The sequence below is a fragment of the Paenibacillus glucanolyticus genome (assembly GCF_037333485.1).
Classification (GTDB): domain Bacteria; phylum Bacillota; class Bacilli; order Paenibacillales; family Paenibacillaceae; genus Paenibacillus_AQ; species Paenibacillus_AQ glucanolyticus.
On record NZ_CP147845.1, the window covers coordinates 5353528 to 5411198 of the forward strand.

Annotated in this window: 48 protein-coding genes and 1 pseudogene; 13 read left to right on the forward strand and 36 right to left on the reverse strand. The window is 51.4% G+C overall.

Going from position 1 to position 57671, the window contains the following annotated elements; all coding sequences use genetic code 11:
* Positions 1-139: 139 nt before the first annotated feature.
* Genes WDY75_RS25050 through WDY75_RS25085 form a run of 8 tightly spaced genes read right to left on the reverse strand, consistent with a single transcriptional unit; the run spans position 140 to position 8350 of the window.
* The gene (locus WDY75_RS25050) at positions 140-1303 is read right to left on the reverse strand and encodes an N-acetylglucosamine-6-phosphate deacetylase (protein WP_063478744.1); all 1164 of its coding nucleotides are present in this window, start codon (positions 1301-1303) and stop codon (positions 140-142) included.
* Positions 1296-2084: a glucosamine-6-phosphate deaminase gene (locus WDY75_RS25055; RefSeq protein ID WP_082834304.1), complete on the reverse strand. Its 789-nt coding sequence runs from the start codon at positions 2082-2084 to the stop codon at positions 1296-1298. The genes WDY75_RS25050 and WDY75_RS25055 overlap by 8 nt, the downstream gene beginning before the upstream one ends.
* A 17-nt stretch (positions 2085-2101) precedes the next feature.
* The gene (locus WDY75_RS25060; protein WP_063478743.1) at positions 2102-3130 is read right to left on the reverse strand and encodes a Gfo/Idh/MocA family protein; all 1029 of its coding nucleotides are present in this window, start codon (positions 3128-3130) and stop codon (positions 2102-2104) included.
* Positions 3131-3180: 50 nt separating this feature from the next.
* Positions 3181-4191 (reverse strand): Gfo/Idh/MocA family protein, encoded by a 1011-nt coding sequence (locus tag WDY75_RS25065; protein ID WP_063478742.1) that lies wholly within the window; start codon positions 4189-4191, stop codon positions 3181-3183.
* Positions 4188-5054 (reverse strand): sugar phosphate isomerase/epimerase, encoded by an 867-nt coding sequence (locus tag WDY75_RS25070; RefSeq protein ID WP_063478741.1) that lies wholly within the window; start codon positions 5052-5054, stop codon positions 4188-4190. Before WDY75_RS25070 ends, WDY75_RS25065 begins: the two co-directional genes overlap by 4 nt.
* Before the next feature lie 57 nt (positions 5055-5111).
* Positions 5112-5936, reverse strand: coding sequence for a carbohydrate ABC transporter permease (locus WDY75_RS25075; protein WP_006208494.1), 825 nt, complete (start codon positions 5934-5936; stop codon positions 5112-5114).
* 57 nt (positions 5937-5993) lie between these two features.
* Positions 5994-6959 carry a carbohydrate ABC transporter permease gene (locus WDY75_RS25080; protein WP_006208493.1) on the reverse strand — a complete coding sequence of 322 codons (966 nt, stop codon included), beginning with the start codon at positions 6957-6959 and terminating at the stop codon, positions 5994-5996.
* A gap of 29 nt (positions 6960-6988) precedes the next feature.
* Complete coding sequence (locus tag WDY75_RS25085) at positions 6989-8350, reverse strand: ABC transporter substrate-binding protein (protein ID WP_063478740.1); 1362 nt, start codon at positions 8348-8350, stop codon at positions 6989-6991.
* 194 nt (positions 8351-8544) lie between these two features.
* Between WDY75_RS25085 and WDY75_RS25090 the strand changes: the two genes are divergently transcribed.
* Together WDY75_RS25090 and WDY75_RS25095 are read left to right on the forward strand one after the other, a co-directional pair.
* Positions 8545-10413, forward strand: coding sequence for a sensor histidine kinase (locus WDY75_RS25090; protein WP_063478739.1), 1869 nt, complete (start codon positions 8545-8547; stop codon positions 10411-10413).
* Positions 10391-11455 (forward strand): response regulator, encoded by a 1065-nt coding sequence (locus WDY75_RS25095; RefSeq protein ID WP_006208490.1) that lies wholly within the window; start codon positions 10391-10393, stop codon positions 11453-11455. The genes WDY75_RS25090 and WDY75_RS25095 overlap by 23 nt, the downstream gene beginning before the upstream one ends.
* Before the next feature lie 33 nt (positions 11456-11488).
* Here the strand turns inward: WDY75_RS25095 and WDY75_RS25100 are convergent, their stop codons facing one another.
* Both WDY75_RS25100 and WDY75_RS25105 read right to left on the reverse strand, forming a co-directional pair.
* Positions 11489-11683 carry a hypothetical protein gene (locus tag WDY75_RS25100; RefSeq protein ID WP_063478738.1) on the reverse strand — a complete coding sequence of 65 codons (195 nt, stop codon included), beginning with the start codon at positions 11681-11683 and terminating at the stop codon, positions 11489-11491.
* 176 nt (positions 11684-11859) lie between these two features.
* The gene (locus WDY75_RS25105; RefSeq protein ID WP_063478737.1) at positions 11860-12408 is read right to left on the reverse strand and encodes an NAD(P)H-dependent oxidoreductase; all 549 of its coding nucleotides are present in this window, start codon (positions 12406-12408) and stop codon (positions 11860-11862) included.
* A gap of 249 nt (positions 12409-12657) precedes the next feature.
* Here WDY75_RS25105 and WDY75_RS25110 point away from each other — a divergent pair, with 249 nt between their 5' ends.
* The 4 genes from WDY75_RS25110 to WDY75_RS25125 all read left to right on the forward strand — a co-directional run bounded on the left by WDY75_RS25110 (position 12658) and on the right by WDY75_RS25125 (position 15700).
* Positions 12658-13044, forward strand: coding sequence for a winged helix-turn-helix transcriptional regulator (locus tag WDY75_RS25110; protein WP_063478736.1), 387 nt, complete (start codon positions 12658-12660; stop codon positions 13042-13044).
* 203 nt (positions 13045-13247) lie between these two features.
* Complete coding sequence (locus WDY75_RS25115) at positions 13248-13793, forward strand: PadR family transcriptional regulator (RefSeq protein WP_036641037.1); 546 nt, start codon at positions 13248-13250, stop codon at positions 13791-13793.
* Between the two features lie 75 nt (positions 13794-13868).
* On the forward strand, positions 13869-14975 hold the full coding sequence (locus WDY75_RS25120) for an MFS transporter (protein WP_231888013.1): 1107 nt from the start codon (positions 13869-13871) through the stop codon (positions 14973-14975).
* 98 nt (positions 14976-15073) lie between these two features.
* Positions 15074-15700, forward strand: coding sequence for a DUF3298 and DUF4163 domain-containing protein (locus tag WDY75_RS25125; RefSeq protein WP_063478734.1), 627 nt, complete (start codon positions 15074-15076; stop codon positions 15698-15700).
* 121 nt (positions 15701-15821) lie between these two features.
* On the opposite strand, the gene htpG is transcribed toward WDY75_RS25125, so the two are convergent.
* The 16 genes from htpG to WDY75_RS25205 all read right to left on the reverse strand — a co-directional run bounded on the left by htpG (position 15822) and on the right by WDY75_RS25205 (position 36547).
* Positions 15822-17699: a molecular chaperone HtpG gene (gene htpG, locus WDY75_RS25130; protein ID WP_036641029.1), complete on the reverse strand. Its 1878-nt coding sequence runs from the start codon at positions 17697-17699 to the stop codon at positions 15822-15824.
* Between the two features lie 254 nt (positions 17700-17953).
* Complete coding sequence (locus WDY75_RS25135; protein ID WP_063478733.1) at positions 17954-19195, reverse strand: MFS transporter; 1242 nt, start codon at positions 19193-19195, stop codon at positions 17954-17956.
* A gap of 54 nt (positions 19196-19249) precedes the next feature.
* Complete coding sequence (locus WDY75_RS25140; protein ID WP_063478732.1) at positions 19250-22345, reverse strand: glycoside hydrolase family 2 TIM barrel-domain containing protein; 3096 nt, start codon at positions 22343-22345, stop codon at positions 19250-19252.
* Between the two features lie 147 nt (positions 22346-22492).
* Positions 22493-23305: a carbohydrate ABC transporter permease gene (locus WDY75_RS25145; protein WP_063478731.1), complete on the reverse strand. Its 813-nt coding sequence runs from the start codon at positions 23303-23305 to the stop codon at positions 22493-22495.
* A complete protein-coding gene (locus WDY75_RS25150; RefSeq protein WP_063478730.1) occupies positions 23302-24303 on the reverse strand; it encodes a carbohydrate ABC transporter permease in 1002 nt (333 codons plus the stop codon). Before WDY75_RS25150 ends, WDY75_RS25145 begins: the two co-directional genes overlap by 4 nt.
* A 23-nt stretch (positions 24304-24326) precedes the next feature.
* A complete protein-coding gene (locus WDY75_RS25155) occupies positions 24327-25604 on the reverse strand; it encodes an ABC transporter substrate-binding protein (RefSeq protein WP_063478729.1) in 1278 nt (425 codons plus the stop codon).
* Positions 25605-25745: 141 nt separating this feature from the next.
* Entirely contained in the window at positions 25746-26918 is a 1173-nt protein-coding gene (locus tag WDY75_RS25160; protein WP_063478728.1) for a response regulator, read from the reverse strand.
* Positions 26899-28644 (reverse strand): sensor histidine kinase, encoded by a 1746-nt coding sequence (locus WDY75_RS25165; protein ID WP_063478727.1) that lies wholly within the window; start codon positions 28642-28644, stop codon positions 26899-26901. Before WDY75_RS25165 ends, WDY75_RS25160 begins: the two co-directional genes overlap by 20 nt.
* A 220-nt stretch (positions 28645-28864) precedes the next feature.
* A complete protein-coding gene (locus tag WDY75_RS25170; RefSeq protein WP_063478726.1) occupies positions 28865-30571 on the reverse strand; it encodes an amylo-alpha-1,6-glucosidase in 1707 nt (568 codons plus the stop codon).
* A gap of 341 nt (positions 30572-30912) precedes the next feature.
* Positions 30913-31605 carry a hypothetical protein gene (locus WDY75_RS25175; protein ID WP_063478725.1) on the reverse strand — a complete coding sequence of 231 codons (693 nt, stop codon included), beginning with the start codon at positions 31603-31605 and terminating at the stop codon, positions 30913-30915.
* Positions 31598-32197, reverse strand: coding sequence for a TetR/AcrR family transcriptional regulator (locus WDY75_RS25180; protein ID WP_063478724.1), 600 nt, complete (start codon positions 32195-32197; stop codon positions 31598-31600). The genes WDY75_RS25175 and WDY75_RS25180 overlap by 8 nt, the downstream gene beginning before the upstream one ends.
* 248 nt (positions 32198-32445) lie before the next feature.
* On the reverse strand, positions 32446-32643 hold the full coding sequence (locus WDY75_RS25185; RefSeq protein ID WP_006208479.1) for a hypothetical protein: 198 nt from the start codon (positions 32641-32643) through the stop codon (positions 32446-32448).
* Between the two features lie 19 nt (positions 32644-32662).
* Positions 32663-33871, reverse strand: coding sequence for a hypothetical protein (locus WDY75_RS25190; protein ID WP_006208478.1), 1209 nt, complete (start codon positions 33869-33871; stop codon positions 32663-32665).
* Complete coding sequence (locus WDY75_RS25195; RefSeq protein ID WP_006208477.1) at positions 33868-34335, reverse strand: RNA polymerase sigma factor; 468 nt, start codon at positions 34333-34335, stop codon at positions 33868-33870. The genes WDY75_RS25190 and WDY75_RS25195 overlap by 4 nt, the downstream gene beginning before the upstream one ends.
* A gap of 598 nt (positions 34336-34933) precedes the next feature.
* Positions 34934-35890 carry an NAD-dependent epimerase/dehydratase family protein gene (locus WDY75_RS25200; RefSeq protein ID WP_036641021.1) on the reverse strand — a complete coding sequence of 319 codons (957 nt, stop codon included), beginning with the start codon at positions 35888-35890 and terminating at the stop codon, positions 34934-34936.
* Positions 35891-36025: 135 nt separating this feature from the next.
* On the reverse strand, positions 36026-36547 hold the full coding sequence (locus tag WDY75_RS25205; protein WP_063478723.1) for a TetR/AcrR family transcriptional regulator: 522 nt from the start codon (positions 36545-36547) through the stop codon (positions 36026-36028).
* A gap of 338 nt (positions 36548-36885) precedes the next feature.
* On the opposite strand from WDY75_RS25205, the pseudogene WDY75_RS25210 reads away from it, so the two are divergent.
* Positions 36886-37173: pseudogene (locus tag WDY75_RS25210) on the forward strand (TipAS antibiotic-recognition domain-containing protein); the annotation flags it as partial.
* A gap of 157 nt (positions 37174-37330) precedes the next feature.
* Positions 37331-37801: a DinB family protein gene (locus WDY75_RS25215; protein ID WP_006208472.1), complete on the forward strand. Its 471-nt coding sequence runs from the start codon at positions 37331-37333 to the stop codon at positions 37799-37801.
* 110 nt (positions 37802-37911) lie between these two features.
* On the opposite strand, the gene WDY75_RS25220 is transcribed toward WDY75_RS25215, so the two are convergent.
* The 7 genes from WDY75_RS25220 to WDY75_RS25250 all read right to left on the reverse strand — a co-directional run bounded on the left by WDY75_RS25220 (position 37912) and on the right by WDY75_RS25250 (position 48243).
* A complete protein-coding gene (locus tag WDY75_RS25220) occupies positions 37912-38643 on the reverse strand; it encodes a nucleoside phosphorylase (protein ID WP_063478722.1) in 732 nt (243 codons plus the stop codon).
* 1 nt (position 38644) lies between these two features.
* On the reverse strand, positions 38645-39319 hold the full coding sequence (locus WDY75_RS25225) for a sulfite oxidase-like oxidoreductase (RefSeq protein WP_036641015.1): 675 nt from the start codon (positions 39317-39319) through the stop codon (positions 38645-38647).
* A gap of 90 nt (positions 39320-39409) precedes the next feature.
* The gene (locus WDY75_RS25230; protein WP_036641013.1) at positions 39410-40333 is read right to left on the reverse strand and encodes an ABC transporter permease; all 924 of its coding nucleotides are present in this window, start codon (positions 40331-40333) and stop codon (positions 39410-39412) included.
* A complete protein-coding gene (locus WDY75_RS25235) occupies positions 40317-41384 on the reverse strand; it encodes an ABC transporter permease (protein ID WP_036641012.1) in 1068 nt (355 codons plus the stop codon). The genes WDY75_RS25230 and WDY75_RS25235 overlap by 17 nt, the downstream gene beginning before the upstream one ends.
* The gene (locus tag WDY75_RS25240; protein WP_063478721.1) at positions 41384-42877 is read right to left on the reverse strand and encodes an ABC transporter ATP-binding protein; all 1494 of its coding nucleotides are present in this window, start codon (positions 42875-42877) and stop codon (positions 41384-41386) included. The genes WDY75_RS25235 and WDY75_RS25240 overlap by 1 nt, the downstream gene beginning before the upstream one ends.
* A gap of 71 nt (positions 42878-42948) precedes the next feature.
* A complete protein-coding gene (locus WDY75_RS25245) occupies positions 42949-43992 on the reverse strand; it encodes a BMP family protein (protein ID WP_036641008.1) in 1044 nt (347 codons plus the stop codon).
* Between the two features lie 339 nt (positions 43993-44331).
* A complete protein-coding gene (locus WDY75_RS25250; protein ID WP_063478720.1) occupies positions 44332-48243 on the reverse strand; it encodes an S-layer homology domain-containing protein in 3912 nt (1303 codons plus the stop codon).
* A 190-nt stretch (positions 48244-48433) separates the two neighbouring features.
* On the opposite strand from WDY75_RS25250, the gene WDY75_RS25255 reads away from it, so the two are divergent.
* Positions 48434-51055, forward strand: a complete 2622-nt coding sequence (locus tag WDY75_RS25255) for a LuxR C-terminal-related transcriptional regulator (RefSeq protein ID WP_063478719.1) — start codon at positions 48434-48436, stop codon at positions 51053-51055.
* Positions 51056-51142: 87 nt separating this feature from the next.
* Here WDY75_RS25255 and WDY75_RS25260 read toward each other — a convergent pair whose 3' ends face one another.
* Positions 51143-52495, reverse strand: coding sequence for an MATE family efflux transporter (locus tag WDY75_RS25260; RefSeq protein ID WP_063478718.1), 1353 nt, complete (start codon positions 52493-52495; stop codon positions 51143-51145).
* A 397-nt stretch (positions 52496-52892) separates the two neighbouring features.
* Between WDY75_RS25260 and WDY75_RS25265 the strand changes: the two genes are divergently transcribed.
* Complete coding sequence (locus tag WDY75_RS25265) at positions 52893-54176, forward strand: chitinase (RefSeq protein ID WP_063478717.1); 1284 nt, start codon at positions 52893-52895, stop codon at positions 54174-54176.
* 133 nt (positions 54177-54309) lie between these two features.
* Here WDY75_RS25265 and WDY75_RS25270 read toward each other — a convergent pair whose 3' ends face one another.
* Positions 54310-54672: an MmcQ/YjbR family DNA-binding protein gene (locus tag WDY75_RS25270; protein ID WP_063478716.1), complete on the reverse strand. Its 363-nt coding sequence runs from the start codon at positions 54670-54672 to the stop codon at positions 54310-54312.
* A gap of 148 nt (positions 54673-54820) precedes the next feature.
* On the opposite strand from WDY75_RS25270, the gene WDY75_RS25275 reads away from it, so the two are divergent.
* From WDY75_RS25275 to WDY75_RS25285, 3 genes are all read left to right on the forward strand, one after another.
* Complete coding sequence (locus WDY75_RS25275) at positions 54821-55210, forward strand: hypothetical protein (protein WP_231888012.1); 390 nt, start codon at positions 54821-54823, stop codon at positions 55208-55210.
* Positions 55211-55291: 81 nt separating this feature from the next.
* Complete coding sequence (locus WDY75_RS25280; RefSeq protein WP_006208459.1) at positions 55292-56047, forward strand: YheC/YheD family protein; 756 nt, start codon at positions 55292-55294, stop codon at positions 56045-56047.
* 154 nt (positions 56048-56201) lie between these two features.
* The gene (locus WDY75_RS25285; protein ID WP_063478715.1) at positions 56202-57131 is read left to right on the forward strand and encodes a CAP domain-containing protein; all 930 of its coding nucleotides are present in this window, start codon (positions 56202-56204) and stop codon (positions 57129-57131) included.
* 2 nt (positions 57132-57133) lie between these two features.
* Here WDY75_RS25285 and WDY75_RS25290 read toward each other — a convergent pair whose 3' ends face one another.
* Positions 57134-57637: a CYTH domain-containing protein gene (locus WDY75_RS25290; protein ID WP_006208456.1), complete on the reverse strand. Its 504-nt coding sequence runs from the start codon at positions 57635-57637 to the stop codon at positions 57134-57136.
* Between the last annotated feature and the right edge of the window lie 34 nt (positions 57638-57671).

A 57671-nucleotide genomic window follows, 5' to 3' on the forward strand; every position in this document is an offset into this window, starting at 1 on the left:
CCGCATGGAGATCATACATAAACTTTCAAGCGAATATTCGTGCAGAACAACAACAATCCCCGCCAAAGCAAACACCCAAGGGTTCATGTCTGCTTGGCAGGGAATGGTTTAATTCCTTGTCTCTACTTAATTAAATCCGTTAGCCCTCCGCACGATATACCGAATGGCCGTCTTTGACGGTCTCCAGTACGCGAAGACTCCCCTCGCGCTTCTCGAGCAGCACGAAATCGGCCCTTGCTCCTCTCTTCAGCCCATCATAATCCGTCAGCCCCATCGCCTGGGCCGGCAGCATTGAAGCCATATCCCAAGCTTCGGGGAATGAACACAGTCCCGACTCCGCCAGCCTCTGCACCGCTTCGAGAAGCATCATGGCTGAACCGGCCAGCAGTTCAGGCTTGCGGGCAAGATGCAATCGGCCTTCCGGCGTTAAGATGACGTCGCCACCGATATGGGTCTCGTATTCTCCTGGCGGCATCCCGCTTAAATAGACGGCATCACTTACGAGCAGAGTTTTGGTCAACTTGGCGCGGAGAATCACCTTGATGACCGAATCCGGCAGATGATAACCGTCCGCGATCATACCTGCCCATAACTGATCTTGCGCAAGCTGCTCCCATATGTAATTCGGATGGCGCGGCAGCGTCAGATGCGCACCATTGCCGAGATGAGTAGACATGGTCGCTCCAGCAGCCACCGCTTCCCGGATTTGCGCAGGCGTAGCGGCGGTATGACCGATGGATACAACGATTCCCGATGAAACGCACTTTCGGATAAAATCCGCAGCATTCGGCCACTCCGGCGATAACGTGAGGATACGAATCCGGTTCCCCGAAGCTGCCTGCCATCTTGTAAACAGTCCCCAATCGGGAGCCTTGATAAACCGGGAATCATGCGCTCCCCGGGGCCCTTCCTCCGATGAAATGAACGGTCCTTCCACATGAACCCCGCCAATGGTTGAACCGACCCTTTCATCCTCCAGGCAAGCCGCGTCGATAACACGAAGGATTTGTTCGATTTCATCATCGCCGTTGGTAATGACGGTTGGGTAATACAGCGTTACGCCCTTCTCCCATAAACGCCGGGTTACCTGAATGACCGTATCCGTTGTGAGCGGCAGCGAATTCAAATCATATCCATAACCGCCGTTAATCTGAAGATCGATTAATCCGGGCGCGATCCATATCGTCTCTTCGCCTTCCCCAGGCAGCAGGCTGTCTATTCGGCCATCAGGGCTCCATGTGACCTGAATCCGCTCTTCCGATGCATAATGAAGGCCTGTGCGAACACAACGCTGGCTATCCATTCCGGATATCCCCGTACGAATCCCGATCCACGTACAGCGTGCAATCCGGATGCTGCCGAAGTATACTCGCCGGGCAGGCTTCGCTTATTTCGCCGTACAGCGCCCGTTGTACCGCCGCTCGCTTGCTCGCACCGGGAACAACGCAGAACAACTGGGCACCCGACATTAAAGCCGGGATGGTAAGTGTCAGTGCATATTTCGGGACCTCCTCCAGATTGGCAAAGCAGCCATCGTTCACCTGCTGCTGTCGGCAATCCAGATCCAGCTTGACCTGCTTCACCCATAACGGATCGGCAAAATCAGCCACCGGCGGGTCGTTGAAGGCGATATGCCCATTCTCGCCAATACCCAGAACCACCATATCGATCGGTGACTCGCGAATCAACCGACCATATCTCTCGCATTCTGCTTCAGGATCATTCATCGCGTCTAGTAGATGCACTTCCCCTGGAGATACCCGATCAAACAAGCTCCGGGAGAGGAAGCTTCCGAATCGCTGAGGCGCAGACCGGGGCAGACCGATGTATTCATCCATATGAAAAGCCGTTACCCGGCTCCAGTCCAATCCCTGCGATTGAACCAGCGCTGCCAGGCATTCATTCTGGGAGGGGGCAGCCGCAAATACGATTCGGATACGCTCCTTCTCAGCCAGAAGGCGCTTCATAGCCGCATGGATATCCGCGGCTGCCGCCTTGCCCATCGCTCCGCGGTGATCATGAACACAGACCCTCAGCCGATCTCTAATCTCTTCCTGAACAGGCTTCATGCCGTGCTGGGACATGTAGATTACCTCCATTCTTACAATGCCGGCGTTCCGGTCTGCAGTTCGATTTCCTTGCGCTGCCGGGACGCTTCATAGGTGCCCAGAATAATCTCCAGTGAGTGTCTGCCTTCCTCCCCGGTAACTACAGGCTCGCGCCCTTCGCGTACGGCATGCGCCATATCCTGAATTTGCAGACGGTGACCGTCAGGTATTACTTTGAACGGCTCGAATTCGGGCAGCTGTACCTGCTCCCCTTCGATCTCCAGGGACACAATCGTATCTTCTTCAATGACGAGCACTCCCTTATCCCCATGGATTACTAGCCGCTGCCCTTTACCGTCGCGGGCCGTTGTTGTTATCTCCAGAACGCCGAGCGCGCCATTCGCAAATTCAAGTGTCGCGATGACCGTATCCTCGACTTCGATATGGCGCAGGACCGCCTTCGCCTTTGCCGATAAGGAGGCAACCGGTCCAACGAGCCATTGCAGCATATCCACGGTGTGAATCCCCTGATTCATCATCGCTCCTCCGCCGTCCATCGCCCAGGTCCCTCTCCAGCCTGCACTGTCATAATAGGCCTGATCACGGTAAAGCATGACATACGCCGAGCATAAACTGAGCTTTCCCAGCCGTCCTTCCGAGATGACCTGCCGGGCATATGCTGCCTGCGGAGACATCCGGCGTGGAAAGACGGTGGCAAGCAGCACGTCGTTCGCTGCGCATACCTCAATCATGCGCTCCACATCGTCTAGCCGGATCGCCATCGGCTTCTCCACCAGCACATGTTTGCCCGCCTGCGCAGCCATCGCTGTCTGCTCTGCATGCATGCCGCTTGGCGTGCAGATGCAGACCACCTCCACATCACCGCGCGCAAGCAGCTCTTCCATACTGCCGCATATATCTCCACCATACTTCTCAGTCAGCTTGACGGCTGAATCCCGTTTCGTATCGTATACGGCGGCAAGCACCGCTTCCTCCGTATTTAGGATGCCCTGGGCATGAATATCCGCAATAATGCCGCAGCCAATCAAACCGAATCCTACCGGTGACTTTTTCTCTGTCATGTTGTCCGTTCCTCCTCCATTACGTTCTGGTCTGCAAGACTGCGCCTTCCCTATTCCCGGCAAATGATCTGTGCTCCCTCGTCTGCCGCTACAGTAGCCTCCGAAGCAGTGTAAATATCATGATGAGAGATCAAGCCGCGTTCTCCCTCCACCCGATTCAGGAAATCCTGCGCAAGCGAGAACGGCGGCGCCTCCAGCGGCACAGAACGCAGCTCCTGATTGGTGATAACCAGCACAACCTCGTCTCGCGACAATAACGGGTCTCCTTCAAGCCGAATTTCCGCGATGCCTGACGTACCCGTAATGAATATTCGGCCATCTCCCCAGGTCCAGCTGCCTGCCGGCGTGTGCCAGTCTGCGTAGAGCTGTGCCGTTATGCCGCCATCCATAAACACCTGAACGCCTGCCGCATCATAGAAGGTCGGGTATTCCGGCAGGATATGCTTCGCCAGATAACCGGATACCGTCTTCACTTCCCGGCCTGTCAGCCACCGCAGCAGATCAAAATCATGAACGAGGAGATCATTCAGAATGCCGCCGGATTGCGTTCTGTCAAAATGCCATGCCGGGCGGGTAACCGGATTCAGCCGATGCGGCTTGCGCATCGAAATATGAACGATATCCCCCAATTCGCCGGACTGGATCAGCCGATGGACAGTATACATGGAGGAACGAAAGCGCTCGGTCAGCATCATGCCCACCTCGATCCTGCCGCGTTCCAGGACGCCGTGCAGACGGCTCAGCCCTGCCCGATCCGTCACTGCAGGCTTGTCGATCATAATATGTTTACCGCGCTGCTCGCACAGCTCGATGACGTCAATCTTCTCACGGTTGATCGCCGCGCAGCCGATGACCATCACTTGTTCATCGGCGAGCAGAGACTCCCGATCCCCGATCAGTTCCAAACCATAACGCTCGGCAAGCGAAGAGGCTAATACCGTATGGTCCGGTTCATATAACCCGGCGCATTCCCATCCAAGCGCCTGCATCTCCTCAATAAATATGCCGATATGGGCATGCTGGCAGCCGATAATACCAAATTTCCGTCCGTTCCCCATCATCCCGCCGACACCTCCACAGCTTGCAGCCACTCCCTGATGATCCTCAGATCATAAGCGAGCCGTTCCTTCGGCGGATAAGGCGCTGCGCATTCCAGCGTCAGCCAGCCCTTGTAGCCCTGTTCCCGAAGCCCTCGGAGCAGCCCGCTGTGGTCCACTTCTCCTTCACCCAGCCGGCACTGCAGGAAGAATTCTTCCCCGTGACGGGTTACATTCTTGAATGTCCCCGGGGCCTCTCCTTGCCCGATCCGCTTCTCATCCTTGATATGCACATGGAACAGGCGGCTTCCAAGCTGCCGAATCGACTCTTCCCCAAATTCCGTGTCTGTGATGTACATATTCCCCGCGTCATGAATGAGGCCGACATGCTCCTCGCCGATCATATCCAACAATCGCAGGCCGCTATCCGCGGTTTCCACCAGGCTCTGATTGTGAATCTCCAATACGATGCGCTTTCCTGCCGCACGGGCTTCCGCTGCACATCGCCGAATCCAGTAAGCAGCCTTGGCATAATGATAGTCCTCCGCCAGGAATGCATTCGGCCCTCCCTGAAAGATGCGGATCATGTCCGCTTCCAGTTCCACCGCGCGTTCAAGCAGTCCCAGAAACTGATCATAGGCCACGGCACATTCCGCATCTCCGCTTGTCGAGAAATGCCCCATATAACCTGCCAATGCCGGAATCTCCAGACCGTGTCCCTCGGCAATGCTTCTCATCTCGCGGACTCGCGGAAGGGAGCTCTCCGGGCTTAAATGCGGCTCGCGGCTCGCGATTTCGATACCGTCAAAACCAAGCCCAGCCGCAACCTTCATCGCTTCATGAATGCTGTAATCAATGAGTGATCCGCTGAATGCCGCTATTTTCATCTTCTCTTTCACCCTTTCCTCTGTGCCAGACCTTCTCGAATCGTTGAACGAACACTATTATTTAATCCCGGCCATGTTGTGGTTCTGTACAAAATATTTCTCGGCAAACAGGAAGACCAGCAGGATCGGAACCAGGCTGACCAGTGCTGCCGCAATCATAAGCTGCTCATTCCCGGTCCACTGTCCGGATAAGGAGAGAATTCCGATGGGAAGCGTATACTTCTCATTAGAGGTCAAATAAATGACAGGTGTCAGAATCTCGTTCCACTTGCCCATGAACGTAAAGATCGCTAGCGTCGCAAGCGTGGGCCTGGCCATCGGAATAAAAATCCGCATATAAATCTGGAACGGATTGCAGCCCTCCATCTTGGCCGCTTCCTCATACTCTTTAGGTATATTCATGAAAGCCTGCCTCATGAGGAAAATACCAAACGGCTGAGCCAGCCATTCGATGATCCACAGCGGCGTGAGGGTATCCAGCATGTTCAGCTTATTAAAAATAATAAAGTGCGGGATGATGATTACGACCGCCGGAATCATCATCGTGCCGAGCACCAGCACGAACAGCGCGCTTTTCAGTGGAAAGCGCAGTCTCGCAAATGCAAAACCGACCATAGAGCAGGAGATCAGGGCGCCGATAACAGACAATAACGCGACAAAGATGCTGTTTAGCGTATATCCGCCAATGTTCCCCAGCTTGAACACGTCCGCGTAATTGGACCACTGGAACACCTCGGGGATCCAGCGAGGCGGAACCGTTGTATATTCCTTATAGGTTTTAAGTGAATTCATGAGCGCCGACAGAAACGGCACGATCATGATCAGGGAGCTGATCCCGATCAGTACATATCCGAAACTCTTTCCCAGCAGCTTTTTTCTCATTCATGTCCCTCCTTCGCTCTGGCGCTGTTCCCCTGATGCGTTCTCTTGTCAACTCGATCAATCATAATGCACCCACTTCTTCTGGGCTCTAAGCTGTACCAGCGTCAACAGGAACAGAATCATGAACAGCACCCAGGCGATGGCGGAAGCATAACCCATACGCATAAATGTGAAGCCTTCCCGGTATAAATACAGCATCATCACCAGACTGGAGTTGTTCGGACCTCCCGCCGAGCTGATGTCCCCTCTGCCAGTCAACACGTAAATCTGCTCAAACGCTTGGAACGTGGAGATCGTACTCATGATGACAACCAGGAAGGTCGTTGGCGAGATCAACGGCACCGTAATATAGCGGAATTTGCGCAAAGCCCCTGCACCATCTATCTCTGCGGCTTCGTACAAATCCCCGGGAACGCTCTGCAGACCTGCCAGATAAATGACCATGATATAACCGATCCCTTTCCAGACCGCGATGAAAACGAGCAGCGGAATGGCGAGTTTCGGGTCCTGCAGCCAGCCTTGCCCCGCCAGCCCCAGCTTGGCAAGCAGTGTGTTCGCCAGACCGAAGCGAGGATTAAATACGGCATCAGCAACGTACAGGATGACGGTCCATGAGGATATGACCGGAATAAAGTGGGCCATTCGAAACCATTTAAGCCCTTTCAAGCGCTGGTTCAGCGCTACGGCCAGCACAAGCGCCAGGAAGGTCTGAAGCGGCACGAACAGGACCGCAAAATACAGTGTGTTCCATAACGAACGCCAGAACATCGAGTCGCCGGCCATGCGCCGGAAATTGTCCAGTCCGCTCCACTCGGGCGGATTCAGCATATCGTAATCGGAAAAGCTGAAGTACAGGGATGCAGCGAGAGGACCCGCCACAAAAATAATAAAGTGGAGAAGATAGGGGGAAGCCATAAGCAGCCCCCATCTCCCCTCATGATCCCATTTCCGTTTTCGGGCGGGCTTTCCTTTCGGCATCGGATCGGCTTTGAGTGCTGCATTGTCGTTTAGCATATTGCCCATTTCACTCCCGCCTTTCTTCCAGCCTTGTTCTATTTTTTATAGAAATCATCGAGGACCGCTTGAACAGCTGCGTCCGCATCACTTAAAGCTTGATCGATTCCGGTATCGCCCAGGAAAGCACGCTCCGCATTCTCATTGAATTTGCCGACCCATTCTTCCCACACCGCATTGTTGTCGAGCGTCTGCGCGAACTCCAGACTATCCAGGAATGCCTGGCGGTTAGCCGGCTGTTCTCCGGCCTTCAGGAACACTTCGGATTCCGCTACGGATTTCTTCACCGGCACGGCTTCGCCAAGCTCGGTCCATTGCTTCTGCACCTCGTCCTCCGTAGCCCAGTATTTAATCCATTCCCAGGCAGCCGCCGCTTTTTCCTCACCGGACTTCTGATTAATGACCCATGAATTCGCAATCACCGGAGATACCCGCTTCCCGTCCGGACCCTTAGGCAGGAGCGCTACATCATAATTCAGGCCCGCTTCATTCGCTGCCTGCACCCGGGCGTAAATGCCGATCCGCATGGCAGCCGATCCACTTGGAAATACGGCGGTATTGCTCTGGAAGCTCTTCAGATCTACCGGATCCGTAATGATTCCGCGCTGCATGCCGTCAACCATCCATTCAAACGCCTGCTTGTTCTCGGGTGAATGGATGATGGAGTTCTCCGCCTTCTCATCAAGAGCACCGCCGCCGTAGGATTTCATCACGGAGAACCAGCCTTCGGTAATGCTGAAGAAGGTAAGTCCGAACTGGTTGACACTTGCGGCGTCAAAACCGCTGTCCTCGGCCGTTTTTCCGCCCGCATCCACCGTCAGCTTGGCAGCCGATGATTTCAGGTCCTCCCAGGTCCACTCATCCGAAGGATACGCGACCCCTGCTTTATCAAACAGATCCTTGTTGTAGAACAGAACGCCAACCTGAATGCCCTGCGGTACGCCCCAATAGCGCCCGTCTGCGTCCTTGTTGAAATCGAGACCGTAATATTCATCCGCCTTCAGATCCTTGGCTATCCAATCGGTCAGATCCTTGGCCGCGCCGCGCTGGGCATATTTCATCACGTATACGCCGTCGGAGAGCCACACATCCGGTGCTTGACCGGCGGCAATCTGCGTATCCAGCTTCTGATAGAACTGGCCGTAAGGCGCGCTTTGCGTTTTCACCTTAATGTTCGGATGCTGCTTCTCGAACTGTTCGATCAGCTCCTTCATCTTGGCATCGGAGCTGTCGCTGGAATAATATCCGAGCAGGATTTCGACTTTCTTCCCATCGTCGCCTCCGGTACCGGGAGCCGATGTCCCGCCTTTTCCTTCACTGCCACTGCTGCAACCGCTAGCAATCATGGATATCAGCAATAAGGCCGTTAACCAGCTGTAGAACCCTTTTCTCTTTTTCACAAATCCTCGCCCCCTGATTCAATTGAAATGGATTAATGAGATTGTAGTTGATAAGTATCGGCAGCGCCCATGTGCTTTCTTAGCCCACTTGTGATTTCTTGCTGCGGCATCATGTATTTTTATTTACAACTTGTGTTTTTTTGCTACAATGTTCCTTACATTCCCTACTTCAATGCCAGGAAGGCGGAAGAACGATGAACATCCAAGGAATATCCATCGGTAATCTGACCATTAATCAACGCTTGTTCGTTCTGATCATCCTCTTCATCGGCCTTCCTTTCTTTCTGCTGGGCAGCTTCTGGTACCAGTCTTCTACTGAGGCGATTGAACAGTTTGCCGCTGGCGCGAACAAACGCATTATCGAGCAAACGAATGTGTCTCTGGATTCCTACATATCCAATCTGGAGAATTCCACCTATCCCTTTATCCATAACCCGCAGATCCAGCAATTTCTCTCGACCAGCCAGCTCACACCGTATGCCTACTTTCAGCTTGCCACTAAAGTGGAGAGCGACTTGTTCGCCCAGATGATTTACGGCCGGTCCGACATCATTGGCATCTCGCTTGTCGCCGATAACAAGCGGCAAATCACCGATTACGAAAGTGCGCCCGGACTGCTTGATATGAGTGAAATCCGCAAACGCAATCTATCCTTCCAGGCACAACTGGACCAATTCAGCGATTTCCAGATCATCGGCCTCAGCCGGGTAGGAAAAACTCCTGCCCTTACCGTAGCACGAAAGCTGTACGACAACTCCTCATTTCTCTATAAAGGCCTGTTGATTGTTGATCTTAACCTGAAGCAAATCGGGGCAATCTGCTCCAACGATTCACTGGGCGGCTTTGACGTCTGGATTATGGGCAGAGGCGGACAGGTCATCTACCATCCAGACTCGAATCTGGTTGGGTCCACCGTCGAACAGGGGCTGTTTGCACGTATTCAGAACCAGAACTCTTCCTTCTTCCGTCATCAAGACGCAGCCTCCAGCACTGAAAAAATGGTTCTGCATGAACGCTCTCAGATCACCGGCTGGACGGTCGTCGCCGATCTGCCGCTGAACAACCTTATCGGCGGATTGATCACCCAGCGCAATTACTCGCTTGCCGCCGCAGCTATGCTTATGATTATTGCATTGGCGCTTGTAGGCGGTTTCTCCTTATCCTTGACAAGGCCGCTCTCCATGCTGCAAAAATTAATGGCGCGTGTTGAGCGGGGCGATTTTGTTCTTCCTACCAAAATGAACCGGTTCCGCAACCATGAAATGACTGCCGTATTCCAGAGTTTCTACAGCATGACGGGAGAATTGAAGCGGCTCATCCGGGAGGTTCACGATTCCCGGCTGAAGGAACGGGAGCTTATGATCAGGCAGAAGGAATCCGAGCTCCGCTCCATGCAATCCCACATCAATCCGCATTTCTTGTACAATTCACTGGAGATTATTAATTCATATGCCATCGCGGATGATCATATGGATATCAGCCGCATGACCCGGGCGCTTGCCCACATGTTCCGTTACAATATCGGCCATGCCGGATCGGTTGTGCCGCTCCGGGAGGAGATGAGGCATGTCCAGTTTTATCTGGATCTTCAAAGTGCCCGGTTCCGCAAACTGCAGATCGATATAGATGTGGATGAACACGACCTGGATCGCGTGAAGGCCGTCAGGCTCACGCTGCAGCCGATCATAGAGAATGTGTTCATCCACGGATACCGTGGTAAGAAACCCCGCTACCTCGGGATTAGCACCCGTGCGGAGGGACACTATTTTGCCGTCGTGATTCAAGATAAGGGGATTGGGATGAATGCGGAGAAGAGACGGCATATAAGAGGCATCCTGCAAACTCCCGAGAATCCGGAAGACGAATTACGGAGCAACGAGGGGGAGGAACCCACCAGCGGAATCGGTCTCCTGAACGTCCATCAACGACTGCAGCTTACCTTCGGTGCGGAATATGGCTTGCACCTTGTGCAGTCCGTGCCTGATGAAGGCACCCAGTTTGAAGTCAGGCTGCCATATATGACTAGCGAGGAGGCACATCATGTACCGGTTAATGATGATTGACGACGAATATGCCATTCATTTGAGTATGCGAAAGCTTGTCGAAAGGTCCGGTCTCCAGGTTGAGATCACGGGAGAGGCGGAAGACGGGGCTGAGGCGCTTCAGATGCTGGAGGACAGCCGGCCGGATCTGATCGTAACCGACATTTGCATGCCTGAAATGGACGGACTGGAATTTATCCGCCGGGTCAGAGAAACTCATGCACACATGCAATTCATTATTTTGTCCGGTCACGACAATTTCGAATTTGCACGTCAGGCCATGCGCTACGGCGTGTCGGATTTCCTGCTGAAGCCCATCGATCCGGAACAGTTCCATACGACACTTAAACGTGCCTGCAAGGAACTCGATAACCGAAAGGCGAGTTTCTCCCGGCAAACGGAATGGACGCTTGCACAGCAGCGATACAAAACCAGGCTTGCTGAGCTGCTGTGGTCTGTTGAGGAACAGGATGCCTTAGAACTAACCGATGAAATGGTCACCCATTTTGAAACGATGGGACCTATTGGAGTCAGCTTATCACAGTATGCCCCTATGCTGATGCAGGAGTTGCTGTCTGCGCTTGAAGAACGCGGCCTGGTGCTGGGTATGACAATCGGCGAGCACCCGTGGTCGCAGGATGACCGTGCTGCCTGCCGCCGTCAAATGACAGAGAAGATTCAGGAGATGCTTGAGTTAATTAAGGGCTCCAGAAATCTTGGCGCTCACCACAATATTGTGAAAGCCAAGCGGTACATTGAGGAGAACTACGCGATGGAGGATTTGTCCTTGCAGGAGGTGGCAGACTCACTGGGGATGTCGGTGACGTATTTAAGCCGTACCTTCAAGAATGAAACAAATATGAACTTTGTGAAATACCTGGTCCAGATCCGTATGGAAAAAGCGAGGGAACTGCTTGCGGAGCCTGAGCTATCCGCTCAGGAAACGGCCTATCGTGTCGGTTTCTCGGACTATGTCCATTTCAGCAAAACATTTAAAAAATATCATGGCCTTACACCATCCGAATACCGAAAACAATGTAAGGCCATGAATGGAGGAAAATGAGACGGCGGGTGCTTCTTCAGCTTGTTCTCCCGTTCATCCATCTTTCAGCCCTGACAAGAAGCTGCTCAACAAACGCATTCTTCTCGTCGGAATATTGGAGCAGGCTCCGGGCCCCTTGTGAAACGATCCTTCGTTTGATCCCCTGACTAACGCCTGCTGTTCATCGATAAACCAATCCGCCCACTGCTCATCATAGGACTCCAAATGAATGGCTTCATCAATCGTCATTGTGGACCCTCCTGAAAGCGCTGTAAGTGTGTGCCAGGAATTTCGATCCCAAACCGTATGGACTGCTCCAAAAACGCATAGGCATTGCTTCAGATCATATCCTGTGACTCTATCATGCCCTTCATCGTTTGAGTTGGCAAGAGCCCATGTTCTATCCGTTATTGTTCACGCGTGTCTTAATATCGACTCTCCACAATGGCCGGTGCAAGTACCTGGTCCGCATACCTGTGAGCCTCTGCCTGAAGTACTTCGTCACTTATCCGATCGACGTTATACGCCACGAATGCAGGCAGATAATTCACTTTGCACCGGTTCAACGTGGCTTGAATCGGACGCAGCAGTTCACTGGCGGTATACCAATTGTCGCCACCTGCACGATACCCTTGTTCCAAGCCTGCCGCCGTGGTCGCCAGCATAAATTCCTTCCCCCTCAGACTGTTGCCTTCCGGTCCGAACGCCCACCCGAAGGTGAGCACGTCATCGAACCATTTCTTCAGCAGGGGCGGGCAGCTGTACCAGTAAAACGGAAATTGGAACACCACCCGATCATACTGGAGAATAAGCTGCTGCTCCCGCTCGATATCAATATTCCAGTCCGGATACTCCTTATAAAGATCCCGAATATCTACATTTCCATTTGTATTCTGCTTGGCTTGCTGCATCAAGGCGCGATTGGCACGCGAGTTCTCTAGATTCGGATGAGCCACAATCACCATAATTTTCATAATCAGTTCTCCTGTCCGGTTTGGTTTGTTTGACACCCCCATTATGTTTCGGATTGGCAGCTTTGAAAAGTACGCTCTTTTTATGTACTTAGTCCGGTTCATCGTACATATTCATGCCATGCATAGTACGAAAAAACGTACTAAGTATGATAAAGAATAGTACTGGGTTTAAACCGGATACTATGCTAAAGTATCAACCATCAAGCCTATCCAATGATCAAATACGGACTTCCGCTGGGAGATGAGAATATGAGAACAACGAGTCATGAGGAGTTTAAAACCAAAGGCATACTGACCACGCTGCAATTAATAGGCGGCAAGTGGAAGCCGCTGATTCTGTTTATACTGCTGCAGGACGGAACCAAGCGGTTCGGAGAGCTCAGACGTATGCTTCCAGGCGTTACCCAAGGCATGCTTACGAATCAGCTTCGTGAACTGGAACAGGATGGGCTCATTGTACGCAAGGTATATCAGGAGATTCCGCCCAAGGTGGAGTACTCCATCTCCGACCATGGGAAAACCTTGGACAGCGTTCTGGCAGACATGTGCACCTGGGGATTTCAGCATTTGGATTATATCGACCATGTAAACCGGCAAAGGGATGACAGCCATGAGAAAAATGCGGGCGGACTGTAAACGCAGCCCCCTTACATGCGAGATGGACTCCATTCTGGCATAGGGAGGGAATGGAGAATGGATAAAGCCGGTCCCGAGGGGAGCGGCTTTATCTGCTGTTTCAAGAGCAGATATTCAAAAAAATTTTTTTCTTCCAAGTATTGCTTTATATATCGTCACGATATATATTTGTGTCGTAACGATATATAATTGGAGGAACTCAGATGTATGAGCTTTTTGTATTAGGTGAATTGGTGACAGGTGATAAGCACGGATACATGCTTCAGGAAATTCTTAAAAATGCGGGCGGACCCTACCGCCAGATCAGTTCCGGCACGCTGTACCCTCTGCTCTCCCGCATGGTGGATAACGGATGGATCCATCTTAAGCTCGACGAAACTGGCGGAGGGAAGCGCCCCCGAAAAATCTATCAGATCACCGATGCCGGGCAGCAAAAATTCCTGGAGCTCATGGAGAAGCCGCTGGAATTCAACATGGATACGGAGCACCATTTCCATTTCAAAATGGTGTATTTCCGGTATGTTCCGAAGGAAATCCGATTGGCCTGTCTGGAGCAGTATTTGACTTATCTCGAAACCAATCTGAAACATGTGACGGAATTTGAAGCCGAGATCACGTTTTACAAGCCTGAGCCTGAGAAGCAGCGGCTTCAATTGATGAGAGTACTGGATCATCGGAGGCAGATGGGGCTAACGAATATCGAGTGGATCAGACAAGAAATCGAGGCTGTTAAATCCACCGAAGAATAGGGGTCAGCCTTAGCAGAGATTCAATATAAGGAGGAATAAGGATGGACGAAGTCGTTCATTCAGATGACAATCGGGATGTTATTTCTGTTTACGGGCTTCTATCTGCTGCTGCCCACGCTCCCCCTCTATATCAAGCACTTGGGCGGCTCGGAATCCCAGGTTGGATTGGCGGCCGGTGCGTTCACGCTGACGGCGGTTGTCTTTCGCCCGATTGTCGGGGGACTAGTGGACCGGTACGGCAGAAGGATATTTTATATTTGGGGCCTTCTATTGTTTGTCCTCTCGATGTATCTCTACGATTGGGTTGGCAGCATCCTGCTGCTGCTTGCGCTGCGAATCCTGCACGGTGCGAGTTGGGCTTTCTCGACAACCGCCATCGGAACGGTCATTACGGATTTAATCCCGGCCTCCCGACGCGGGGAAGGCATGGGGTGGTATGGAATGGCAATGACGGTTGCGATGGCGATCGGCCCCTTGCTGGGCACGTATATCGTGGGTGGATATTCCTTTCGGACCTTGTTCCTGATTGCGGCCGGGCTATCCCTCATCGCGCTCATATTGGCCTATATGACCAGGGTTCCTTATGAAGCTAAACCCAGTGCTGGGCGGATTCAACTGGTCGAGAAATCCGTTCTTCCTGTCACGGCTGCAATCTTTTTCCTGGCTGTCGCATATGGCGGAATCACAACCTTTCTCCCGCTGTTTGCAGATTCCATCCGGGTCAATCCGGGAACTTTTTTCCTCGTATATGCAATCGCACTTACCCTGATTCGGCCCTTTGCCGGGAAGCTGTCAGACCGTTTCGGAGAAGCATTCATCATCATTCCCTCCCTTATTGTCACGGCGGCAGCCCTGGTTGTCTTAAGTTTGTCAAGCGGATTACCTGGACTGGTTACAGCCGCAATCCTGTACGGTATCGGCTTCGGCTCGGCCCAGCCTGCACTTCAAGCAGCCACGCTCCGCATTGCTCCAGAGCATCGAAGAGGTGCAGCCAACGCCTCTTTCATGACGGCTTTCGATCTTGGTATCGGACTTGGCGCAATCCTCCTGGGCCTGGTATCCGAGCATATAGGCTATACGTATCTGTTCTCCGTAACCGCAGCCTCGGTCGTCGTTTCCTTGGCGATTTTCACAATCTTTGTGAGACGACTGCTCAAGCCTACAGACGTGGAAAAAACCTAAGGGTGCCGCGCCCGTTCATTCTCTCTCGTACCCGTAACCTCCGCACCCGCTCCCGAATAGGCTAACATAACTCATGTTAGATTGGAGCGATTGTACGCATGGCTCAATATGTACCACCGGTGAATATCCATACCCTCACGCATACGGCGCCCGGCCTTGTTATTCATTATCCGCAAGTATACGGCCTCGCGAATCGGCAGGTGGAGGACGTTATCAACCGGACTATACTGCAGCAAATCCAGGATATGCAGCATGCCCAGCAGCAGGTCCAGACGGGAACCCATCCGCAGACTACCGGAACTTTTGAGATTAAAACGAATGAGCGCGGCATTCTTAGCCTTGTTCTGACCAACTATACCTACTCCGAGCCTATGGCCCACGGTTATACGGTGACAAGAGCACTTACCTTCTCCACATTCACGGGAAAATCCTATGCCTTATCCGACCTGTTCCGTCCGGACTCCAATTATCAAGCCGTATTGGCGGCCGAGGTGAACCGTCAGATCAAGGCACGCAGCCTTCCTGTACTGGAGGGCACCCCGATTACCGTGTCCCCGAATCAGGACTTCTATCTGGCCGATAAATCACTGGTCCTCTTCTATCCGCTTTATGCCATCACGCCTTACTACGTCGGTTTTCCGATGTTCCCATTCTCGGTCTACGACCTGTTGGGCATGGCACCTGAGAACGGATTGTTATCGGATCTTGCGGCGGATGTGGTGTAACAATAGCGATCTGCACAGCACAATCGGTAGCAAGTCAAAAAAACAAACCCGAATCCCTGGCACCTTACACCAGAGTCTCGGGTTTGTCTGTTATCATCTCATGGTCGTTAGCTTTCGCTGCTTACACCATGATTTTGCAAATATCATTCGTGAATTCCACCGGATCGGCAATCGGCAAGCCTTCGATCAGCAGCGCCTGATTATAGAGCAGATTCGTGTACAGCTTCAGCTTGTCCTGATCCCCCTGCAGTGCTTTCAGGGATGTAAACACCTCGTGGTTTGTGTTGATCTCCAGCACCTTGTCTGCCTGGATATCCTGTCCGTTCGGCATTGCCTTCAATATTTTCTCCATCTCAATGGATACATCGCCCTCTGTGGACAGGCATACCGGATGGGATTTCAGGCGTTTGGAGGCTTTAACGGATTTCACCTTGCCAGCCAAGAGGCCGCCCATGGCTTCAAAGAGCTCCTTGTTGTCGCTTTCTTCAGCTTCGTTCTCTTGCTTGTCGGCCTCTGAATCAATGCCAAGATCCCCGCTCGATACCGATTTGAATTCCTTCTCCTTGTATTTCATAAGCATCTTGATGGCAAACTCATCCACATCGTCGGTGAAGTACAGAATTTCATAGCCTTTATCCAGCACCATTTCCGTCTGCGGAAGCTTCTCGATCCGGTCAATGGAATCGCCGGACGCATAATAGATATATTTTTGATCCTCCGGCATTCTCGATACATACTCATCCAGCGAGACCAGCTTCTTCTCTTGGGAAGACGTGAACAGCAGCAGATCCTGAAGATCTTCCTTGTTCATGCCGTAGTCATTGTAGACGCCGAATTTCAAGCCTCTGCCAAAAGATTCAAAGAATTTCTCATAATTCTCTCTCTCGTCTTTCAGCATGCTTTGCAGCGCGCCCTTCACCTTATTCTTGATGTTCTTCGCAATCAGCGTCAGCTGACGATCATGCTGGAGCATCTCGCGGGAGATGTTCAGAGATAGATCCTCCGAATCGACCATCCCCTTCACGAAGCTGAAATAATCCGGCAGCAGGTCGCCGCATTTGTCCATGATCAGGACGCCATTGGAATAGAGCTCAAGCCCCTTCTCGTATTCCTTGGTGTAATAATCGAAAGGCGTATTCTCGGGAATAAACAAAATCGCATTGTATACAACGGCACCGTCCGCTTTGACATGGATGTGCTTCAGCGGCTTATCGAAGCCGTAACGCTTCTCGTTGTAGAAATTCTCGTAATCGGCGTCCGTCAGCTCGCCCTTGTTCTTGCGCCAGATCGGCACCATGCTGTTGATGGTCTGCTCTTCCTGAACTTCCTCGAACTCGTTCTCGGCATCCTCCTTCGGACGCTGCGTTTTCACGTCCATCTTGATCGGATAGCGGATGAAGTCGGAGTACTTCTTAACGATGGCTCTCAGGCGGTATTCTTCCAAATATTCATCATACTGATCGTCTTCCGTATTCTCTTTGATCTTCAGCACGATCTCGGTTCCGATGGATTCCTTCTCAGCCGGTGTTAGGGTATACCCTTCCGCACCTTCGGATTCCCACTTGAACGCTTCGTCGCTGCCGAGGGCTCGGCTTGTCACGGTAACCACATCAGCAACCATGAACGCGGAATAGAAGCCGACACCGAATTGGCCAATAATGTTGTGGCCGTCCTTCGCTTCATTCTCGCTCTTGAACGCAAGGGATCCGCTCTTCGCGATGACGCCGAGGTTGTTCTCCAGGTCTTCCTTCGTCATTCCGATCCCTGTATCGGTAATGGTCAGTGTGCGGCTTGCTTTATCTGCGGTAATCTTAACGTAGTAATCTTCTTTGTTAAAGGTCAAGTTGTCGTCGGTCAGAGCTTTATAATAAATCTTGTCAATCGCGTCGCTGGCATTTGAAATCAGCTCACGCAGAAAAATTTCACGCTGCGTATAGATGGAATTGATCATCATCTCGAGCAGCCGTTTGGACTCAGCTTTAAACTGTTTTTTCGCCATGAAAAAATCTCCCTTCCAATCTGAACGAGGTTTCATTTAGCACTCTAGTCAGAAGAGTGCTAACACTTCTTCTATTTAAACATGTACCAATTTTTGATGTCAATATATTTGGAGACTTTCTGCGGAACAAAATAGGAACACGGCAGCCGATCAGCATAACACCGGACTTCTATGTGAATATCGGGAATAATCCTGTAACTGTAAAAAGGCCGCCTGAAAAGGTCAATTCGACCCTTTAGACAGCCTCTTCTTATTCACGGCTCCATACTGCTGCTTAATCTCTTGGATAGGACCGGACGAATCCACCACACGTAATACAGACCGCAGAGCAGCAGCACCCCGGCTGTGACCAGGAAGGGGAGCCGGTAATCCTGCCGGGCCAGGATCAGGCCGGAAACCAGCGTTGCCCCGGACGATCCTAAACTCCGGAATACCGATCTCATGCCGGCATACAGATTCCGCTCCTGTTCATGAAACGCAGACATCAGCAGACTGTCCAGCAGATTGGACAGCATGGTCACACCTCCGCCCCGAAGCAGGAACAGTGCTACAAACAGCCACACGGGCAGGATCATGGATAAAGCGGCAAACAGCAAAATATTGACGATGAATACCGAAAGAATGGCCGTATTATAACCAAACCGTTCCATGACGTACGGCGTCATCAACGAGCAAATAAACAGTAGATTCGCGCCGACGGCCAGAATCAGGGATACCTGATCATCCATCCAATCCAGCCGGAACTTCACGATCACATTCAGGAATGAACCGGTCATCGCAATACAGCCTCCCAGCAGGGCCATAAACACAGCGAACAGCCACAAGGTCCCGGACGATATCGGCGCTGTTAACCTGGATAATCCCTTGGAAGGTGAATGGTATGCTGCTTCCTCGTCCAAATGCCTCCGCTCGGCAGGCAGCCAGAACGCTCTGATAACGCCATGAAGAACAAGCACCAGCCCCGTCAGAAGCAGAGACACTTCATAACCCCTGCTTCCTTCAAATCCCTTGGAGATATACCCGGCAGCCAGCGTCCCGAGTCCCGTAAAAGCCGTAAAGACGGCAAACATGAGGGAGAACGCGCGGGCTTCTTCCTTGCGCGAGCGGCAATAATGGAAGAGAAGCTGGATCTCCGTTGTCTCGACAAGCGTCAAACCCGTGGATACCAGAATCTGCGCGGCGTAAAACCAGAGTAATTCATCGCTGACGGCAAACAGGACATTCCCTCCGGCAATAAAGAAAACACCGGTAACCAGCAGTTTTTTCCTTCCTATCCGGTTCGCGAGCAGGGAAACCGGAATGGCGAGCACGCCCATAATCAGAATGCCCATTGATACCAACGCGCCGATCTCGTCTTCCCTCAGCCCCCGGAAGAGCAGATGCAAATTCAGAACAAGTGTATACAGACCAATCCCGACACCGTAGAAGGCCTCGCTTATTAAGAATCGTCGCACCCCCGTAGACAGCTGCAGCAGGTCTTTGATGTAAAAGGACATGTTATTCCCCTTCTCCAGAAAATCCAAAAACGTTATGAATCGAACCGCTCATGGTCACTTATAAAATTTCGCTTCCGACCGCATCCTCCGGCTTAAGCATACCGGATCGTCCTCGGCTGTATAAGCCTTCAGAAGAATACGGAAGCGAAACGGCTCCGGCTTGATCGAATGCTCCGGAGATTGTGCCGGACCACAGCTGTTGCTGCCTAGTCCGTTCTGCCGATAGTCCAGATTCAGCGTAACAAAGCTGCGTGGTACAAGATCGCTGGCATGTCCTGCGGACTCCACATCGGAATCGGTATATCGGCTCGCGCTGAAATTCAGAACGGGCTCGCCTACGGCAAGCAGACCCAAGCCACCGCCATCCGTGATGGACATCCAGCGGACATCCGATCGGTTTCCGTTCTCCTGCGGATAAATATATGGCGTGAACAATCCGTCCACGGTGCTGCAGTATGCTCCGAACCGTCCCGCTTCCAGGCTGTCCGGGTAGCTCTCTTCAGGTCCTCTGCCGTACCACCGAACAAACTCCATATCTCCCGCAACTTGCATTTGAAGTCCGATCTTCGGCAGCATGGCGGGCGGGCTGCCGATCGGCTCACCCTTCACATCCATGATGATCAAGCCGCTGGCGGTAATCGTATAGGTCGTTTCACAGCGGAAGCCCCAGTCATAAACCGGTGGGGCAATGCGGGAAATCCGCCGTACCTCAACGCATTCCTGGTCCAATCGCTTCCATTCGAAATGATCGATCCGCTCAGTGAGCCGGTCCAGATGGGCTTTGCGCCATTCCGGCAGCACGTACATGTCGTTATCAATCGGCGGACGCCAGAAATTCAGCGCCGGTCCGCCAAACGAGAGCCTTTTGCCATGCAGCGACAAGCTTTCAAAGCCGGAACGAAGGGCATTGAACGAGAGCTGAAACCTCCCGTTATTCAGCATAAGCCTATGCTTCTCCTCGGTTACGCGCAGTTCTCCGTAACCCGTTGCAGCGGCCGGCTGAAATTCGGGTGCGGATGCAGCGCGCAGCAGAAACTGGGACCATGCCACCTCATGCCCGCGTTCCGCCCAAGTGCAGTCAGCAGCCAGCGAGAAGGATACCTCGAGCCACAGTTCGGCGAAGGGACTGACGCCTAATGCCGCTTGCTCCATGACCTCGAGGAGGCTAAGCTCCGCGCTTGTTCCTGCTTCGATTCGTGGAAGCGCCAGCAGTCCGCTGTGGACCAGCTGTCCATCGGCCAATACCCGGTAATGGGCCAGCAAATGATCCAGTGAAATGAAATCATAGCGGTTCATGATGAGCAGGCGCCCCTGATTCGGCATCGACAAACGAATAGGCTCAATAACCTTCTTGTATTCCAGTAGTCCGGGAGAAGGCGTCCGGTCCGGCCGCACCAAGCCGTCGATAACAAAATTGCTGTTGTTTGGCACATCGCCGTAATCGCCGCCGTAGGCGTAATCCTTCTTGCCGTCCGCCGTCGTTCGGCTCAGCCCATGATCAATCCACTCCCAGACGAAACCGCCCGCAAGGCGGCTGTGGACCTCAAAGGCATTGAAGTAAGGACGCAGGCCGCCAGGCCCGTTGCCCATCGCATGTGCATACTCGCACAGAATATGTGGCTTGGGATGATCAGTCATGCTGCCGAAGCCCTCCATCTTCTCGACGGAGGAATACATGGTGCTCACCACATCGCACACCTCGGCCTCCCGGTCCTCCTCGTAATGGATCAGCCTTGTTGGATCATGCTCCCGGCACCACTCCGCCATCGCGCGGAAATTGCAGCCGAAGCCGGATTCGTTGCCGAGGGACCAGAACAGCACGGACGGATGGTTCTTATCCCGCTCCACCATCCGCCTTACACGATCCACATAGGCTTCCTTCCATTGCGGATCGTCGCTCAGGAAGGAAATGTTGCCAAGCAGCTCGAAGCCGTGGGTCTCCAGATCCGTCTCTTCCATCACATACAGCCCATACACGTCGCACAGCTCGTAGAACCGGGGATCATTCGGATAATGAGCCGTCCGCACGGCATTGATGTTGTGCTGCTTCATTAAACGGATATCATCCAGCATCGTGGACAGCGTGACCGTCCGGCCCGTATCCGGGTGATGGTCATGGCGGTTCACTCCCTTGAGCAGGATGGCCCTGCCATTCACCAGCAGCTGCCCGTCCTTCACTTCAACCGAGCGGAACCCGACACGCTGCGCCACAGTCTCCAGCGTTTGACCCTGGGTATCCCGCAGCTTGATCACCAGGTGATATAATGCCGGAGACTCCGCGCTCCATAAGGCCGGACCTGTGATTTCAATATCCAGCTCCTCCGTTACCGAGTGCGTCACTTCTCTTTGGGCTGACCCCACTTCAGCTCCGTCTCCATTCAACAGGTGAAGCTGCACCGATCCGGGCTCCGTCCCTTCCAGCTCCAAACGCACGTTCAGCTTGGCGCTCCGATACTCCTCGTCCAGCTCGGTCAAGACACGAAAATCCTCAATGCGAAGGCTCGATGGCTCGGCAATCAGATAAACATCCCTGAAAATGCCGCTCATCCACCACATATCCTGATCTTCCAGATAGCTACCGTCCGACCACTGATATACTCTGACAGCCATCCGGTTCACCCCGGTCTTCAGGTAGGGGGTCAGATCAAACTCGGAGGTCAGCCGGCTCCCCTGGCTGTAGCCGATGAACGCTCCGTTCAGCCACACGTGAAATGCGCTGTCCACCCCGTCGAATTTCACGCGAATCTTCCGGCCATCCCATGGTTTCGGAAGGTCGAACTCGCGCACGTAGCTGCCCGTCGGATTCGCATTCGGCACATGCGGCGGATCGACCGGAAACGGATAATACAAGTCCGTGTAATGCGGATGACCGTAGCCCTGCAGCTGCCAATGTCCCGGAACCTTAATGTCATCCCAGTCCGATATATTGAATCCCTCCAGATAAAAAGCTTCAGGGGCAGCCTCCGGCTCTTCGGCATAATGGAATTTCCATACCCCGTTCAGTGATTGGTACCAGGGCGAGCTGCCTCTGTCATAACTTAATGCTCCGTCCGTATCCTCGAACGGAATAAAATAGGCCCGGCTCTTCGCCCGGTTTCTCTCCAGCACGGTCAGATTATCCCAGTCACGGTCGATACGATTGTCTCTCATAGGTCTCTCCATCCTTTCTCCAGCGGTCTAAGCTTCTAGTGGTCGTTCAAAAAGTCATCTTTCCATGGGTTTTTGAACACGCACTTCTATGTTCTGATGCTGCATATGCTGCATATCAATCGTGGATGCCTCTTATCACCGGCACGGTTATCCCTTGATCCCCGTCGTGGCAATACCGCCGACGATATAACGCTGCGCAAAGAAAAATACGGCCAGCGGCGGAATGGAGATCAGGCATGTAATCGCCATAATGGACTGCATGTCGACGCCGTGCATGCCCTTGAATTGGGACAACCCCAGCGTCAGCGTGTATTTCGTCTGGTCGTTCAGGAAGATGAGCGGACCCAGATAATCGTTCCAGCAGCTCATCATATGGAACACGGCAACCAGAATAAGCGAGGGTCCCATCAGCGGCACGATGATCCGCAATAGAACCGTCATTTTCCCTGCACCGTCAATCGTTGCCGCTTCATCCAGCTCCTTCGGCAGGGTCATGATGAATTGGCGCAGCAGGAAGATGAAATAAGCGGAACCGAACCAGGACGGTACGATAAGCGGTTTCAGCGTGTTGATCCAGCCCAGATAATTAAACTCCATATACTGCGGAATCATGGTCACTTCCCACGGAATCATCATCGTGGCGAGCACGATCAGAAACAATGCATCCCGCCCCTTGAACTGAAACCGGGCAAACCCGTAAGCCACGAGCGTACACGATATGAGCTGCCCAAGCGTTGACAGCAGCGTCACGATCAGCGTATTTTTCAAAAACATATTAAACGGCTGAATGCTCCAGGCCTCCGCGAAGTTACTGAAGCGCCACACGGACGGAAACCATTTTGGAGGAAACAGATACAGCTCCTGCTGGGATTTCAGAGCTGTTGTGATGGCCCAGAAGAGCGGGGCCATGAACAGCAGGGAGCATAAGATCAGCAGGGTGTACGTTATCACTTTTTTCATGCGGAACGCCCCTCTCCATCGACATGAATCCCTCGTTTGGCACGCTTCGGCTTCTCCTTCTTCATCTCGCCCTCATAGAACACCCAGGCCTCCGAAGACTTGAACACCAGGAACGTCAGCGTCAGCACGATCAGGAACATGAACCACGCATTGGCTGCAGAGTAACCCATCTTGAAGTATTTGAACGCATTCTCATACATGTACATGGCATAGAAGAACGTGGACTTCAGCGGCCCCCCCCCCGTAAGCAGAAGCGCGAGCGTCAGCTGCTGGAAAGCCGCAATGATGGATGTGATCAGGTTAAACAACAGGGTGGGCGTAATCATCGGGATCGTCACATTGAAGAATTGCCTGATCTTGCCCGCACCGTCTATCGAAGCCGACTCATAGAGATCCTTGGGAATTCCTTTGAGGCCTGCCAGAAAAATAAGCATCATCGCCCCCTGGCCCCACAGGCTTGCAATCACCATGGCGACCAAAGACCACTTCGTATCATTCAGCCAGTCCGGGCCTTCAATACCAACAATCGATAAGAAATAATTCAATATGCCGTAATCGCCGCTGTATACCCAGGACCAGATCATAGCAAGGGCTACACCAGAGATGACCGACGGCAGGTAGAAGGCGGTGCGGAAGAAGGCGCTTCCCCTTACCTTCTGATTCAGCAGCATGGCGAGCCCTAGGGCCACAACGATATTCAGCGGCACGAACAAAGCCGCAAACTTCAAGGTAACCAGCAGCGATTTCCAGAATAACGGATCATTCGAGAACATCTCCACGTAGTTGTCGATGCCAACAAAGGTCACTTGACCTACAATCGGCCAATCAAAAAACGAAATGACAAGGGAAAACAGCAGCGGGCCCAGCGTGAAGACCAGGAATCCGAATATCCATGGAAAAATGAAGAGGTAGGGCACAGCCCCACCCCATCTTTTGGGTCCAAGTCGCTTCGGGGCCGTTGTCTGCTGTTGTGAGTAAGACGCATGCGTGTGGGCCATTATCGCGATCCTTCTTTCTTCAATTATTTCAAATAGCGTTCGCTATCCTTCACTGCCTGGTTCAGAACCTCCTGGGCATCGCTGCCAAACATGACAGATTCCACGGCTGCCGACAGCTGGCGGTTCACTTCATTCCATTTCGGATTCAGCAGGAAAGCCGGCGTATTGTCCGAACGCTCCAGCATCGTGTAATACGGCTTGTAGAGAGGGTCCTGATCCTTCTTCAGCTCATTCACCACGCTGACCCGGACCGGAAGGTCGGCTACCCGCATTTTGATCGCTTCATCCGACACGTAGAATTTGATGAACTCCCACGCCAGGTCCTTATTCTTCGAGTCCTTTGCAATGGACAGAGCCGATTCAGCCAACACGCCTTTTACAGGCTTACCCGGGAAAGCCGGCATCTCCACCGTTCCTACGTCAATTCCTGCATCCCGGAAGGATTCCAGCGGCCAGATGCCACTTTCCCACATCGCGATTTTACCGGCTTTGAAAATATCCTCCCCGCTCTGCTGCCCTTTGCCTCCGGTCAGGACGGCTGAGCCGTTCTTGAGCATATCGCCCAGCATCTGAATGGCTTCCGCCGTTTCCTTGCTGTTCATGTAGCCTTCAATCGTTGTCCCATCCTCGGAAATGAAGGAGCCTCCGTTGCTCCATACGAACCCTTGCAGGTCATACGTATCGTTCTCGGCTCGTACGCCGAAGCCATACTGCTTCTTGGATTTATCCGTAAGCTTCTGGGCGTTCTCCTGGAATTCCGTCCATGTCCATCCATCGCTCGGGTAGGCAATGCCCGCATCGTCGAACATCTTCTTGTTGTAGTACACCACCCGGGTCGTAAAGCCCGCCGGGATTCCGTACAGCTGATTATCGATCTTGCCGTAGTTAAACAATCCTTGGTAAAAATCATCGATATTCAAGTCCTCGTCCTTGGACGCGTAGGAATCCAGCGGCTCCAGGGACTGGTGATACGTCGGAAAATCCCACATATACATTACGTCCGGCGGATTGGCTGCGCCAAAACCGGCGGCCAGCTTCTGATCGAACCCGTCGGCATAGGCCTCCACCTGCACCTTCGTGCCGGGATGCGACTCCTCGAACTTCTTGGCGATTTCCTGCTCAATCTTCAGTGCGTCTCCTGTATCCCAGGTAGCGAAACGAAGTGTCTTTGCAACACCCGCCGAATGGCCGTCCGGCTCCTTCGCGCTCCCGGTCCCGCCGCTGCCGCCGCATGCGGCGAGCAGCGAGGCCATTAACGTCATAACGGACACCACTGCAATCCATGACATTCTTTTTTTCATATTGTCAGCTCCCCCTAAGTATTGAGGTAATATTAATTGAACCGCTTTCATCATAACTCGATTGAAAGCGGTTCAAAACGTGCGCTGATTCGCATAATATCGTGTTTTTGTTCGAACCTGTTGCAGCAGGTGTTCATTTGTTTACCGTGACTCCCCTTTTTGTTCGGCACGGTATTGGCTTGGTGTCTGGCCAGTGCAGCGCTTGAACCATTTGCTGAAATATTTGCTATCTCCAAGCCCGGTCTTCTCGGCGATTTCCTGCATCGTTAAGGAGGTTTCACGCAGCAGGCCATAGGCGAGGCGAAGCTTGCGTTTATATTGGAAAGCAATAAAGCTGTCCCCTACCGTTTTCTTAAACAGGATCGAAAAATGACTTCGGCTCAATCCCACCTTCTGAGCGAGTTCCGCCGCCGACCATTCGTCTGCGGGGTGCTCGTGCAGCAGATGAACCGCATGCAGTATGGGCTCAGGCCAATGCTCCCCTCTAAGACCGTAGGCCCGCTCCAGCTCAGCTTCCTTGTGCAGGGATCGAAAGGCCTCCTGGAGCTCTTCCAGATCGTGAAGGTTTCCCCGCGAATTCCATACCAGCTGTCCGCAGCGGCTCTTCATCTCCACCAGCAGGCTGTCCGCGGCTCCCTTACCCTCATCCGGTACAGCCCAATAACAGTTGTCCGCGCCATATGGAATCAGCCTGCAGCACAGGAGGCCTGGCTCATGGGAACCCTGATCCTGAATCAGGCTCTCCCATTGGCCGCTGCAGCCTGCCGTCTTCACCAGATAAAGTGAGAAGGGCTTTCCTTCCTCTTGCCAGCCGCGGGTGCAAAGCTTTCCGAATTCTCCGGGAAATCTATCGTTATGACCGTTAAGCCACGCAAACAATTGCGTGGATAACTGTTCTTCCCGCTGGTGACCGTAAGTCTGCGTATCGTTCAGCTCGCGCTGGAATTTGCCCAGCATGGCTTCGAGCTCTTCATCCTCGAATGCGGTTTTCAGCAGGTACCCCGAAGCGCCGAGACGCATCCCCTCCTGGGCATATTCGAAATCCCGGTGGCAGCTGAGCAGAATAATTCGAGTTTCCGGCGCAGCCTCCTTCACTTTACGGCACAGCTCGATGCCATCCATCTCCGGCATGACGATATCCGTAATGACCACCTGCGGACGAAACTCCAGAAAAGCTTCCCAAGCGGCCTGACCGTTGGGACTATCGGCCACAACCTCCATCCCGTATTGGCCCCATGGCACCGTGGATCGGAGCCCCTTGCGCACAATGCTCTCATCATCGGCAATCATCACTTTAATTTTCTCGGTTTCCATCGTCGTAAGACTCCTCCCTTTTTGGCCAGCGTATCGTGATGGTCGTTCCCTCTCCCTTAACCGAATGCACGGTCAGTCCGTAGAGCGGGCCAAAGTGCAGCTTGAACTTCTGGTCGGCGTTCCGCACGCCAAGCCCTCCGCGGCCCTTACGCTTTATCTCCGGCGAGAATAACAAGGCCAGTTTCTCCTCCTTCATGCCGGCCCCGTTATCAAAGAGCGTAAGCACAAGCTCGTCGCGATCCTCCTCGACCTTGACATGGATTTCTCCCTGACCATCGGTAAAAGCATGAAAAAAAATGTTCTCGAACAGCGGCTGGAGGGTCATCCGCGGAATCAAATAAGGCAACAACGCCTCATCGCAATCCAGCCGATAACGGAACACCTTGCCATACCGGATCTCCTGAATGTTCAAAAAATGTCCGATCATGGTCAGTTCCCTGTTCAGTGTGACGAGTTCCTGGGAAATATCCAAATTCCCCTCCAGCACCATCGTCAGATGGTACAGCATCTGACGGATGTCTTCTGCGCCTTCCAGCCTGGCTTTCCACTGGATGGAGTTAAGTGTATTAAACAGCAGATGGGGATTGATCTGGTAATGGAATGCACGCAGCTCAGCCTCCTTTTTCAGACGCTCGCTTTGCTCCACCTCACCGATCAGCGACTTCACACCCGTCACCATCCGATTAAAGCTCATATCCAGACTGCCCAGCTCATCCTTGCCCTCAATCGGGGTACGGGTATCCAGATTGCCAAAACTCACCTTCTGCATCGAATCCTTCAAAGTTCTGATCCGTGAGGTAAACCGGGAAGAGAACATGTAGGCGATGCCGAAGGCAAGCAGGCAGGAGACGATAGCAACCACCATCGTGTTCGCCCGAATGATGCCGGACGATTGATAGAAGGCTTTTGCAGAAATTCTGGCCTCCATTGTCCATTGATTGACAGCCAGGGTTCGGGACCAGGTCATATCGCTCGGTTTGGGCGAATAATCGGCAGCCGTCTCATAAACGACCGTGCCGTCCGGTGATTTTATAAGCAGATGGGCATGCGTGTCAGTCTCGAACTTGTGGAAGCTGCGAAGCAAATCCTCGGCCTGCTCCTCGATGAGAATCACGCTGCCGTCTTGTGCCTTGTCCGGGTGATGGATCGGTACCGCCAAGCCGATAACAGGCAGGTTGTCGCTATCGCTGCTCTTGATGGAATGATTCTGTGGATAGAAGCCAAGCCAATAGGTGCCCGCATATGCCTTCGGTTTGGCATTCCACGTCGGAATATTGCCAAGTTTGGCCACGTCCAGATTATGCTCCCCGTAGTAATATCCAGAGGTCGTAATAATGTAAATTCCGGCAGTCAGCTGAGTCCGAAGGGACTTCAATAACGATTCAAAATCATTCTTCTCCATGATGTCGCTATATGTGGATGGCGTCTGATTTCCAAGCCCCGTGTGGCTCGGGTCCAGTAAATAGGAATAGATCGTCTCCGCCGTCTGCTTCATCCGGCTCAAGGTCGAACTCGTCTGCTGCTCCAGTTGCGCTACGGCATTGTCGCCGTACTTACCGAACTGGGAATTGATCACCTTCGCCGATTGATAATAAGACAGACCGCCCAGCGAGAATAGCGGAATTAGGGTTACGATTAAAAAACAGGCAAGCAGCTTGGTTCTTATGCTGTGATAGTTTCCAGTGAACAGTCGGCTGACTCGCTCTTTGATCCCCTGTAAGTTCATGATTACTCTCCCCGCTGTCGTATCGTTAAGTTGGATCCATCATAATCATCTCGTCATGCAGATGCTAGACCATGCACATCCATTCATGATACCGCTTTCATTATAAACCCGAACAAAGGGCTTGTAATTAGGCGCCAACTGGAAAATATAAGGAAGAAAACGGAAAAAGCACCTCTTCCACAAGGCAAATCGCCTGGGAAGAAGTGTGATTCCATCATGTTTAAAGCGTGTATTCATGTCCAAGAACCAAAAATACGCTGGAGGTCCAGGTGAACGCCCGATCGCGGAGCCCTGCCCCGGTCAGGGCATCGAAGTTCTCAGCCATGCCGCTGACACTGACCATGCGGCAGAAGCGTTCGGCGATCTCCATCGCCAGCTCCATGTCGCCAGCTGCCGCAACACCTTCGACAAGCAGCATCGTGGAAGGCGCCCAGATCGGTCCGCGCCAGTATCCGTCCGGCTTATAGTAGCGGCTGCTCACACTCTCGGTAGCCCAGCCGTTATTCGTCAGGAATCGTCCTTCATCCCTCAGCCCTTCTAATAGAGCCGTGCGAATATGTTCGGGAAGGCGTTTTCCCAGCAGGATAGGAACGAACAGCAGCAGGCTGTCTCCTTCGGACACCTCATGCGTTCCCGAACGGCAGGCGGTGAATCGTCCACCCTTCCAGAAGTGCTGGACCATGCGTTCCAGCGTATCGTCCGCTCTGCGTCTCCATTCCGCCGACTCTTCCGATAAGCCCAACAAATCCGCCACCTCGGCAAGCGTTTCCATCTGTATGATCAGATATGCGGCAAGGTCAGGACTTTCTACGGGAATGCCGTTATTAAACGCCGTACTGTTGTCCCACCCCGAATCATTGCCGTGGTTGTACTGGGGAATGCCGTCGCCGTCATGGTCCCGGTGCGTGAACCACCACTGCGTCCATTTGGATAGGGGTTCATAAACCTCGCGCAGCTGAGCCTCCTGAATGAAATCGGTACGCCGCATCATCCAGGCCAGCGTCCAGCCGTGAATCGGCGGTTTGTTGCAATTCCAAAGCTCGTATTTATCGTTCACGAAGTCCGGAATCAGTCCGCTCTCATCCTGACGATCAAAAAAGATCATGAACTGATCCCAGGCCAGCTTCGGGTTGTGGCGCACAAGGGCCATCGCGTTAAAGCAGTTATCCCAGCTCCAGATGTTGGTCATCCAGTTCTTGGACATGTACATGGCAGGGCGGGTCAAACAGCCCTCGGCCGGAACGAGACAGGACCAGGTGATATAGGCTGCGAGCTCTCTTGCCTCCTGCCACCGGTTAGAAACGGTCAAGGTGTTGTTCAGCCATGCGGCATAATCTTTCCTTAAGCTTTCAACCGCCTCGTCGAAGGACTCCCATATGTCGCGCGGCTTCAAGACGGTAATAAACTCCTCTACGGCAAACTCCGCCGTATCGGTTGCAGCATCTGGATAGAAGTCAGCGGTCACCCGCGAGCTCTTGATCTCGTTCCATTCCACCTCCATGCTCATATGGCCTGCAAGCCGTGTCAGCATGAAGCGACAGCCATGCGTGAAGCTATTCACTTCCCAACTGTCCGGATTACTCTCGTAGGCATAGTCGTACGCTGCGGGGAAAAAGGTAAGCCGGATGCCGCAGCCTTCCGTACGGAACCTGATAGTCCGGGAATCCGATAAACAAATATCCGCATGGCCATCCTCATCCGGGGAGGTTAGCCTAAGTTTGTCGGGGGATGCCGCAGTTGTATATAAAACCGGCTTGCCGTGCCGGTCCAGCAGTTCGATCAAAAAGGCCTCGCCAAACTTGTCGTCCCCTCCGCGGACCGTACGCAGATAAAGCCCTTGTCTCCGTTCCTTTCCTGCAGGCAGGAGTGAAATGGCCAGGAAGGATTCTCTTCGGCTGAAAGGCACGAGGTTCAGATCAAAATTCATAAGACATCTCCTTTACTCCAGGTTTGCTTCCATTGTAAGTCTTCTCTTGTAAAGAGAGGACTGCCGGATGTCTTACTGAAGGAGGCATATTGTTTGCGGCAGGTTTGTTTACCGCTTGGAGGTGTCATTTTGTTCGATTCGAGGTGGCGATCATGTTAGGCAGCATGATGGGGCGCCGAGCAATATCGCAAAAAAGCCGCCAATGCTCATGCATCAGCGGTAGTTACGGTTAACTGACAGATGTTCAGAGCGGCACCATCTGCGCACTAAATCGAGCGAGCGAAGATCACGGCTTGATTCTATAGCTTTACGGCCCTGAGTGCCGTATTTCCCCGTGCTCGCTATGGCCGCTGGCCGTGCGGACGCCAGTACTGCCTACTATCTTCATCGCGCACGGTGATCCCAAGCTTCGAAAGCTCACGGCGCAGATCGGCTGCGTCCTCCTTCTCTTCCATCTCAAGAGCCTTCTCGCGTGCCAGGAACAGCGCATTCATACTGGGCGTCAGCCCCGGTGAATCGACAACCCATCTGACATAATGATCGGCGAAGGGATCGCTGTCCCTCCAGGAATAACCATGGGACCGGAAGGCCTCTGCCACCGCTGCGCGTTTGGCCTCAGGCTTCGCTCGATAGAGCTCCTGCCCCTCAGCCCCCAGCAGGACAAGCTGCTTGCCATCTAGAAATACTGCCGAAACTTCCTCTCTCGCAAACGTTTGTTTTGCTTCATGAAGGCTAAACGTAATCTCCTGATCCGACAGTTGAAGCGCAAGACTTTCTTTAACGGCAATGCGAGAGAGCAGCATTCCCGCAATCAGACCGAGATTAGCCGTTAAGATGACGACCCACGGTCCCTGAATGGATGCGATTAACTCCAGCGGCCCTTGAAACGGAACCCAGGCCAATCCTGTTGCCCAATCCGCGATTGCAGGTAGAAACCAGCCAACAACAGCGCCCAATATCGGGGGTGCCGTCCATATCAAGATCCGGTCTGACGCGGATAATCCAAGATCTGTGTATTCCCCTCCATTATGCAACGGTATCTGCTCCTTTCCTAAACACACTGTTCACCGCTTCTTTCCATATCGCTTGATAGTCCAACTGAATGTCCATCATCATATAACTGGTAATATTGTCGATGACCAGAGCCAGGACATATGCCTTGGACTCTGCATGATGCCGCTCAACGATCCCAAATTCTGCGCCTAACAACATCAGCTCACGAAAACCGTCCAGGAACGTTTGCTGCATGGCAGCCACCCGTTCTCCGTAATTAGCGCTCCGGTTGGCGGTCAGCATAAACTCATTCAACAAGCGCATGACCGGAGAAAACTCCTCTTCATCCTCGGGAAACATGCGCATTCCCCCTTGGTACAGTTCCTCTGCGAAGTTCAACTCATTCATATGGGCCAAGGTGAAATAATGCTCAAAATGATAGTCGCTAAACATATAGTCAAAAACCCGATCAATCAGCTCATCCTTCGAAACAAAATGATAGTAGATAGACGGTTTCGTAATGCCAACCTCACTGGCTATCATCGCAAGGCTGGTTTTCTCTATGCCATGCAGCGCAAACAACCCGATGGCCGCCTCGACAATCTGCTGTGAGGTCAGATCCTTCTTTTTCACGATGCAGTTCACTCCTTTTTTTAACTATCGGTAGGTAAAATTTTAAGGGAAATCATGTAGAGTGTCAATATTTTTAACTATCGATAGGTAAAAAAGGTAGCAATAAAAAACAGCTGCCTCTGGACAGCTGCTCGAACTCACTTTTTTTGCAAAAGGATCCGTTTGCCTCGCAATCAAAAATCGCCGACACGCATCGCATCGACGATTATCCGTATACATAGGGTTCTTGCTCAACCGGTTACACCAGATTAGAGCATTCTTCTTCCCATCATGATGATGGTTTCCAGTAGTGACTTCCATTTTCCATCGGCTTTACGCGCAGCCACTGTTGCGTGGTCTGTCGTCTTCCGTGTAAGACTCCATTTTGTTGCCAGCTGGCATCGTTCCACTTCCTGACGGAGGTCGAGAATATGCTGCTTGGCAATATCTTCATTATTAATATTCATGGTTCATTCCTCTTCTCTTTTATAACGATAACATTCCGACATTACCAATACCTGCAAGCTCCTCTTCCGTCCCCTTCACTATAATACTGCCATTGTTCACTCTAAGGTAAGGGTACAAAATGCCTTTAATTCTTTTTTCCCCGACAACCACATCTCCGAAGAGATCCAGCGATGAGATCGAATGTTTAATATCGTCCTCCGTTACATCGTCATCAAGAATGAATGTTCCATCTACAATAAAGGTTACTGGTTGTTCCAAAGCCAACAGCTGATCCTTCGACCAAGTCTCCTCACCGCTAACGAAAATAAAAGACTGCTCATAACTTAAAATTTCGGTATTCAGATTCGGGCAGCGTTCCCATATCAAATCCTCGATATCCTCGCTGCATATGATGAATGACGTGGACTGTATCTCTGATATAGCACGGCTGAAGGCATCACGTGTCACATCAGCCTCCATAATGATCGGTTGTTTGGTGTAGAACTTGTGGCCGTTGAATCGGCGAATGGTTCTTGCATTTAGTCTCAATGGCTTGGTTACATATTCGAAGCCTGTCGGGATAACCTCCAAGGAACCATTGATCGCCTTCGCTTTATCATAGAAATATGGGGATTGGCTCTCATGAATAACAGCTTTGCCGTTCATACGAAGACTGTCAATCCCAGCTGCAAAACGCTCCATATCCAGGTCCTTATCCAGCTCCAGCACTCCGCTCATTACCAGACTGATGGGGTCGGTGATGGAGGCCAGATAGGCATTGTTCAATTTCAGTTTTCCCGACTCGAATCTGGGCTCATACTGATAGGCGTAAATCTCCGCGCTGGCTCCTCCCACTTTAAGAAGCGCTGAGGTAACGACACCCGCCAGATGCTGGGGAGTATACACCTCGCCGTTGACCACCAGATGAAGCTTACCGCTCTGGAACGCCTCGAAGGAGACTTCTTTGTCGATGATAACCGTGCCATTAACAAATACACGATCCGGGTGATCCAGCTGCTTAAAATATTCCTCATTCAGTCGCAGCGTCCCGTTGTAATAACGGTGACCTGCCGGTATTTCAAGCGTTTTGCCGATATTGCCTGCATTCTTCAGCATCGTCAGGAGGTGCGCCGTTTCTGCCCGGTATATGACGATGCCCACGTTGCCGATCCGTTCAATGCTTTTTACACTTTCCTCCGTTGCCTGTGTCAAATCCAGCATGCCTACATTTCCAATCATTTTGCTCATTTCATATCTTCCTCCCATATTTTTCTTAATTTCTTGATGGCGGTTTGCAATTTGTAACGAACCGTTGCTGCGGGCATTCCGAGTTGTTCTCCAATTTCCTGGCTGGACATTCCGAGCCAAAAACGTTTAAATACGATGTCGCTTTGTGATTGCGGCAAGCGGGCAAGCCACTCGGTCGTCTCTATATTGCGGCTTGAAACGGGAAGCACCGCTGCATCCAGATCATCCTCCCACGATACAAGCCGCTTCTCCCGTCGGCTAATATCGATCATGCGATTTTTGATGACTCTGAAGAACCAGGCCTTTTGCTTATGAAGGGGCAGGTCCGCCAGATTTGGTTCCTTGAGGGCCTTCATAAAGGCATCCTGAACCAGATCGTCTGCTTCATAAGCGTGCTTGGCGATGGATCTGGCATAACGTGTTACGTCGTCCTTCAGGCTTTCATAGAGATCACATACTTCCATTAGCCAACCTCTCACTTTTCGAATTGTCTTTCTTGTTAATATAACGTTTGGGCAAAAGAAACTGATGGATTTTCTTTAAAAAAATTTAATTCGGCATTGAGCCGGCTGTGAGTCTTCGTATAAAAAAAGCGCTGACCGTGTTGACGGTCAGCGCTTTTTCAACAAAATTAATCCCACATGGAGAACAGCACCAGCAGAACAGTTGCCATACCCAGCATGAATGAGTATTTAGAAAACCAAATAGAACTCATCTCTTCCTTCACCCTGTATCCCTCCTCTTGTTTACGGATCACCCTAACTTTCCAGCTTGACTACCTCTAGCCCCACCAGCTGAGCGCACACAGCAGCATAACCGCTACAAAAAAACCATCCATAAATTTGAGCTGAAGTTTGGCCACCCGAATCACCTCCTTATAAAGGCACATGAACTTAAACTGAAATAGGTATTATATGATTTTACATAAATTTATTGATTGACCAATTACTTTTTAAAAAATCTGCTCCGCCTGTTATCGCAACACTGCAGCTCCGTATCTCCCCCCCCTATCCCCTCTGAAAATTCATGCAATTTTCCTTCTTCCTTCTCACTTGTCATTCCTCAAGCTCGCTTTTCCATTAAACCACGCATCGTTTCCGTGATAGCCAGCTCATGGGGTGTCCAGGAAATCGGGCCGATCTGTCGCTCATATTTATCACCGCTCAGCACCAAGGGCTCCTCCGTCAGATACAGCATCTCTACCACCTCTTTCATCACCGGATTGAACAACCCGATCAGGGACAGCCCGATCCGCCCCAGCGGCATAACCGCCTTCCGCTTCCCGACAGCCCTCTGCGCAATCCGCACCAGCTCATGTCCCGAGATCACGTCTGGTCCGGGAATATGCCAGTTCTGTCCGTAGGATTCTTCCCTCGCCGCCACCTCGACGATCATCCGTGCGGCATCCGGCAAATAAACGTATTCACGGGGAACCCTCATATTGCCTACGAACGCAGTTGGCTTGCCTGCGGCAATGGCTTCCATGGTCACGGATAGATAGGATGCCTGGGCAGAGGGACCGTAATAGTCGGGAAGCCGTACGATCAGTGGTCGTGCCTTATGCCACCGCGATGAGAAGATCAATTCCTCGTAAGCCAGCCTCACCTTGCCCTTGCGAGTATGAGGTTTCTTGGGGTGTTCTTCTGTTGCCCTTTCCATTAAGCGGCGACCGTAAGGATAGATACCATCCACCACCACAACCTTGGCTCCCGTCTCCTCCGCTGCCTTCATCACCGACTCGCCTAGTGGCAGCAGCCTGGACTCCATCTCATGATAGGGAATATTGGCACTGTGAAAAATAATGTCCGCTTCTCCAGCAGCCCTTATGATATCCTCCGGTTTGAATGCATCCCCCGTCTCCAATGTGAGCAGAGGGGAATGGTTCAGTTGATCAGCCAGCTCATTCAGTTTCTTCATGGAGCGTCCGAAGGCTACCGTCTCGATTCCACGCTCAATCAGCTCTGCTGTCAATGGAGCTCCTACGCCACCTGTTGCACCCAATACAATCGCTTTTTGCATATAAATCTCTCCTTTTATTCAGTTATATTATTGATTGATCAATTACAATTACTGAAAAATATCATGCTCTTCCTGCACCGCGCACACAACTTCCATTATACGCGGTGTGGCACTAAAAAAGCGCCTGAGCATGCTTTATTTTTTGGGCATTAAATCCGGCATATCCATGGCCATGGCTGCATTACACAACATGCCCCGCGCCAGAAAATCGGAGATTTTCTTATCTGCGTCTTCAAAACCTGCTGACACAAAGGCATTTCCAACAAGATCCCGTATCTCATTAATCCCCTGCTGCATCGCTTCGCGGATGGGTGCATCCGGAATCGTCTGTGCCTGCATCTGCAGCAGTATTTCACTGCGATAGGATTGCATGATCCCTTCGTAAGCCCGGATCAATCCCGATTCCAGTTCCTCAGGTGCAGATGAATCAATCACCACTTGAAATGCTTGCACGATGCGCTTCCAGGAGACAGACAACGACTCTACAAGCAGTGACTCCTTGGTGAAGAAGCGATAGACATAAGGCTGGGATATAGCCGCACGCTCGGCTACCTGAGCCGTGGTCGCGCGATAGTACCCGATCTCGGCAAACACCTCAATAGCTGCTGCCACGATATCATTCCGCCGATTGACAGAGGTTGAAGCTCTGGCCACCATACCGACCTCCCTTTCACTTTAACTTTAACTTCTGAACAATCACTTGTATTCATTCATTATTGATTGACCAATTACTATTGAGTTTAGTATATATCGCCGATTTAATTTTCGCAACAACTTTTTCTTGACCATCACGCTACGTCGTAGTTCATCATTCAAACTAAATTAAAACAGAGGTGAAGAAATGAATATACCATCCTTACGCTCAGATCAAGTATATCGAGAGTTTTGACATGCTCCACAAAAAGAAAAAAGTCGCGTTATTCAGACAAGCCAGTGTGGCTCCATTTATCGGAAAATGGAACATACTGAATATTCCTTTTTAAAGCGGAGGACCCCAAAAAGCGAGCCTGTTATCTGAATTTGAACAGCAGATGGAGAAGATATTCATAAAAATGGCATCCTGTATGAATCAATCCCCTTCTTCCGATGAAGTACAGCAATTGATCATCGAATGGAAAAGCTGTCTCGAACAATCCATTGTATGTGACTCTGAAATGTTAACATGTATTGCAAATACGTATACACGCGATAATCGCTACAAAAATTATATAAATCAATTCAGCGATGGTGACTTGGCCGAATATTTATATACTGCTATCTTGCATCATATTGATCATGGATAGAGGAGTTTTGCTTATCTTGTTCATCCTCCAATTTTGCGTAAGCTGCTCCCGATCGGGAAGGATTCCCGTATCTCTTGACGAACTGTTTACAAGTACTGGCACCATAAATCGCAGTTCCCAAGTTCTATATTCTATCATCGATCAAGGAGGTTAAATCATGAGTCATGAAGGTCAGCAACAATTCGAACGGTGGCGCAAGCATCGCACGGTACTCAATCAACTACTGGAGGATGTACACACTGAGCATTTAGATTATAAACCTTGGCAGGATGCCTACACTTTGGGTGCATTGGCTGTTCACATTGCCGCCTCCTCCGAGATGTTCCTGCTGTCTATCAAAAATGGCACCTTCTCTCCACCTTCTATCTCTACCCAGTTCGAAACGATTGAGGACATTAGAAATATCGTCCAAGCTTCAACCGATGCTACAACAGCCGCTTATGCGGAGTTGTCGGATGCGGAGCTGGAGAAACCGCTCGACTTTAACGGATTTGCAGCCCCTGGATCAGTATGGCTGGGCAGCATGGTGGACCATGAAATCCACCATAAGGGGCAGCTGTTTACTTATGCACGGGCCGCAGGCGTTGCGAAGGTCCCTTTCTTCACTGTGCAGCCGGCAAAACAGTAACGGCCGCGGGGTTCGGGCTGCAGGCGCCGGGCCGCCTGCCCTCACGCACAAATAAAAAGCCGATTTCCCTGAGCTCTCTCGGGAAATCGGCTTTTTATCTTACCCACTGGTTACCCTTGCTTCGCCAGCTTCACCACAGCTTGCAAGGCCGTGTTAATCTCGCGTTCCACTGCGTCGGCAACTACGTTGGTGTTCGGATCGTACTCGGCCGCCAGATCGGCATCGGCAAAGCCGTCCATCGCCACGATTGCGCCAGCACGAACGCCGCGGATGGCTGCAACGACATACAATGCCGCAATTTCCATCTCCACACCCAGTGCCCCGGCCGCTTTATATTTCTGGTGCGGCACTTCTTCAACGCCGTTAAAGAACACGTCCAGCGTGACCGTAATCCCCTTGCGCACCACGCCTTCGCCGATCGCAAGTGCTGTTTCGTACAGCGCCTCCGCAACCTGGCTGTCCGCGACCGCAGGGAAGCCGTCCGGCACCAGCTGCTTCGTCAGCCCGTCCGTACGGATCGCAGCAGTGCTGACCACAAGGCTTCCCGCAGGGGTATCCGCCCGGTAGGATCCGGCGGTGCCCACGCGAATGAGTGTCTTCGCTCCAGCGCGGATCAGCTCCTCGAAACAAACCGCAGCTCCCGGACATCCAACGCCGTGGCTGGTAACCGCCAGCTCAACGCCTTCGTAGCTCCCCACAAAAGTGCGGTACTCGCGGCTGAATGCCAGCTCGCGCGCACCTGTGAGCTTACGGGAAATCGTCTCCGCACGTTTCGGATCGCCGCAGACGATCACAAATTCAGGTATATCCTCTGAGTTCACTTGCAAAATAGGCATCAACATATTAGTCAAACTCCTTATGTGTCCATTCATCTTCAGGTATATCCAGTGCTTCGCCGCTGAACCGCTCTTCCTTAAACGGATCCGCTTCGTTATGGAAGCCATTGCGTTCCCAGAAGCCCGGGCGGTCTTCCTTCATAAACTCGATGCCGCGCAACCACTTCGCGCTCTTCCAGAAATAACGATGCGGTACGACCGTGCGAAGCGGCCAGCCATGCTTGTCCGTCAGCGGCTCGCCATTGAAGCGGTAGGCGAGCATCACATTGTCCATAAGCAGATCCTCGATCGGCACATTCGTATCGTAATCGGGATCGGCATGAAACATGACGTATTTGGCTTCCGGCTTCACATTGAGGCCCGCGAGGAAATCCCGGAACAGGATTCCTTCCCAAACCGTATCGAATTTGGACCAACGCGTAACACAGTGAATATCGGTGTTCACTGTTACCGTTGGCATGGCCATTAAATCTTCATAAGTAAACGTCAGTTCCTCTTCGACCTCGCCGAATACCTTGAGTCTCCATTCCGACATGTCGTAGCGAGGAACGTCCCCTTCATGCAGGATAGGAAACTTTTCGGTCAGCGTCTGCCCCGGCGGCAGTTTGGCACGCTGTTCATCCGTCAGGTTATTAGCTGCCACCGGCTTCATTTTTTTCAAACGTTCTGCTTTTTTGTGCACCAAGTTCATCTCCTCTATGCTGGATCGTATCCACAACCGCTTAACGTCTGGAGGACTCAATTTCCGGTTATCGCGGCGCGGCGTATGCGCCTATCTGGAGCTTGAGCCCTGCTTCAGTGCATCCTGCTGGAAGCTTTTATTCTTAAAGAAGAACATGGCCAGAATCGTGACGACATAAGGCAGCATCTGCGTGAAATGTGTAGGCAGTGCGAGGCCCTGGAACCGGATGCTCAGTGCATCCATAAAGCCGAACAGCAGGCTTGCCGCCGTAACGCCAAGCGGACCCGATTGGCCCAGCATCGTTGCCACCAGCGCAATAAAGCCGCGCCCGGCCGTCATGCCTTCTGTAAACATCGTCACCTGTCCAAGTGACAGCTGCGCGCCTGCAAGCGCACATAACACGCCGCTGGCCAGCACAGCGCCATACTGATAACGTCTTACGCGGATTCCCACGCTTTTGGCAGCGAGTGGATTCTCACCTGCAGCCAGGAAACGGAAGCCGCTCTTTGTGCGATAGAAATAATACCACATCAAGCCCGCAATCAAAAAGGACAGATATACAAGAGGTGTCAGGCCAGCCAGGATCGGACCCAGCACCGGAATATCCTCGATAATCGGTATGTTCCATTTCGGCAGTCCCACCATCGTATTATCATAAAATGCGCCTTTTACGTCAAAAATAGCCCGTAAGCTAAATGTCGTCAATCCGGCAGCCAAGGCATTCATCGCGATACCAACCACAATGACGTTGGCCTGCAGATTGATACTGAGATAGGCAAATATAAAGGAAAATATCGAGACGATCGCAATCGCGAACAAAATCGCATAAAAGACATTACCGAAAAAGTAATTCCCCACCACGGCGGAAAAAGCACCCAACAGCATAAAGCCTTCCAGACCGACATTGAACAATCCGACGCGCGAACACAGGGCACCGCCGAGGGCTGCAAGCAGGATCGGAGTAAGCACACGCAGGGCCGAGTTGATTAATGCAAGATCAAACAGCTGTTCCATCGGATTTGTTCCCCTTTCTGCGCTTCAGGAAGCTGTATGTGAATCGGGCGGAAATAAACAGAATCAGCACGGCTTGTATAATGGCTCCCACTTCAAGCGGCACTTCCGTATTTCGTTCGACGCCCATGCCGCCTGTCTGCAATGCGGCCAAAAAAATCGATGCAATCAGCGTGCCGATCGGATGCGACCCTGCCAACAATGCAGCCATAATGCCCGTCCAGGCATAGTCAGCCGTGGATAATGCGCCATCAATATAACGATACTGAGAGCCCAGTATTTCAACAGCGCCGCCAAGACCAGCCAAGCCGCCGCTGAAGAACATCGCGCCAAGCATCATGGGACCACGCTTAACCCCACCGAACAGGGCAAACAATGGATTGCCGCCAAGCATCCGGACCTCGTATCCGATCACGGAACGCTTCAATAATACGAATATAATTAACGCGGCAAGCACAGCCAGCACAAACCCTACGTGCAGCGGCATGCCGGAGATCAGCTTCGGCAGCCAGACACTGTTGTCCAGCATTTCGGACTGTGCCATCGCAGCAGAACCTGAACGGTCCTTCAGCGGATAGGCAACCAGATAACCCGCAAACAGTACAGCCACATAATTCAGCAGCAGCGTGGAGATCAGCAGGTTAACCCGGAATCTGGCGTCAAAATATCCGGCCATCACCGACCACAGACCACCCGCAACGATACCTGCAATGATGGCAACGATGCACACCAGCCAGCCGGGTCCCGGCATATATAAACCGACCAATGCGGCGGAAAGCGCACCAAACACCATCTGTCCTTCAGCACCCAGGTTAAAAAATCCGGCGCGGAATGCAAATGCCGCACCCAGACCAATCAGGATGATCGGTGTCGCCCGGGATAGCGTATTCGTGAAGAAATACATGCCGCCGAAGGCGCCCTTCCACATCTCAGCATAGGTCTCCAGAATGTCGCCTCCGGCAATCATGATGGCAATCGCCCCCGCGAGCAAACCTACCATGATCGCCGCAATCGGCTGAAGCAGCGGAAGCGTCAATTTTGTCCATTTATTCATTACAAGGTTCCTCCCGCCATCAGCAGTCCCAATTTCTCTTCTGTCGCTTCCTTCGCTGACAACTCACCTGCAATCCGACCTTCAAACATAACCAGAACCCGATCGGACAGCTTCAAAATTTCCGTTAATTCAGAAGATACCAGCAGAATACCTGTCCCCTCTTCACGCCGCTTGAGCAGTTCACCATGAATGGTCTCCATGGCGCCGATATCAACGCCGCGCGTCGGTTCGGCAGCGATCAGGAATGGGGTTCCCTGCTCAAGTTCCCGGGCAACAATCAGCTTCTGCAGATTGCCGCCGGATAAATACTGGGTGCTTGTCTCCAAAGACCCCGTCTTGATGGAGAACTTCTGAACCCAACCGGAAACAAGCGAGCGGATGTCCTTCAGTTTAAGGAAGCCGCCCTTCTGCAAACGGCGATGGTGACCCATAAGTCCGGTATCCATCACGGTTGCCGTACGGTTAGCTCCCCATACATAACGATCCTCCGGAATGTGGGCTAACCCATGCTCTCTTATCTCACGCGTAGACATACCGGTAACATCCTTGCCCGATACGGCTATCCGGCCGCTGTCGGGCTGAGCCAAGCCGGAAATCACCTGTAGCAGCTCAGACTGACCGTTGCCGGAAATGCCGGCAACCCCGACAACCTCGCCTGCCCGGACTTGTATATTCACGCCATCCAGCACCGGCTTCCCTTTCGTTCCGCGAATCGAAACCTCCGATACCTCAAGCACCTTCTCACCCGGCGTTATCGTTTTCTTATCCAGCTCCGCTAACTCGCGGCCTACCATAAGGCGGGAGAGCTGACGGGCATCCGTGTTTCCCTTCTCCACAACGCCGGTAACCGCACCGTCGCGGAGCACCGTAATCCGGTCAGCCACATCCAGAACTTCATTCAGCTTGTGGCTAATCAGAATAAAGCTTTTGCCCTGTTTAGAGAGCTGTTTAATGGCCTCAAGGAGTTCCTGCACCTCAAGCGGCGTCAGCACGCCTGTCGGCTCATCCAGAATAATGATTTCGGCACCTTGATACAGCACCTTCAATATTTCAACCCGCTGCTGTACACCCGGTGCACTGCTGCTCACGATTGCGCGCGGATCAACCTTCATTCCGTATTGCTCACAGAGTCCATCCACCGTTTTCACCGCTTGCTTGCGGTCAAACCTGGCACCGGAGCCCGGCTCATTGCCAATCACGATATTCTCGGCAATTGTAAACGTAGGAAACAGCATAAAGTGCTGGTGAACCATGCCGATGCCGCCGCGAATCGCACCCTCCGGGCTCGCAAACGAAACTTCCTTGCCATTCAGCCGAATCGTACCCGAGGTTGGCTGCTCCATCCCGTACAATATCCGCATCAGCGTTGTTTTGCCTGCACCATTCTCCCCGACAATCGCATGAACCTCACCCGCACGCAGCGAAAAATCAATGCCGCGGTTTGCGCTAAACTCGCCATACTTTTTTGTAATATTGTCCATCTGGAGTAGCATCGAAGTTATGCCTTCCTTTCGCTTCTGAATGAAAGACCGACTGCTCATGTGGCAGCCGGTCCAGGTGAGAATTAATTTTGTTCCAATGCGTTGGTTACTTTAATCTTTCCGGCGATAATATCGTCGGAAATCACCTTGAGCTGGTCCACGATGTCTTGTCCAATGAATGGATTGAGCGGTGTTTTGCTCTCATGGGTAACGTAAGTGAGACCTACGCCGCCTTCTTTCAGGCCATAGTCACGAATGTCGAATGAGTAGTTGCCTTCCGAGAAGTCCTTAACTGTTTCGTACACAACAGCGTCTGTGCCTTTCAATTGAGCAAGCACAACGTGCTCAGGATCCGTGCCCGTGTTATCCGTATCTTGTCCGGAAGCGTAGAAGCCTTTTTCCTTTGCGGCTTCAAACACGCCGAGGTCACCGACAGCAGAGAGGCCAGCAACGAAATCGGCACCCTTGGAATTCTGGAGGAGTGCGAGTTCCTTCGCTTTAGCCGGGTCTGTAAATCCGCCGACATAGTTAACAAATATTTCAACGTTAGGGTTTACCGATTTTGCGCCTTCGGCAAAGCCGGTCATATATTTATGCATAATAGGAATGTCGTCTGCAACCACGTTGCCAACCTTGTTTGTCTTCGTAGCCAGTCCAGCTGCTGCACCCAGCAGATAAGCTGCTTCATGTTCACGGAATACAACGCTGCGGACATTCGGCAAATCTACCACTGTATCGATAATGGCGAAAGGCACGTCCGGATTCTCCGGTGCAACCTTCTTCAGTGCATCTTCCATCTGGAAGGTAGAAGTAATGATCAGATCATATTTCTCGGCAACGGCCGTACGCAGGTTTTGCTCGATCGAGGCCGGGTCAGTCGATTCAATCGTCTTCACTTCAACGTTGAAATCGGCAGCTGCTTTTTTCAATCCTTCATCCATTAATGCAAAGAAAGGATTAACACCGATCTTCTCAGGAAGTACAAGTGCAATGCGTTTCTTATCTTGAGATCCTTCTGAACCGCCATTCGCTGCACCAGTGTCAGTAGACTTATCATCGTTGCCGCAAGCTGCAAGCAATCCAACGGATAATACGAGTGTTAATAGAATTGACCATGTCTTTTTCATTTCCTGACCTTATCCTCCTAAGTTGAGCACTTTTTATACTATTATCCTATGGTATAGACAAGCAGATGTCAAAACAAAAATTTTAGCGTTTTATGTAGTTTAATGTGTTTTTTAGCAAAAATTTGGTGGAAAACTGCGTATATCACAGAACATTACCTTATCCAAATGTCGATAATGTTCGGAAATTGCCAACATTTGATCAACACTTTCTGGCGGAAATTCCAGATGAAAACGCAATATTTTCTAATTATGTCATGTTATACGATGCTGCACACAAAAATCCATAGGGACAGAAAAAAGGACGCCTCACGGCATCCCCTTCAAACATGAAATTCCAGCCTATCCATCAATCAACCCTGCCGCCTTCAGTAACCGCTGCAGCATCACCGCCGCTTCACCCCGGGACAACTTCTGCAATGGCATTAACCTTGCGGCATCTCCTTGCACAATCCCTTGTTTCACTAGTGCAGCAGCTGCTGGCTTTACTCTTGCGGATAGTTCGTCATGATCCTGATATGATGACAGAACGAATACGGCTTCGTTTTCATCCACAACACGATTTAAACCAGTCAACTCCATAACCCTCGCCATCACCACCATAGCCTCCTGACGTGTGATGGCTTGATCCGGACGGAAACTGCCGTCCTCATATCCTTGAAGCAGGTCATATCGTGAAGCTAATGCAAGCACACCGCTATACCAGGCGTCTGAGCTGACATCCTTAAAGGCGGAAACCTCTTCCTGCCCCTCCTGCAAACCGAGTGCCCTCACCATCATGGCTGCAAACTCCGCACGGTTTACTTGGGCATTCGGGGCGAAGGACTGTACGACCACTTCATTCTGATCCATGCTCGTGGTGTCCTTGCCGCTCCCCCGTCCGTTAAGGATCATGCGCGAGGCAAGGTCATTCACCGCATCACCGGACCAATGATGCTGAACATCAGCGAAACGGATTTCATTGAATATGAAGGCAAACGTTCCAGTTACGAAACTGTGCAGAACGACCTCAAGACTTCCATCCTTCTTCATTTCCAATCTTGTCGGAATAGGGATAAATTCTCCACTTTCACTCACCCTAACAGCCGTTGTTATAGGATTCTGCATCCCTAACGGCAAAGAAATCCGATGCTCCATATATTGCTTATGCTGCTCTAACCGCAAGGGAAAATCATTGGCTGTAGCAGTTATGTCAAAATCAACAGGGGAACCGACAAGTCTAGTGCCAGCTTGCTCAGCAGTCTGTTGAATAAACCTTAATTTCGCAGCATCGCTGGCCGCTATCGTTACATAAACCAAGATTTGATCAGCTGCAAGTGTTCTGTCAAATCCCCTCGGAGCTCTCCAGCGGGTTGAAGATACCTCCTCAGCAGGAAGATGGAAGGTTCCTAGAGATGAACGGATTTCAATCGCTCCCTGCTTAGCTTTAAGCTGGTCCATTGCCGTTCCGCTTAATTCCAGGGAGATATGATCCGCTGGTTGTGCAAGAGCGATGATGATCACCGGATTGTATTCCACAGTCTTTAAACGGGCTTCCAGCTTGGCCGTATCCAGCTTCATCGATACGACGGTATGTCCTTCTGCCTCATGGAACAAGCCTGTAACCATCCCTTCCTGAATTTTATTGTTCAGTGTAACCCTGACATTCACTCGGTTAGATTCAACAGGAACGGATGAACCTGTGGAAGCAGCCCCTGATCCTGTGCTTCCCGGTGATGAACCTCCCCCCGGAGTTCCCGGACCGCCTCCTTCACCAGGTTCGATAGGTGTACCCCCGCCACCAGGCTCCTCGGGTGTAGTCCCTCCTCCCGAGGAAGGTGCGCGCGTTACATGTATAACGTATTTATGATGTTGACCCGAAGGTGCCGTCACGGCAAGTTCGATCCGGCTGTTCCCTACGGCAAGAGGAATATCCTGGCTCTCTTGACCGGAGATGATATCGATCGGTCCTGCTTCCAATCCTCCAGTTTCTCCATAAACACTCGCCGTTACCACTACGTTGGCATCATAGACCAGTGCAGTCACCGTGAGGCGATCTGTCTTGTTGCCTACCTGAGCCGTGTAGTCATTGTGAAATCTGCTAAACGCAGGGCTCAAATTCACTGCTTCCACGGAAGAATTCAGCGTTAATTCTTGCAGCGTGGTATCGTACACCGGAGTTGTCAGCTCCTTGGCCGTGAAGCTCCATGTATCCTCTCCTTGAATCCCCCCATAACTCCTTCCCGAGTGGCTGCCTGTAAAAGCCCCTGGCTCAATCTCGACGTAATAACTTCTGCCATAATCGAATTCAGTCAACGGATTGATGACCACCGTGTTTCCAATAACCGAAACCCTGTCCGTATCGCCAACATCGATACGTTCTGCAATATGCTGATCAGAGGTGTCTCTAAGCAGAATCGATCTACCGGATACCGCCGTTACTTCTTCATTGAATGTAACCGTCAAGGTTTCATTCATCTCAACCCCTGCAGATTGATGAGCCGGTGCATACGACACGGCCTCAAGTTTCACAGGATCGGGATTCTTATTCCATTTGGCATAGAGCCTGATGTTCTCTGTACCAAATACGAGCTTGCTGCCGACAGGATAATCGATTCCGTTTCCGTCAGCCTGCGTATTCCAACCATCAAACGAATAACCGTCCTTCGTCAGCTGACCAGTATTATCCTGTATGTCAGCTTCGTCTCCTCTGGCAAACAGCTCTCCGCTTATCGGAACATTCCCTGCCATGTTTTCGTTGCCATCGTAGGTTAGTGTATATATTTGCGGCCATTTCGTGGCAACCTTCAGCATATTGTAGGCGCTTTTATTCCCTACAGCGTCCTTCACAATTACGTTAAAATAATAGTCCGAACCTTCGTTAAGACGGTCTGCCACTACTTTGAGCTGACCAGCGGCATAACTCCCTATCGGTATTCCATTCCGCTCGATTTGGCTGACAGTTCCGATATTCGGACTGTGGGATGCATATAATAAATACTGCAATTCATCCTGCTCGGTTAAATTATCCGAGGCTCCTAGCCACTCGATCCCGATGGAATCCACCGTTATAAGATAAGGACTTAACATTCCCCTGCCTGTATCCGGCGCCGTTGTATCCAGCACGGCCTTTGTTAATGCAGGTGCATTTCTGTCGTTCCTTGTCCCATCTCCGATTTGACCCGAGCTGTTCAGACCCCATCCCCAAACTCTGCCGTCCTTTTTTAAGGCTGCGCTATGAAAGCCACCCCCCGCAATATCAAGAACATGTTCGATGCCCGTTAGTTGTTCCGGAGTTGTCCTGGAAGAGTTATGACCTAGGCCAAGCTGTCCCCGACTGTTGTCCCCCCAGCCCCATACGTTGCCCTCTTGGTCCAGCGCCAGGCTGTGGTGCCCGCCCCCGGCTATTGCCTTAATATGTTGGAGGTTTCTGACTTTCACCGGAATGGTTCGATTCGTCCGGGTACCATCCCCAAGCGTGCCATACATATTGATTCCCCATGCCCATACCGTTCCATCCTGTTTAATGCCTAAGCTATGGGAACCTCCTGCCGTGATGGCAATGACATCGCTCAAGCCGGAAACCTGAACCGGAGTATGCTTATCAACAATCGTGCCATCACCCAACTCTCCGTTTCCATTCGCTCCCCATGCCCATACGGTGCCATCCGATTTTAACGCAAGACTGTAGTACCCTCCCGCTGCAATCGCTGTAACATCGCTTAATCCGATAACAAGGACCGGCGAGTTTTGTTGGACTGTCGTTCCGTTTCCGAGCTCACCGTTGTCATTTTTTCCCCAAGTCCACACTGTCCCGTTCTCCGTGAGAGCCATGCTGTGATAGCCCAGGCCTCCCGAGATTGCCTTTATTCCGCTTAACCCGCTTACTGGCGTCGGAACATTCTTATCCGCTGTCGTTCCGATCCCGAGCTGCCCATTCTCATTCGATCCCCAAGTCCATACCGTCCCATCGCTCCGGAGCGCCATGGTACTGCGAACTCCGGTGTGAATATCCATTACATCATTCAAACCTCTTGCCTGCACCGGTGTATTCCGAGCATTCCATGCAGCATCCCCTATCTGCCCTCTGTCACCCTGCCCCCATACATACACATCACCGCTGCTAACGAGCGAAGCCGTATGATAGTACCCGGCAACCAGCTTTGGAGCTGCAGCAGATGCAGCTGCAAAAGCTTGCGGGGACCCATGCATCAGGTTCAACTGCATCAGCAGCAGTGCTATACATAGCAGGATTTTTCCTGAACGTCTTCTCATAATCTCCTCCTTCATTTAATCGGCACCTATCAGCCATACTCTCAAGTGGGACCTCGGCACCAAGTATGCTATCAAATAAATGGAAGCGAAACGATTGACAAACGTTAACTTTTCATCATTTTTTTCATATAATCTAGTTATCTCGACTCAATTCCCTAATAAAAGAGTTCGTATATTGCGAGGGTATCCTATGAATCCACCGATCAATTCACCTATTCTGAAAATGAAAATCAGCGTTCCCGGACTTAGGGAGCATCTTGTTCCCCGAGATCGGCTGCTGCATAATATGGCTGCCGGCCAGCTTGGACATCTGACCACCGTTATCGCGCCGGCCGGATATGGCAAATCCACGCTTCTGGCGCAGTGGGCTCATGCAGTAAGCGAACGGTGCGCCTGGGTGTCACTGGATGAACGGGATAACGATCCCGTCCGCTTTTGGAGGTACGTTACGGCCTCCATTGCTTCGGTTCTTCCAGAGCAGCAAGGAGAACGGCTTATGAACCATACGCAACTGCTGCCCGGCGTGTCGATTACAGCTTATCTGGATACGCTGATCAGCGACTTGTATGAGTGGAATGAAACTCTTCATCTCATTCTGGAAGATTTGCACAGCATTTACTATACGCCAATCCATGAAGGGCTTTCGTACTTGATTGATTACCTCCCTGGGCATATTCATTTATTGATTTCATCCCGTACGGATCTGCCGTTCTCCACCGTTAAGCGGTGGGCTGATCACAAGATCAACCACATCGGAACGGATCAGCTGCAATTCACCTCCGATGAGACAAAGCGCTTTTTCCGCCATGCCTCGGACAGCAGCTATCCCAAGCCAAATTCGATGCAATTGAAAACATTGCTGGACCGAACCGAGGGCTGGATTACCGGGCTACAGCTCGTTGCTCTTTCCCTTCGCTCAGGCAGCAGGTTAGAACCTTTCATGGAGGAGATCAAAGGCGATCAATTTCATGTCTCGAGTTATTTATTTCAGGAAGTGGTGGGGAAATTGCCTTCCGAGGTGTTTCGCTTTCTGCTCCAGACCGCCGTCCTTTCCCGATTGAACGTCCAAGTATGCGATGCCGTAACCGATTCGGATAACAGCCGATCTATGCTGGAAGAATTGCGGAAGCAGAATCTGTTCCTTGTGCCACTGGATGAACAACATACCTGGTTTCGCTATCATCATCTGTTCTCGCAATTTTTGCAGAACCTGCTGCAGCGTGAGTGTGACGGGGAATATGTTAAACGTCATCGACTCGCAGGCCAATATTACGCCTCCATCGGCTCCACAGATGAAGCCATCGACCATATGTTTGCAGCGCAGGATATCGAGTCTGCGGTGGGCTTGCTGGAGCAGCATGCGCAAACCGTGCTTGAGCGAGGGGAGCTTACCACCTTGCAGCAATGGTTTGATCGCGTCCCGACAAGCTTCCCAGTCACGCTGGAAACGTCATTATTGCATACCTTTGTTGTCGTTCTGATGGGGGATCTTGAACGTTCTGAGCGTATGCTCGCGAACATCGAGGAAGCGTGCAGCAACCTCCCATCATCTAGCCGACGAGAGCAGCTCCGAAGCAGCATGCTGTTTGTGCGGTCCAATCTTGTTTTTTTGAACGGGGATTTTGCCGAATGGTTTGCTTTCAGTGAGGGCATCCTTGACAATCTTACGCCCGACAATCCGATCTACTATCAGTTTGATTATAATCGGCAGGAGCCTTACGTAAGGCGCACCTCGCTTGGTATGAAGGGCGCTCTTTCCGCGGATACAGAAAGGATTGCGCATTTGTTTACCGGGGTACTGGAAGCCCATGGCTGGGATCATTCGCTCATGAATTTATATGTAAAGATGTCATTATGTGAAGGTTACTATGAGTGGAATCGCCTAGCGGAATGTCGCCAGCTGCTGATGCAGCTCCGAAAAGCCCCTCCTTCCCAAAAAACAATGGGTTTGTTCATACCTCTGCATATTACCGAAGCAAGACTGTATGCTGCCGAGGGTAAACTTCATCTTGCCCATCATGTTTTGGATGAAGCATGGGACGCAGCCAGCTGCAGAAAAGAGAGCTCGTGGCTATCTTCACTGAGAACCGTGCGCAGCTTGATTTATGTTCGGGAAGGACGTATAACCGATGCCCGAAAAGAACTCGCCGTTCTCCCCATTTCAATCAAAGATCGACCGACCTACAGCCGGGAACCTGAATATTTGGCGCTTGTCCGCCTGTTAGGCAAACAGCGCAAAGAAACTGAGGCGCTGCACCTTCTGGAGCTGTTAAAGCCCCAGGCAGAGCGTGAGTTGCAAATATCCAGCATCATGGAAATCACATGCCTGCAAGCCTTGCTGGAGTACCAGCGTGGTCAACGCAAGCAGTCTCTTCAACTTCTTCGTGAAGCACTGCGTTTAGGTGCACAGAACGGTTATGTCCGCACCTTCCTTGACGAAGGAGAGGACATGTATCAACTGTTGATGCGTTATACTTCCCACCCAGCGCAAGAAGAGGACGTGGATATGGGGCTCATTCAGACACATCATTATGCGAGAATGCTTATGGAATATTTTCCCAATCATGTCAAGGCAGATACCCCCCATATTACCTCGTCTCAATCGGCTCTACCAGAACAGCTGAATCGAAATGAGAAGAATTTACTGCGGCTTATTCTGCAAGGTGCTGCCAACAAGCAGATGGCCGCTGCACTCGGCCTGTCCGAAGGGACGATCCGGGTATATTTATCCAGATTATACGATAAGCTCGGTGTTACCTCCCGTACACAGGCACTGGTAAGAGCCCAGTCATTAAACCTGCTGGACGATTAAATCGGACTGTAACAAAAAAGGAATCCCCCTCAGTCGAACCGGGGATTCCTTTTTTGGTCTATGCAAATCAATCAGCAAATGATCTCCTCACGAACTGAAGGATCGTATCCATTTGAAACGATTGACCTTCACGATAGCCACAAAGCATTTCAGGATCTGATCAGACTTCAGACAGATGAATATGGCGAGTGGCGACAGATTGAACACAAACGCGCACAGTGCCGAAGATGGCAGTACAATGAGCCACATAAAGATTAAATCGTTGTACAGCACAAAGCGGGTGTCTCCGCCGCTTCGCACAATGCCTGTCAAAGCCGGCATCTGATAGGCCGTTCCGACTACGGTGATGGACAATACCGTCATGAAATGCAGTGCGAGTGTTTGGGCTTCATCGGAAATGGAGTATAGACCCAGCACGAGATCCTTGATGATAAACAGCACAGCTCCCGTCACTAAACCCAGGAGGATATACAGGATCTGCAGCGTTTTGGCATAGGATATGATTTTGTCCATTCTGCCTTCGCCGATCGTTTTTCCAATGATTACAGCCGTTGCACTGGCGGAAGCGTATATGATGACGGTCACCATCTGAAAGATCGTTGTGGCGATACTGTTTGCTGCGATGGCCGATTCCCCCATATGCCCAAGAATGGCCGTCTGTGCAGCCATCGCAAGGCCCCAGATCGTGTTGGACATCAGGATTGGGGATCCGACCCGGATATACTGTTTGAAGAGTCCCATATCGAACTGCAGGAAATCCTGCAGCTTCAACCAAATTTTACGGTCAAATCGCTTAATATAAATGATGACGATGATGCATTCAATGATTCGCGCTGTCAGCGTTGCAATGGCCGATCCGGCCACACCAAGCTCCGGAAATCCCAAATATCCGTATATGAGGATATAGTTCAGGCAAATGTTGATGATCAGCGTGGATAAGGATACCACGAAACCGATTTTTACCGTCTCCACGCTCCGCAAGGAGGCCAGCAGGGAGCTGGTAATGGCAAAGAAGATATACGAGAAACAGATGATTTTTAAATATTCCACGCCGGCAGCAATCACATTCTCTTCCTTCGTAAACAAGGACAGCACCTCATGCGGGAAAAAGAAAACAATCACCCATAACACAACGCTGAGGAGTATGGCCATGCGCATTCCGATGCTTGCCGCTTTTTTGATCAAGCCTAAATCCTTGGCTCCCCAGAATCTGGACGACATGATGACCAGCCCCTCACATACCCCCATAACCAGCATGTGCAGCAGGAATTGGATCTGATTTGCGAGGGCAACACCCGATAAAGCCGATTCACTATACCCTCCCAGCATGACGTTGTCTGACAAGTTCACACCGACTGATATCAGGTTCTGCATCCCGATCACAAGCGTCAGCCAGAAAAAGCTTTTGTAAAATCCCTTCTCCCGAACAAATAATCTCATGTCAGCTAACCCTTCTTCGTCTATAAGATGATTATCCTCTAATATATATGAATCTACGGAAATGAACAGAACAAATTGAAACACACCGCCATTTCCATAGAATAACAGATTAATATGATCAAAAACATAATAACATTATAATGTTTTTGGCATGGAAAACTAGTCTTCAAGTCGGAGTACACTATGAATCCGCGTATCGGTGGTTCGACGGTATCCCCATTCATTCCACAGCAAATCCCCTGCCAATCGATACATCTCCCTCCGCTCGATTGAGCACGTCAGCATCTTAAGTGTTCATTGATCGTAAACTCGTGGGATTTCCTGACTATGTACAAAACGACATACCGTATATATGATGGCAATGTAATCCATCCCAATGATAAAGAGGAGAATGTGTATGACCCTGTGGAAGTATCCGTTATCCGGCAAAACCATCCAGCGAAGTATGATTGCAGCCCTGAGTGCAACACTCCTCATGACGCCGCTTCATGCCTTTGCAGCCGATGAAACACCTCAGGCCGCAGCATCACCCGCGACTCTGAACGTCAGCCTCGAATCCAGCACATCTGGCACCTCAGCTCCTGCACAAGTCAGTCAGTCTCAGAGCAGCTCTCTTGCAGTCGGCGAGCACCGACTGATCAGCCGCAAGGAAATCGTTCAGAACTGGGATGATCTCGACCCGGATTATACCCCGGAGAAAGCTATCGAAGCGGTTAAAGCGCTCCTCTCGAAAGAAGATTTCGAAGCGCTGTTCCCATACCGGCTCGGCTCAGAGGAATGGTATAAGGTCGCCAAGGGCAAAGAATACTACAAAGCCGATCAGAAGGATTATTTCTCATACGACAATCTCATACATGCGGTAGCGGAAGTGTCCAATCTGAAGATCAAGATCCGCACGCGGCAAGGAACACCTTCTGCCCAAGAGATTTATAGATTGGACAAGGACGGCCGGGTAGAAACACTTGTGGTGCGTTCAGCAGATTTTAACTCAGCCAGCAACCGGAACAAAACAATTGAAACCGTTATCATTGACGGCGGAACGTTCCTGAAGGAAGGATTCAAGAAGGACCGCAAGCGTGAACTTGCCGCCTTCCTCGCTAACCTGTCCCACGAGACAGGCGGAGGCTGGGCGACCGCTCCGGGAGGTCCTCTGCGTTGGGGGCTGTTCTGGAATGAAAACATCGCCGGCCGGACAGGTGTCAACCAGGATGCCTTCGTTGATCCGGCAAGCGCTGAGCTGTACCCCGGAACACCGGACAAGCGTTATTACGGCCGCGGACCGATCATGCTGAGCTGGAACTTCAACTATGGCCTGTTCAGCTCTATTATTTACGGAGACAAAAGCGTGCTTCTGGACAATCCGGAGATCGTTGCCGCCGATGGCAAAATCGGCTACATGACTGCTATCCTGTTCTGGATGACACCGCAGAACCCGAAGCCATCTGCTCATGATGTCATGGTCGGCAGATGGAAGCCTTCCCCGCTGGAGAAGTTCAGGGGCTTGGGAGATCCGGGCTTCGGCACAACGGTTATGGTCTTGAACGGTCTGGAAGCGAACCTTGGAGAAACCGAAGGAAGTCCGGTACAGCGGCGGGCCGGCCATTACCGCGACATTACAAACCGCATGGGCGTAGATATTACAGGAGAGAAAGTAGACACGTTAGGCATGAAACCATTCTAATGAAGAAACGGGTGCAATGGATGGGGCCGGGCTAAGCTAACTCATGTTAAATAATCGCCCTCTGGCTAGCGGATGACAGACCCTATCTGTATCCATTCTGCCAAGAGGGCGATTATGGCTGTTTCAGATGATATCATACCAGCCGCTGGGAGATGGCTAAACGCTGTGTTTTGGGCAGGCTCTTCAACACCAAATCATACGAATGATCAATCATATCGTGTACATCCGCTTCCGTTAGGGAGCCATCGATGGCTACCGTGTTCCAATGTTTCTTGTTCAGGTGATATCCAGGTTGTACTGCTTCATGCTGTTCACGCAAATTCTCAGCGATCACGGGATCACATTTCAGGGAGATATGACTGACCTTCTCTTCCGTTATCGTAATCAGGGCAAACATTTTGCCGCCGACCTTCATCACAAGCGGAAGCGGTCCAAACGGATAGTCCTCGGTTGCAGCTTTCTTCGAAAGACAATAGGTTATAAGCGGGTCTCGCACGGAACATTCACTCCTTCATGACAGATCTACCTGATTATAGTAGATGATGTTCCCCTATTCAATTCCGAATCCTATTTTGTTCATGCTCCGTTCATATAACTCTTGTATACTTGAGACTGATTCTTTATGCAAGGGGGAATATCTCATATTGAACTACGGCAAATGGCTGATGCGAATTGCGGCCATCTATACACTCATCGGCGCTTTAATCGGAGCGGATATGGCAGGAAGAAGCAGCTACAGCATGGTTGCAGGCCATGCCCACATCCTGGTGGTAGGCTGGTTGACCTTGTTTGCCTACGGCATGTTTTACTACGTGTTTCGGGAGAAACTCAGTATGAAAAAAACGGCTGCACTGCACTTCTGGACCAGCCTCCTGGGAGGCGGGATCATGCCCCTGGGCATGTTGATGTATTATCAGATGCAGAATACGGCTACACTGCTGGCTTTTATCATTCCAGCTTCCATACTGCTTGTCGCAGCAGCTTTATTTATCATCTTGTTGTTTTTCGATAAAAAATTGTTCTCAGGCAGATAGCTTGATTCAAGGCCATCGTGGAGGCTCGCTCTACTTTTTCGGCATATGCTGAACAAAAAAAGAGAGGTGAGCCTCTTAACTATGAAATATAAAAGCAGCACCATCAAGAGCAAATGGAAGAAAACGCAATGGTTGCTTGAAGATTCCTATTTCCGAAAATATGTACCGGTCACCCTGACGTTTAACAAAAAAAACCTGTCCACCATGCTGGGCGACTATTCCAACGTCTACTTCAAGCCAACCGGCGGATCTGGCGGCAATAACATTATTCGGATCCGCAAAACCGACGGAGGCTACCAAACTCAGCTTAACACCAAAAAAACCACGTATTCAAGTTCTTCCGAATTGTATCGGGAGTTGAACCGCTTTGCCGGTAAACGTCCCTATCTGCTCCAAAAAGGAATTCGGTTAGCCAAAAGCAAAGGCAAGCCATTCGATATCCGGGTCATGGTACAGAAGACAAGTCAGGGAAAATGGGTCAGCACCGTCCTGTTCACGAAAATCGGCAGCCCGGGCAAGGTAGCCACCAATTATAACCAGGGAGGCAGCATTGGCACCTTCCATAAAACGATGAGTGGTGCAGGATTTAATTCTGCCTTTATCCAGAAGGCAGAATCTGAGCTGAAGGAGATAGGCGTTGCCACTGGTTATAACTTTGACCGGCATTACCGCGGTTTCAAAGAACTGGGTCTCGATGTGGCCATCGATTCCAGCGGCAGACCTTGGATTCTGGAGGTTAATACCCGCCCCCAAGTGTATCCGCTCAAGAATTTAAAGGACCGAAGCTTGTACAAACGCGTCTTGTCTTACGGTAAGCAGTATGGGCGGTTTAAGTAGCATTTGATCTACACATTAAAAAAACGCGAGCCGCAGGATGGGCTTGCGTTTTTTTTGCACATAAATGGTATACAGGAAACGGCGAGCAGGAGAAATGAAGAAGTCCATCGAATCCCTTCTCTTGAAACTATGCTTGAGAGGAGAATTTCCATCCATGCTGCATCCCCCCCGTCGATGTGGATCTGTGATTGCACGTATCGCAGCTGCTGTGATGCTGATCACAAGCCTTGCACTAACCGGCGCTTGGCCAGGAAACGTTGAACTATCCGCCAGCACAATCGAAACTTCCAGCCTCACTTCATATTCCCGGGATCAATACGAAGCGCTCGCCTACTTGAATGAGGTTCGAGCTAAAGCCGGACTGCCTGCTGTCACCTTAAATGACCGGATCACCGAAGCTGCTGAGCTTCATGCCCGTTACTTCAATATAAATAAGGTGACGCCCAATCTGAGCGCCCATAACGAAAAGGCTGGGCTTCCCGGCTATCGCGGAACCCGTATCCGAGATCGACTAGCGGCCGCAGGTTATGTGTCCCCCTCCAAGCAGGGGTATGCATCAGGCGAAGTCATGCATTTTCGCCAGAAGAGCAGTCTGAACGCCATGAAGGGCTGGCTGGATACCGCATACCACCGTCAAATGGTTCTGAGTCCAAACTTTCAGGAGATCGGGATCGCTCTCGTTGGCGGCACGGCTGTCGTGAACCTGGCAGGCAGCACAACATCGCCCATCGCTGGCGGCCTCGCCATCTATCCTTACGACGGTATGCAGAATACCGGAATTGGATTTTACGGGTTTGAGACGCCTAATCCCTTGGTCCAATTTGACGTGGAACATTCAGGCTATATCATTTCAGCGACGGCTGCAGGTCCGATCGATAAGTTTGAGGCCGCCATTACGGATGAGGAGGGTGCCCTCCTTCATTTTTACGAAGAGATATCCAGAGACACCCTGTTCCTGTTCCCCAAGGAAATATTGCGAGGACTCCACACCTATACAGTTTCGGTAAAATATCGGTTAGAAGGCACACAAGCGTGGCACAGCCGCACTTGGTCTTTTACAACGGGAACGGGCAGCGGATCGTAAAGCTACGCTTCCTTGCTCACTTGCAGATCACGCCATACTTTCTTGTTGCTGTATTGTTTCTCCATACTGATATCTTGTCCGAACCACGCCGGAGGCACAAAGCCGTCTGCCGCTTCCATAGAAGGAAACTCCACTTCAAGCACAAGCATCTGGATCTGTGCGTAATCATCGATTTCAATTAAGGTATTGTCCCATCTGGCGGTTACTCTTCGCTTGGTCAGTGGAACCGCTCCAAACGCCTGCACCACCTGCTCATACAGCCCCTCCGAAATGGCGTATTCTATCTCTTCGCGGGCAATGCCCCAGCCCTTCTTGAACGTATGGGTGAACTCTAGCCGGCCGGACTTCAAATCTTGTATTTTGCGTACCCTGAGCTCCTGATCACCGTCCAGTGCCAAATACGTCTGCTCGATGAACTGCTCTTTCTCAACCACGAGTATTCCTTCCTGAATCAAGGCATCGGGATATGCCGGCAAAAGGTATTTGCGTTCTATTTCTATAGCCATAATCGTAATATCCTCCAATCGTTATTCCAATCAG

Coding starts and splice junctions, on each gene's coding strand:
- WDY75_RS25120 (WP_231888013.1), top strand. CDS start 13,869: ATGTTATTTCTGTTTACGGGCTTCTATCTGCTGCTGCCCACGCTCCCC.
- WDY75_RS25150 (WP_063478730.1), bottom strand. CDS start 24,303: ATGGCCCACACGCATGCGTCTTACTCACAACAGCAGACAACGGCCCCG.
- WDY75_RS25215 (WP_006208472.1), top strand. CDS start 37,331: ATGAGTCATGAAGGTCAGCAACAATTCGAACGGTGGCGCAAGCATCGC.
- WDY75_RS25095 (WP_006208490.1), top strand. CDS start 10,391: ATGTACCGGTTAATGATGATTGACGACGAATATGCCATTCATTTGAGT.
- WDY75_RS25110 (WP_063478736.1), top strand. CDS start 12,658: ATGAGAACAACGAGTCATGAGGAGTTTAAAACCAAAGGCATACTGACC.
- WDY75_RS25165 (WP_063478727.1), bottom strand. CDS start 28,644: ATGAACTTACAGGGGATCAAAGAGCGAGTCAGCCGACTGTTCACTGGA.
- WDY75_RS25250 (WP_063478720.1), bottom strand. CDS start 48,243: ATGAGAAGACGTTCAGGAAAAATCCTGCTATGTATAGCACTGCTGCTG.
- htpG (WP_036641029.1), bottom strand. CDS start 17,699: ATGGCGAAAAAACAGTTTAAAGCTGAGTCCAAACGGCTGCTCGAGATG.
- WDY75_RS25100 (WP_063478738.1), bottom strand. CDS start 11,683: ATGACGATTGATGAAGCCATTCATTTGGAGTCCTATGATGAGCAGTGG.
- WDY75_RS25185 (WP_006208479.1), bottom strand. CDS start 32,643: ATGAATATTAATAATGAAGATATTGCCAAGCAGCATATTCTCGACCTC.
- WDY75_RS25160 (WP_063478728.1), bottom strand. CDS start 26,918: ATGGAAACCGAGAAAATTAAAGTGATGATTGCCGATGATGAGAGCATT.
- WDY75_RS25170 (WP_063478726.1), bottom strand. CDS start 30,571: ATGAATTTTGATCTGAACCTCGTGCCTTTCAGCCGAAGAGAATCCTTC.
- WDY75_RS25195 (WP_006208477.1), bottom strand. CDS start 34,335: ATGGAAGTATGTGATCTCTATGAAAGCCTGAAGGACGACGTAACACGT.
- WDY75_RS25260 (WP_063478718.1), bottom strand. CDS start 52,495: ATGAGATTATTTGTTCGGGAGAAGGGATTTTACAAAAGCTTTTTCTGG.
- WDY75_RS25190 (WP_006208478.1), bottom strand. CDS start 33,871: ATGAGCAAAATGATTGGAAATGTAGGCATGCTGGATTTGACACAGGCA.
- WDY75_RS25135 (WP_063478733.1), bottom strand. CDS start 19,195: ATGTCCTTTTACATCAAAGACCTGCTGCAGCTGTCTACGGGGGTGCGA.
- WDY75_RS25065 (WP_063478742.1), bottom strand. CDS start 4,191: ATGATGGGGAACGGACGGAAATTTGGTATTATCGGCTGCCAGCATGCC.
- WDY75_RS25245 (WP_036641008.1), bottom strand. CDS start 43,992: ATGAAAAAGACATGGTCAATTCTATTAACACTCGTATTATCCGTTGGA.
- WDY75_RS25090 (WP_063478739.1), top strand. CDS start 8,545: ATGAACATCCAAGGAATATCCATCGGTAATCTGACCATTAATCAACGC.
- WDY75_RS25205 (WP_063478723.1), bottom strand. CDS start 36,547: ATGGTGGCCAGAGCTTCAACCTCTGTCAATCGGCGGAATGATATCGTG.
- WDY75_RS25070 (WP_063478741.1), bottom strand. CDS start 5,054: ATGAAAATAGCGGCATTCAGCGGATCACTCATTGATTACAGCATTCAT.
- WDY75_RS25075 (WP_006208494.1), bottom strand. CDS start 5,936: ATGAGAAAAAAGCTGCTGGGAAAGAGTTTCGGATATGTACTGATCGGG.
- WDY75_RS25050 (WP_063478744.1), bottom strand. CDS start 1,303: ATGGATAGCCAGCGTTGTGTTCGCACAGGCCTTCATTATGCATCGGAA.
- WDY75_RS25200 (WP_036641021.1), bottom strand. CDS start 35,890: ATGCAAAAAGCGATTGTATTGGGTGCAACAGGTGGCGTAGGAGCTCCA.
- WDY75_RS25255 (WP_063478719.1), top strand. CDS start 48,434: ATGAATCCACCGATCAATTCACCTATTCTGAAAATGAAAATCAGCGTT.
- WDY75_RS25145 (WP_063478731.1), bottom strand. CDS start 23,305: ATGAAAAAAGTGATAACGTACACCCTGCTGATCTTATGCTCCCTGCTG.
- WDY75_RS25080 (WP_006208493.1), bottom strand. CDS start 6,959: ATGGGCAATATGCTAAACGACAATGCAGCACTCAAAGCCGATCCGATG.
- WDY75_RS25105 (WP_063478737.1), bottom strand. CDS start 12,408: ATGAAAATTATGGTGATTGTGGCTCATCCGAATCTAGAGAACTCGCGT.
- WDY75_RS25285 (WP_063478715.1), top strand. CDS start 56,202: ATGCTGCATCCCCCCCGTCGATGTGGATCTGTGATTGCACGTATCGCA.
- WDY75_RS25290 (WP_006208456.1), bottom strand. CDS start 57,637: ATGGCTATAGAAATAGAACGCAAATACCTTTTGCCGGCATATCCCGAT.
- WDY75_RS25230 (WP_036641013.1), bottom strand. CDS start 40,333: ATGGAACAGCTGTTTGATCTTGCATTAATCAACTCGGCCCTGCGTGTG.
- WDY75_RS25265 (WP_063478717.1), top strand. CDS start 52,893: ATGACCCTGTGGAAGTATCCGTTATCCGGCAAAACCATCCAGCGAAGT.
- WDY75_RS25235 (WP_036641012.1), bottom strand. CDS start 41,384: ATGAATAAATGGACAAAATTGACGCTTCCGCTGCTTCAGCCGATTGCG.
- WDY75_RS25115 (WP_036641037.1), top strand. CDS start 13,248: ATGTATGAGCTTTTTGTATTAGGTGAATTGGTGACAGGTGATAAGCAC.
- WDY75_RS25140 (WP_063478732.1), bottom strand. CDS start 22,345: ATGAGAGACAATCGTATCGACCGTGACTGGGATAATCTGACCGTGCTG.
- WDY75_RS25155 (WP_063478729.1), bottom strand. CDS start 25,604: ATGAAAAAAAGAATGTCATGGATTGCAGTGGTGTCCGTTATGACGTTA.
- WDY75_RS25220 (WP_063478722.1), bottom strand. CDS start 38,643: ATGTTGATGCCTATTTTGCAAGTGAACTCAGAGGATATACCTGAATTT.
- WDY75_RS25280 (WP_006208459.1), top strand. CDS start 55,292: ATGAAATATAAAAGCAGCACCATCAAGAGCAAATGGAAGAAAACGCAA.
- WDY75_RS25055 (WP_082834304.1), bottom strand. CDS start 2,084: ATGTCCCAGCACGGCATGAAGCCTGTTCAGGAAGAGATTAGAGATCGG.
- WDY75_RS25060 (WP_063478743.1), bottom strand. CDS start 3,130: ATGACAGAGAAAAAGTCACCGGTAGGATTCGGTTTGATTGGCTGCGGC.
- WDY75_RS25125 (WP_063478734.1), top strand. CDS start 15,074: ATGGCTCAATATGTACCACCGGTGAATATCCATACCCTCACGCATACG.
- WDY75_RS25240 (WP_063478721.1), bottom strand. CDS start 42,877: ATGCTACTCCAGATGGACAATATTACAAAAAAGTATGGCGAGTTTAGC.